At 39.3% G+C, this 57,671-nt stretch carries 48 protein-coding genes (2 of these 48 running past the window's edge); 25 read left to right on the forward strand and 23 right to left on the reverse strand.

All coding sequences use genetic code 11. From position 1 onward, the window contains the following. Both ACPPVU_RS17170 and ACPPVU_RS17175 read right to left on the reverse strand, forming a co-directional pair. Nucleotides 1-639, reverse strand: the 5' portion of a protein-coding gene (locus tag ACPPVU_RS17170) for a porin (protein ID WP_426667756.1). It extends 423 nt beyond the left edge of the window; 639 of the gene's 1,062 nt are visible here — the first part of the coding sequence; the start codon lies at nucleotides 637-639; its stop codon lies off the left edge, out of view. A gap of 230 nt (nucleotides 640-869) precedes the next feature. Further along, nucleotides 870-2,504, reverse strand: a complete 1,635-nt coding sequence (locus ACPPVU_RS17175) for an ammonium transporter (RefSeq protein ID WP_426667757.1) — start codon at nucleotides 2,502-2,504, stop codon at nucleotides 870-872. A 552-nt stretch (nucleotides 2,505-3,056) separates the two neighbouring features. Here ACPPVU_RS17175 and ACPPVU_RS17180 point away from each other — a divergent pair. Next, a complete protein-coding gene (locus ACPPVU_RS17180) occupies nucleotides 3,057-5,231 on the forward strand; it encodes a glutamine synthetase III (RefSeq protein WP_426667758.1) in 2,175 nt (724 codons plus the stop codon). 26 nt (nucleotides 5,232-5,257) lie between these two features. Here ACPPVU_RS17180 and ACPPVU_RS17185 read toward each other — a convergent pair whose 3' ends face one another. After that, complete coding sequence (locus ACPPVU_RS17185; RefSeq protein WP_426667759.1) at nucleotides 5,258-6,670, reverse strand: chloride channel protein; 1,413 nt, start codon at nucleotides 6,668-6,670, stop codon at nucleotides 5,258-5,260. A gap of 72 nt (nucleotides 6,671-6,742) precedes the next feature. Between ACPPVU_RS17185 and ACPPVU_RS17190 the strand changes: the two genes are divergently transcribed. Next, a complete protein-coding gene (locus ACPPVU_RS17190) occupies nucleotides 6,743-7,921 on the forward strand; it encodes an AIR synthase related protein (RefSeq protein ID WP_426667760.1) in 1,179 nt (392 codons plus the stop codon). 73 nt (nucleotides 7,922-7,994) lie between these two features. Here the strand turns inward: ACPPVU_RS17190 and ACPPVU_RS17195 are convergent, their stop codons facing one another. The 4 genes from ACPPVU_RS17195 to ACPPVU_RS17210 form a co-directional block, all read right to left on the reverse strand. Further along, nucleotides 7,995-9,125, reverse strand: a complete 1,131-nt coding sequence (locus tag ACPPVU_RS17195) for a hypothetical protein (protein WP_426667761.1) — start codon at nucleotides 9,123-9,125, stop codon at nucleotides 7,995-7,997. A gap of 17 nt (nucleotides 9,126-9,142) precedes the next feature. Further along, complete coding sequence (locus tag ACPPVU_RS17200) at nucleotides 9,143-11,773, reverse strand: TonB-dependent receptor (RefSeq protein WP_426667762.1); 2,631 nt, start codon at nucleotides 11,771-11,773, stop codon at nucleotides 9,143-9,145. 220 nt (nucleotides 11,774-11,993) lie between these two features. Next, nucleotides 11,994-13,082 (reverse strand): NHL repeat-containing protein, encoded by a 1,089-nt coding sequence (locus ACPPVU_RS17205; RefSeq protein ID WP_426667763.1) that lies wholly within the window; start codon nucleotides 13,080-13,082, stop codon nucleotides 11,994-11,996. 43 nt (nucleotides 13,083-13,125) lie between these two features. Then, nucleotides 13,126-16,458 (reverse strand): TonB-dependent receptor, encoded by a 3,333-nt coding sequence (locus ACPPVU_RS17210; RefSeq protein WP_426667764.1) that lies wholly within the window; start codon nucleotides 16,456-16,458, stop codon nucleotides 13,126-13,128. A 330-nt stretch (nucleotides 16,459-16,788) separates the two neighbouring features. Between ACPPVU_RS17210 and lpdA the strand changes: the two genes are divergently transcribed. The 6 genes from lpdA to ACPPVU_RS17240 all read left to right on the forward strand — a co-directional run bounded on the left by lpdA (nucleotide 16,789) and on the right by ACPPVU_RS17240 (nucleotide 26,435). Beyond that, nucleotides 16,789-18,177, forward strand: coding sequence for a dihydrolipoyl dehydrogenase (gene lpdA, locus ACPPVU_RS17215; RefSeq protein WP_426667765.1), 1,389 nt, complete (start codon nucleotides 16,789-16,791; stop codon nucleotides 18,175-18,177). Nucleotides 18,178-18,250: 73 nt separating this feature from the next. Next, a complete protein-coding gene (locus ACPPVU_RS17220; protein ID WP_426667766.1) occupies nucleotides 18,251-19,090 on the forward strand; it encodes an MBL fold metallo-hydrolase in 840 nt (279 codons plus the stop codon). Nucleotides 19,091-19,244: 154 nt separating this feature from the next. Next, nucleotides 19,245-20,105 (forward strand): sigma-70 family RNA polymerase sigma factor, encoded by an 861-nt coding sequence (locus ACPPVU_RS17225; protein WP_094570678.1) that lies wholly within the window; start codon nucleotides 19,245-19,247, stop codon nucleotides 20,103-20,105. A 204-nt stretch (nucleotides 20,106-20,309) separates the two neighbouring features. Then, the gene (locus ACPPVU_RS17230; RefSeq protein ID WP_426667767.1) at nucleotides 20,310-21,095 is read left to right on the forward strand and encodes a PhzF family phenazine biosynthesis protein; all 786 of its coding nucleotides are present in this window, start codon (nucleotides 20,310-20,312) and stop codon (nucleotides 21,093-21,095) included. An 85-nt stretch (nucleotides 21,096-21,180) separates the two neighbouring features. Beyond that, nucleotides 21,181-24,723 carry a chromosome segregation protein SMC gene (gene smc, locus ACPPVU_RS17235; RefSeq protein WP_426667768.1) on the forward strand — a complete coding sequence of 1,181 codons (3,543 nt, stop codon included), beginning with the start codon at nucleotides 21,181-21,183 and terminating at the stop codon, nucleotides 24,721-24,723. Nucleotides 24,724-24,899: 176 nt separating this feature from the next. Then, complete coding sequence (locus ACPPVU_RS17240) at nucleotides 24,900-26,435, forward strand: IS1182 family transposase (protein ID WP_426667769.1); 1,536 nt, start codon at nucleotides 24,900-24,902, stop codon at nucleotides 26,433-26,435. Nucleotides 26,436-26,588: 153 nt separating this feature from the next. On the opposite strand, the gene ACPPVU_RS17245 is transcribed toward ACPPVU_RS17240, so the two are convergent. The 4 genes from ACPPVU_RS17245 to ACPPVU_RS17260 form a co-directional block, all read right to left on the reverse strand. Beyond that, nucleotides 26,589-28,163: a S41 family peptidase gene (locus ACPPVU_RS17245; protein ID WP_426667770.1), complete on the reverse strand. Its 1,575-nt coding sequence runs from the start codon at nucleotides 28,161-28,163 to the stop codon at nucleotides 26,589-26,591. 67 nt (nucleotides 28,164-28,230) lie between these two features. Then, nucleotides 28,231-28,848, reverse strand: coding sequence for an HAD hydrolase-like protein (locus ACPPVU_RS17250; protein ID WP_426667771.1), 618 nt, complete (start codon nucleotides 28,846-28,848; stop codon nucleotides 28,231-28,233). Further along, nucleotides 28,835-29,143 (reverse strand): hypothetical protein, encoded by a 309-nt coding sequence (locus tag ACPPVU_RS17255; RefSeq protein WP_426667772.1) that lies wholly within the window; start codon nucleotides 29,141-29,143, stop codon nucleotides 28,835-28,837. Before ACPPVU_RS17255 ends, ACPPVU_RS17250 begins: the two co-directional genes overlap by 14 nt. A gap of 7 nt (nucleotides 29,144-29,150) precedes the next feature. Beyond that, nucleotides 29,151-29,804 carry an ABC transporter ATP-binding protein gene (locus ACPPVU_RS17260; protein ID WP_426667773.1) on the reverse strand — a complete coding sequence of 218 codons (654 nt, stop codon included), beginning with the start codon at nucleotides 29,802-29,804 and terminating at the stop codon, nucleotides 29,151-29,153. A 219-nt stretch (nucleotides 29,805-30,023) separates the two neighbouring features. Here ACPPVU_RS17260 and sucC point away from each other — a divergent pair, with 219 nt between their 5' ends. The 3 genes from sucC to ACPPVU_RS17275 all read left to right on the forward strand — a co-directional run bounded on the left by sucC (nucleotide 30,024) and on the right by ACPPVU_RS17275 (nucleotide 32,757). Beyond that, a complete protein-coding gene (gene sucC / locus ACPPVU_RS17265; protein WP_426667774.1) occupies nucleotides 30,024-31,217 on the forward strand; it encodes an ADP-forming succinate--CoA ligase subunit beta in 1,194 nt (397 codons plus the stop codon). A gap of 234 nt (nucleotides 31,218-31,451) precedes the next feature. Next, nucleotides 31,452-31,988 carry a YceI family protein gene (locus ACPPVU_RS17270; RefSeq protein ID WP_426667775.1) on the forward strand — a complete coding sequence of 179 codons (537 nt, stop codon included), beginning with the start codon at nucleotides 31,452-31,454 and terminating at the stop codon, nucleotides 31,986-31,988. 148 nt (nucleotides 31,989-32,136) lie between these two features. Then, nucleotides 32,137-32,757: an L-threonylcarbamoyladenylate synthase gene (locus tag ACPPVU_RS17275; protein ID WP_426667776.1), complete on the forward strand. Its 621-nt coding sequence runs from the start codon at nucleotides 32,137-32,139 to the stop codon at nucleotides 32,755-32,757. A 43-nt stretch (nucleotides 32,758-32,800) separates the two neighbouring features. Here the strand turns inward: ACPPVU_RS17275 and trpA are convergent, their stop codons facing one another. The 4 genes from trpA to trpD form a co-directional block, all read right to left on the reverse strand. Then, nucleotides 32,801-33,571: a tryptophan synthase subunit alpha gene (trpA, locus tag ACPPVU_RS17280; protein WP_426667777.1), complete on the reverse strand. Its 771-nt coding sequence runs from the start codon at nucleotides 33,569-33,571 to the stop codon at nucleotides 32,801-32,803. A 78-nt stretch (nucleotides 33,572-33,649) separates the two neighbouring features. Continuing rightward, a complete protein-coding gene (gene trpB / locus ACPPVU_RS17285) occupies nucleotides 33,650-34,831 on the reverse strand; it encodes a tryptophan synthase subunit beta (protein WP_426667778.1) in 1,182 nt (393 codons plus the stop codon). Next, nucleotides 34,828-35,442 (reverse strand): phosphoribosylanthranilate isomerase, encoded by a 615-nt coding sequence (locus ACPPVU_RS17290; protein WP_426667779.1) that lies wholly within the window; start codon nucleotides 35,440-35,442, stop codon nucleotides 34,828-34,830. Before ACPPVU_RS17290 ends, trpB begins: the two co-directional genes overlap by 4 nt. Beyond that, the gene (gene trpD, locus ACPPVU_RS17295) at nucleotides 35,442-36,434 is read right to left on the reverse strand and encodes an anthranilate phosphoribosyltransferase (RefSeq protein WP_426667780.1); all 993 of its coding nucleotides are present in this window, start codon (nucleotides 36,432-36,434) and stop codon (nucleotides 35,442-35,444) included. Before trpD ends, ACPPVU_RS17290 begins: the two co-directional genes overlap by 1 nt. Nucleotides 36,435-36,798: 364 nt before the next feature. On the opposite strand from trpD, the gene ACPPVU_RS17300 reads away from it, so the two are divergent. Further along, a complete protein-coding gene (locus tag ACPPVU_RS17300) occupies nucleotides 36,799-37,776 on the forward strand; it encodes an ion channel (RefSeq protein ID WP_426667781.1) in 978 nt (325 codons plus the stop codon). Here the strand turns inward: ACPPVU_RS17300 and mce are convergent. Then, on the reverse strand, nucleotides 37,773-38,174 hold the full coding sequence (gene mce, locus ACPPVU_RS17305) for a methylmalonyl-CoA epimerase (protein WP_426667782.1): 402 nt from the start codon (nucleotides 38,172-38,174) through the stop codon (nucleotides 37,773-37,775). The two genes, ACPPVU_RS17300 and mce, sit on opposite strands and share 4 nt — an antisense overlap. Nucleotides 38,175-38,281: 107 nt before the next feature. Here mce and ACPPVU_RS17310 point away from each other — a divergent pair, with 107 nt between their 5' ends. From ACPPVU_RS17310 to ACPPVU_RS17330, 5 genes are all read left to right on the forward strand, one after another. Next, a complete protein-coding gene (locus ACPPVU_RS17310) occupies nucleotides 38,282-39,493 on the forward strand; it encodes an IscS subfamily cysteine desulfurase (protein ID WP_426667783.1) in 1,212 nt (403 codons plus the stop codon). A gap of 105 nt (nucleotides 39,494-39,598) precedes the next feature. Next, nucleotides 39,599-40,012, forward strand: a complete 414-nt coding sequence (gene iscU, locus ACPPVU_RS17315; RefSeq protein WP_426667784.1) for a Fe-S cluster assembly scaffold IscU — start codon at nucleotides 39,599-39,601, stop codon at nucleotides 40,010-40,012. A 123-nt stretch (nucleotides 40,013-40,135) separates the two neighbouring features. Beyond that, complete coding sequence (locus tag ACPPVU_RS17320) at nucleotides 40,136-40,462, forward strand: HesB/IscA family protein (RefSeq protein WP_426667785.1); 327 nt, start codon at nucleotides 40,136-40,138, stop codon at nucleotides 40,460-40,462. A 162-nt stretch (nucleotides 40,463-40,624) separates the two neighbouring features. Beyond that, nucleotides 40,625-42,538 (forward strand): AMP-dependent synthetase/ligase, encoded by a 1,914-nt coding sequence (locus ACPPVU_RS17325; protein WP_426667786.1) that lies wholly within the window; start codon nucleotides 40,625-40,627, stop codon nucleotides 42,536-42,538. Nucleotides 42,539-42,572: 34 nt separating this feature from the next. Next, nucleotides 42,573-43,514, forward strand: a complete 942-nt coding sequence (locus ACPPVU_RS17330; RefSeq protein ID WP_426667787.1) for a TolB family protein — start codon at nucleotides 42,573-42,575, stop codon at nucleotides 43,512-43,514. Between the two features lie 2 nt (nucleotides 43,515-43,516). On the opposite strand, the gene ACPPVU_RS17335 is transcribed toward ACPPVU_RS17330, so the two are convergent. Continuing rightward, a complete protein-coding gene (locus tag ACPPVU_RS17335) occupies nucleotides 43,517-44,245 on the reverse strand; it encodes an SDR family oxidoreductase (RefSeq protein ID WP_426667788.1) in 729 nt (242 codons plus the stop codon). Nucleotides 44,246-44,364: 119 nt separating this feature from the next. Here ACPPVU_RS17335 and lysS point away from each other — a divergent pair, with 119 nt between their 5' ends. After that, a complete protein-coding gene (gene lysS / locus ACPPVU_RS17340) occupies nucleotides 44,365-46,086 on the forward strand; it encodes a lysine--tRNA ligase (RefSeq protein WP_426667789.1) in 1,722 nt (573 codons plus the stop codon). Between the two features lie 162 nt (nucleotides 46,087-46,248). Then, complete coding sequence (locus tag ACPPVU_RS17345; RefSeq protein ID WP_426667790.1) at nucleotides 46,249-46,458, forward strand: hypothetical protein; 210 nt, start codon at nucleotides 46,249-46,251, stop codon at nucleotides 46,456-46,458. Nucleotides 46,459-46,490: 32 nt separating this feature from the next. On the opposite strand, the gene ACPPVU_RS17350 is transcribed toward ACPPVU_RS17345, so the two are convergent. After that, nucleotides 46,491-47,039 carry a DUF2892 domain-containing protein gene (locus tag ACPPVU_RS17350; protein ID WP_426667791.1) on the reverse strand — a complete coding sequence of 183 codons (549 nt, stop codon included), beginning with the start codon at nucleotides 47,037-47,039 and terminating at the stop codon, nucleotides 46,491-46,493. A 74-nt stretch (nucleotides 47,040-47,113) separates the two neighbouring features. Here ACPPVU_RS17350 and ung point away from each other — a divergent pair, with 74 nt between their 5' ends. After that, nucleotides 47,114-47,791, forward strand: a complete 678-nt coding sequence (gene ung / locus ACPPVU_RS17355) for a uracil-DNA glycosylase (protein ID WP_426667792.1) — start codon at nucleotides 47,114-47,116, stop codon at nucleotides 47,789-47,791. Nucleotides 47,792-47,871: 80 nt separating this feature from the next. Here ung and ACPPVU_RS17360 read toward each other — a convergent pair whose 3' ends face one another. Next, nucleotides 47,872-48,342 (reverse strand): Lrp/AsnC family transcriptional regulator, encoded by a 471-nt coding sequence (locus ACPPVU_RS17360; RefSeq protein WP_426667793.1) that lies wholly within the window; start codon nucleotides 48,340-48,342, stop codon nucleotides 47,872-47,874. Between the two features lie 124 nt (nucleotides 48,343-48,466). Here ACPPVU_RS17360 and ACPPVU_RS17365 point away from each other — a divergent pair, with 124 nt between their 5' ends. Genes ACPPVU_RS17365 through smpB form a run of 3 tightly spaced genes read left to right on the forward strand, consistent with a single transcriptional unit; the run spans nucleotide 48,467 to nucleotide 51,515 of the window. After that, nucleotides 48,467-49,117 carry a metal-dependent transcriptional regulator gene (locus tag ACPPVU_RS17365; RefSeq protein ID WP_426667794.1) on the forward strand — a complete coding sequence of 217 codons (651 nt, stop codon included), beginning with the start codon at nucleotides 48,467-48,469 and terminating at the stop codon, nucleotides 49,115-49,117. Beyond that, a complete protein-coding gene (locus tag ACPPVU_RS17370; protein ID WP_426667795.1) occupies nucleotides 49,114-51,015 on the forward strand; it encodes an Nramp family divalent metal transporter in 1,902 nt (633 codons plus the stop codon). Before ACPPVU_RS17365 ends, ACPPVU_RS17370 begins: the two co-directional genes overlap by 4 nt. 50 nt (nucleotides 51,016-51,065) lie before the next feature. Then, entirely contained in the window at nucleotides 51,066-51,515 is a 450-nt protein-coding gene (smpB, locus tag ACPPVU_RS17375) for an SsrA-binding protein SmpB (RefSeq protein ID WP_426667796.1), read from the forward strand. 35 nt (nucleotides 51,516-51,550) lie between these two features. Here the strand turns inward: smpB and ACPPVU_RS17380 are convergent, their stop codons facing one another. Continuing rightward, nucleotides 51,551-51,931: a hypothetical protein gene (locus ACPPVU_RS17380; RefSeq protein ID WP_426667797.1), complete on the reverse strand. Its 381-nt coding sequence runs from the start codon at nucleotides 51,929-51,931 to the stop codon at nucleotides 51,551-51,553. Between the two features lie 58 nt (nucleotides 51,932-51,989). Continuing rightward, nucleotides 51,990-52,646, reverse strand: coding sequence for a protein-L-isoaspartate(D-aspartate) O-methyltransferase (locus tag ACPPVU_RS17385; protein ID WP_426667798.1), 657 nt, complete (start codon nucleotides 52,644-52,646; stop codon nucleotides 51,990-51,992). A 130-nt stretch (nucleotides 52,647-52,776) separates the two neighbouring features. On the opposite strand from ACPPVU_RS17385, the gene ACPPVU_RS17390 reads away from it, so the two are divergent. Next, nucleotides 52,777-53,127: a hypothetical protein gene (locus ACPPVU_RS17390; protein WP_426667799.1), complete on the forward strand. Its 351-nt coding sequence runs from the start codon at nucleotides 52,777-52,779 to the stop codon at nucleotides 53,125-53,127. 1 nt (nucleotide 53,128) lies between these two features. On the opposite strand, the gene priA is transcribed toward ACPPVU_RS17390, so the two are convergent. Together priA and ACPPVU_RS17400 are read right to left on the reverse strand one after the other, a co-directional pair. After that, nucleotides 53,129-55,615 carry a replication restart helicase PriA gene (gene priA / locus ACPPVU_RS17395; protein WP_426667800.1) on the reverse strand — a complete coding sequence of 829 codons (2,487 nt, stop codon included), beginning with the start codon at nucleotides 55,613-55,615 and terminating at the stop codon, nucleotides 53,129-53,131. A 4-nt stretch (nucleotides 55,616-55,619) separates the two neighbouring features. Beyond that, nucleotides 55,620-56,003, reverse strand: coding sequence for a DUF423 domain-containing protein (locus tag ACPPVU_RS17400; RefSeq protein ID WP_426667801.1), 384 nt, complete (start codon nucleotides 56,001-56,003; stop codon nucleotides 55,620-55,622). A gap of 83 nt (nucleotides 56,004-56,086) precedes the next feature. Here ACPPVU_RS17400 and ACPPVU_RS17405 point away from each other — a divergent pair, with 83 nt between their 5' ends. After that, nucleotides 56,087-57,671, forward strand: the 5' portion of a protein-coding gene (locus ACPPVU_RS17405; RefSeq protein WP_426667802.1) for a hypothetical protein. 5 nt of this gene lie beyond the right edge of the window; only the first 1,585 of its 1,590 coding nucleotides appear in the window; the start codon lies at nucleotides 56,087-56,089; its stop codon lies beyond the right edge, outside the window.

The raw sequence follows: 57,671 nt of genomic DNA on the forward strand, positions 1-57,671 counted from the left end.
TATCATCAGTTGTGCACCAAAAGTAGATACATCACCAGATCCTGTACCTTCACCTACTGGTCTGAATGAGGTATAGGTATTCCAATAGTTATTAAAAATGCCCGCCATTAAACTTACTTTATCAGAGAACGCATAAGTAGCCTTGAAACCTGCATTCTGGAACGGCCCGTTAGTAAACAGGTAAGAAGTAGAATAGTTAAAGTTCCCTACAGGTGATATTACCTCATACCCAATGAAGGTTGCCATATAACCTGCTGTCAGGTTAAATTTATCAGTCACATCATAGGATACATACAGGTTCTGAATGTGATAACCTGAAGTTGGGATAGATTGGTCACTACGTGGACCGAATGACATTTCGCCCACAAACGCTGCTTTGCCCACCTTTTTCTTCAGACCAAGATCTATCATGCCGATAGATACCGAGTTCTGATCTGAAGCAAAGCTGGTAGGAATATTGCCGGTTTTTGAGAAATCATACTTCCAATAAGTATCCACTGACCCACTGAAAATCAGCGGTGGATCAGTTGGAGAAGCTGTAGTCCCTACCTTGCCCGTATCAACAGGGGCAGTTACTGCCGCCTTAGCTGACATGATGGCGATAACAAATAAGGATAAGAGTAAAAGTATTTTTTTCATGATAATTAATTTGGTTGATTGATTAGATTATTTAGTTAAGTTGATTTGATTAGTTTGAAACATAACATCTCCATTCAGCTGTGAACCCTGGGTTTACAGTTGTAATTAAGTATGAAGATTTTATTAAAAGTTTAGAAAAATCTCGTGCGGTTGATTACGCGGCAGTAAAATCAGATCACAAATTTGGATCAACCGCACGAGAAATTAGAAGTTATATGCAGTGCTTATATTTAAGCTTCTGCAGGTAATTTAACACCTTTGTCAAACAAGCCGCTTAAGCTGATGTCATCATCCTGAGCAGGATATACTTCGATACCGTGATCGAATACATCCAGACCACCCAAACCTGCTTCACCATGTTCTTCAACACGCAGTCTCCATGGGTTAGGTAATTTATTAATAATGTACATCATAGTAATAGTGACTACAAATACAGCTATTGCAATAGTGAAGGTACCTATAGCCTGTGCTTCAAATACGCTCCAGCCACCGCCGTAGAATAAACCGGTTACAGGTGCACTGTTATCTGCACCAGTTGGACCGGTTGCACCATATTGACCAGATGCGAATAAGCCTAGCGACAAAGTACCCCAGATTCCGCAAAATCCGTGTACAGATACTGCACCAACCGGATCGTCAATACGGAACCACTCGATTAAGTACATGCCAGCGAAAACAACTAGTCCGGCAACAGCACCAAGTAAACATGCTCCAAGTGGGCTAACCCAATAACAAGGGCAAGTAATAGCTACTAATCCGCCTAATAAGCCATTAAGTGTAAATCCTAAATCGAACTTACCCTTTGTTCCGCCCCACCATAAACCTGCCAGCATAGCAATCATACCGCCGGTACATGCAGCTAAAGTTGTATTGGCAGCAATACGACCAATACCAGAGGCATCCATACCTGACAAAGTACTTCCTGGATTAAATCCGTACCAGCCAAACCATAAAATAAATGTACCTACAGCGGCAACTAACATGTTATGTCCCGGTGGCATACCGCCCTTTTCTTTATCATCCCGTTTAAAGATACGTCCAAGTCGTGGCCCCAATACTATGGCACCAGCAAGCGAAGCAATACCACCGATAGTATGCACTACTGTTGAACCTGCAAAATCTCTGAAACCCTGACCTAATGACTCAAAAAAGTTACCTTTTGAACCCATCAAAGCCAAAAATCCGTCAGGACCCCAGGCCCAGTGACCTATTATCGGATAGATAAATCCAGTAATACCTATACTGTAAAGGATATCGCCACGGAAACTTGTACGGCCGATCATTGCACCTGAAACGATAGTTGAACAGGTATCAGCAAATGCATATTGAAATATCCAATGAGCTAAAATCGGAATACCGGTTGCTTCATATGCGACTGGAGTATTTTGCAGAAAGAACCAGTTTGTAATTGTTTTTCCATCAGCACCAAGACCTCCCCAACCAATAAATCCATTGCCATGACCAAACATGAAAGCATAACCTATAGCGTAAAATAAAATCCCGCAAAGACAAGTGTCAAATACGCACTCCATCAGCACGTTCACTGTTTCACGTTTACGTGCGAAACCAGCCTCAAGCATCACGAAGCCCGCCTGCATACCGAAAACCAGGAATGCAGCCACTAATGTCCAAACGGTGTTAATTGAATTCATCATGGATGTTTCCAGATCTGTTGGTTTTGCGGGAGCAGCTGCAGCAGCATGAGCCGCTGTAGGCAGCAATCCGGGAATAGTCATCATGGCTGCCAGGACAAGGCCTAGCCCGATCATTTTTCCTGTCAAAATGGTCGCGCCCAGCGCCCACTTTTCACGCGTCAGTTGTCGGAGGGAACTGAGCAAATTGAATTTTGGAGATTCTACTTTCATTGTTTGTTTAATTTAGTTTGATTGATATGAACGATTTTTATGATATACAGCGATAAATGAAAATTTAAACCGAAATAAACTCTTAGTTATTAATAGAATCATACAATTACTCAATTTTAAATATGATTTTATTAATTTTTTATGAAATTATGTATGTTTTTCTAAAAATACAAATTTTAGACCCTAAAATTGTTTCAAAAAATTGAAGAATTACGAAAATTATAAAAATCAAATATAAATTCAGTCCCATTTTGCATTATTTTCAATCAAAAAAATTAAATAAATCAAAAAACAATAGATTTACCAATAAACCAAATAGAAAATTATCAATTTAGCCCTATTTACACCGATAATTTTCATGACTTTATTAAATTTTTAGTAAAAAAATAGATTTTTGTTAATAAAAATTGAATTTTAAGCCTTTTTAAGCCCAAAATTCATTCCTGAACGAAGCAACTGAATCAAATTCTTTTAATAATTATATTTTGCTCAATTATTCTCTGTATTATTAAGGATAATTTTACTTTTGATTAACCTTACAACCAATAAAGCATGTCAAATATTCGATTTCAGGCCCTGCAAACAGTTCTTAACCGGGCAACTCCGGAAGTAAAACTACCTTCAAACAAAATTTCTGATTACTTTAGTGCTAACGTCTTTGATAAACAGAAGATGAAAGAATACCTTTCAAAAGAGGCATACCTGGTAGTCGTTAATTCTATTGAAAAAGGAGAGCCGATTCCGAGAGATATGGCAGAACAGGTTGCATCAGCAATGAAATCATGGGCACTGAGTAAAAACGCCACGCATTACACCCATTGGTTTCAGCCGCTTACGGGCACAACTGCTGAAAAACATGATGCCTTTTTTGAACCCACTTCTGATGGTGGCGCTATTGAGGTATTTTCGGGCGATGCTCTGGCCCAGCAAGAACCAGATGCTTCCAGTTTCCCAAGCGGAGGTATAAGAAATACTTTTGAAGCAAGAGGCTATACAGCGTGGGATCCATCCTCTCCTGCCTTTATTATGGGACGTACCTTATGTATACCTACCGTATTTGTTTCATACACCGGCGAAGCATTAGATTACAAAGTACCATTATTAAAAGCTTTAAATACTTTAGACAAAGCGGCTGTAGATGTATGCCACTATTTTGATAAAAGCATTGAGCGGGTTAATGCATCGTTAGGAATTGAGCAGGAATATTTCCTGGTGGATATTGCTTTATTTAATGCAAGGCCCGATCTATATTTAACAGGTCGTACACTTTTCGGTCATATATCAGCAAAAAACCAGCAACTGGAGGATCATTATTTTGGTTCGATACCTGAACGCGTATACGCTTTTATGCAGGATATGGAAACTGAGGCGCTGCAATTAGGCATTCCTTTAAAAACACGGCATAATGAGGTTGCGCCATCTCAATTTGAATGTGCTCCTATTTATGAGGAGATCAACCTGGCAATTGACCATAACCAATTACTAATGGACCTGATGGACAGGATTGCCAAAAGGCATAATTTTAAGGTATTGCTACATGAAAAGCCTTATGCAGGTATTAATGGTTCAGGCAAACATAATAACTGGTCGATGATTACTAATACGGGCAAAAATTTGCTATCGCCCGGTAAAACACCAAAGAACAACCTGATGTTCCTTACATTCTTTGTAAATACAATCAGGGCTGTTTATGAACATGCGGATTTATTAAGAGCCTCTATTGCATCAGTAAATAATGACCACCGCCTTGGAGCAAACGAAGCCCCTCCTGCTATCATATCTATATTTTTAGGCAGTCAATTAAGCGATGTGCTCGATGAGATCGAAACATCCAGGATCAGCAAAAAAATAAAGGATGATGCAATGCTATGGCAGGGAATACCAAAGATTCCTCAGATATTAAAGGATAATACAGACCGTAACCGCACCTCTCCATTCGCCTTTACAGGCAACAAGTTCGAATTGCGCGCTGTCGGATCATCGGCAAATTCGGCCGGACCTATGACCATATTAAATATGATAGTAGCCGATCAGTTAAAAAAATTCAAATATGATGTGGATAAACTGATCAAAAAGGGAGAAAAGAAGGATGTTGCGCTACTGATGGTTATTAAAAAATATATTAAAGAATCAAAAAGTATACGATTTGAAGGCAACGGATACAGCGAAGAATGGGAAAAAGAAGCTGAAGCCCGGGGATTATCTAATTTTAAAACCACACCAAAGGCCCTGGATGCTATACTTTCTGAAAAATCAGCCATATTATTTGAAGATACTGGCGTATTCAGTAAAAGAGAGGCACATGCGCGCCATGAAATCTTATTAGATAGTTTTTACAAAAAATTGCAGATAGAAGCGCGGGTAATAGGTGAAATGGTGACAAATATCATCATACCAACAGCTATTGCTTACCAAAGCAAATTGGTTGAAAATGTTAAAGGATTAAAGGATATTGGATTAAAGGAAACGACATATTCGGCACAACTGGATATTATCAATCAGATATCCGACCATGTCAACTTTATCAAATCAAACGTTGAGCATATGGTCTCAGAACGCAAAAAAGCCAATATAATTGAAGATATACGCGAGAAATCATTGGAGTATGACGAAAAAGTAAAATCATACTTCCAACCTATACGCTACCATGTAGATAAACTGGAGCAATTGATAGACGACTCGATATGGCCTTTACCTAAATTCAGGGAATTATTATTTATAAAATAATTAAATAGCTAAACGATAGTGATCCCTTAAACAAGATCACTATCGTTGTTTAAGGCTGTTTCTTTCTTTCTCAGTGCATTTTCAAGTTGTTCCTCCTCATTCAGGTCGCGTATATATTGAACTTTGAGATGATCATAAAAAGAATGCTTGTCGACTAACATAGCCACCATACTTGCAACCATACCGGCCAGAATAAGGTGAAATATCACGTTATTACGATCGGTCATTTCAAGCACAAGTATAGCCGAAGTAAACGGAGACCTGGTGACACCGGTTAAAAATCCGACCATGCCTGCCAATACCAGCAAGTTTGTATTAGTATCTGATAAATGGAACCAACCCGATATCAATGAACCAACACTGGCGCCTGCTCCTAATGCAGGAGCAAATACACCGCCGGATGCGCCTGTCGTAAATGACAATATGGGGCCTACCATTCTTAACACAGGCATATACCATGTAGTGTATTTATCCGAAGTAAATAATGCTTTTTGCATTACATCCTTACCAGATCCTAAAATACCAGCATTAACAAAAATCGCGATCCCGGCCATGATCAACGCGCAAAAAATCACATATAATACATGTTCCCGGTTAAAATTGAATTTTGATTTCCATTTAAATATAAGCAGTATTACTTTGGCCATGCCACTACCTAACAGACCTGTAATTATAGCTACAAGAATAACATCGACAAAAATAAATCCGGAAAGATTACCCATTTTAGGATATCCTAAATATAAATAAGGACCTAAAATACCCTGAGCTGTTAGTCCGGCAATAATCACCGAAGAGAAAATTGCAGTTTTGAAATAACTGAAATGCGTTTTGGTCAATTCCTCTATAGCGAATACTATACCCCCCAAAGGTGTATTAAATGCTGCCGCAAGTCCCGCAGCTGCACCTGTAATGATCATATTTCTTTTTGCCACCTTTGGCCACCATGCAGGCAAAACCTGGTTTACCTTCCTGAATACAGAGGCTGCTATCTGGATAGTTGGGCCTTCTCTGCCGATTGCCCCTCCTCCTATTGCAAAAACCAAACTTGATAACATTTTGATCAGTATTACTTTAATGCTTAAAAGCTTATTTACTTTTTGATCACTCTTTGGGTTGGTAATTTCTATTGCTGCTGCTACCTGTGGTATGCCGCTCCCTCTTGAATAAGGTGAAAAACGTTTAACCAGCCACCACGCAACAATAAAACAAACCGGCATTAAAATAAATAAATACCATGCATGCTGTTTATAGATGATAGCAGTAAGGTTTTCGGCCATTAAGAAAAGCCTTGCATAAATAACTGCAATAAGACCAGTGATAATCGAGGCTATCCAAAAAGGTATAGCCTGAAGTACATTTCGTTTTAATTCTTCATTATGAAGGCGATCAAATGTATGTTTTAGATGAAGACGTACTTTAGGAACTACAGTGTTTAACATGAATTATAGATGAGATTTGCAAAACTAATAGTTTTGGAGTTTCTAAACTATCATTAAGCAGTATATTTGCGCATGATTTCTTCGCAAAGATATGATCAAAGAGGTGTATCGGCCTCAAAGGATGATGTTCACAATGCTATTAAAAACATAGATAAAGGCATATTTCCCAAAGCTTTCTGCAAAATTGTACCTGATATTTTGACTAACGATTCTGAATACTGCAATATCATGCATGCTGATGGGGCCGGTACAAAATCATCTCTTGCATACAGTTATTGGAAAGAAACGGGTGATATTTCTGTTTGGCGGGGTATAGCTCAGGACGCAATAATTATGAATCTTGATGATCTGTTGTGCGTAGGTGCTATTGATAATATCCTCCTTTCATCAACCATTGGTCGTAATAAGAATTTAATACCTGGCGAAGTAATAGCAGCTATCATTAACGGAACCGAAGAAATACTGGCCGAATTACGTGATGCAGGCATCGGCATTTACTCTACCGGTGGCGAAACCGCCGACGTGGGTGATCTGGTGCGAACAATTATTGTAGACTCTACGGTAACATGTCGCATGAAACGTGCAGATATCATTTCAAATGACCGTATCCAACCCGGAGACGTTATTGTCGGTCTGGCTTCATTTGGCCAAGCTAATTATGAAAAAGAATACAATGGCGGAATGGGCTCCAATGGGCTGACATCAGCCCGTCACGATGTATTCAACAAAAGTATTGCTGAAAAGTATCCTGAAAGTTATGACCATGCTGTACCTTATGAGCTCGTATTCTCGGGCAGTAAAAATTTAACAGATAAAATTGATATTGGGGATGGTAAAACCCTGGAGGCCGGCAAGCTGGTACTTTCCCCTACCCGTACCTATGCACCAATCATTAAAACTATGCTGGATATCTATCGCAAACAAATAAATGGCATGGTACATTGCAGCGGTGGGGCACAAACCAAAGTACTGCACTTTATTGATAATCTGCATATTATTAAAGATAATTTATTCCCCGTTCCTCCCCTGTTTAAATTGATACAGGAAGAATCAGGAACGAGCTGGCAGGAAATGTATAAGGTATTTAATATGGGCCACCGTATGGAACTATATGTGCCCGAAGAAATTGCATCTGACCTGATTGCTATATCAAAAAGCTTCGGCGTTGATGCGCAAATTATAGGCCGGGTTGAAAGTGCTGATAAAAAGCAGGTAACTGTAAAATCAGAATTTGGTGAGTTTGTATATTAAACAGTCAAAAAGCCATAAACGAAAACGGGCTGCCTTTTCAGGCAGCCCGTTTTCGTTTAGATAAATATTTTATTTAACTAGCTGTAGAAGGGACCCATGCAGTACCATTCCATTGGAATTTAAGTACAGTTTTCACATCAGAGCCACCTGTATAATTCAGATAGGTGACATTGTAATTTGTATTCGTTTGCGGGGTTTTAAAATCCGTAGTTAATACCAATATCATAGCAAGTTGCAGATCAGCAGCCGACCAACCCGAAAAATCACCGTAACTGGCAAGATTTGATCGTTGTCCGGATGATCCGATTGTTGAATTCGCAATAAGTGTAATGTCGGCAGCGGTAAGTGTGTACGCAATAACAGGTAAAGGCTTAACATATGTCCAGGCACCGCCTTGTTTAATGAAGTTTACAGTACCTGTAGAGGCTTGTGGAACAGTATAATTATTACCGTCGTAAACCAATGGCTGTACTCTTTGATAATCTGTTGTGCTGTTTACGAAATAATTATAGCTTACATATACAATATCGCCCTTTTTAATTGTATCCTGAATAGTTATATCAGATTTAACAAGAGCACCTAACATAGATGGTATGTTTGGATTATTAGATGAACTAAACTGGTTGAATTTTCCCAATCCTACCGATGCGTATTCTGCCGGTGTTATTGTATAGATTTCTTTCCACGCACCATTTGTATACATAAAAGAATATGGAGGTGTTAAAGTAGCTGGAAAAGGTGTAAAAGTTAACAACACTAACTGGTTAGCAACCGGGGTAGGATATTTATAAGGTAACCACTTTAGCGCCTGGGCTATACTAAAATCAGTAAAAGTGTTCCCCGGTAACAGCAAATAATCAGCGCTGGTAAGTGTATAGGCCACATCACTGTATACACTATCGGCAGCAGGTTTAAAATAAAGTGCTGATTTGGCATAAGTAACCGCTGCTGTTGAACCATTATCCAGGTTAGCATAATTCTGATTCAAAATAATCGGAATATATTTTTGCGCATCAGCGTCATCATCAATTGTAAGGGTGCTATGCGGGTAATCATTTGATGGCAGCAACTGGTAATCAGACGCTTGTAAGGTAATCGTCAAAGATTTGACTTCGGATGGCATAACAGAATGTAATGCCGGCTCTTTTTGGCATGCAGTAAATGCAAATGTCATAAAAGCCAATAAATAATATATCTTTTTCATTTTAAGAATTTTTATGATTAAAATTTAACCTTTAATGCTGTTGTAAAGGTCCTTGCGTTCAACCAGTAAACTTGTAACGCGGCCAGATTTGCATTACCGTTATAATCTTGAGCGTCAGTTATTATTTTAGAATTTAATAAGTTATTTACCGTACCTATCAATTCTGCATCAAAACCTGCCATTTTAAATTTATATATGCCATTCATATTCCATATCGCATAGTTTGGCAGAATGTACGGGTGCATATTCTGGCTGGTATAATTTTGGAATGGGACATAAGAAGTATATTCCCAGAAATAATTAACCGAAGCCCCTACTTTCAATTGCGGTACAATATTAATTTCAGTAAACGCATAGGCTGTATTTTGCGGCACATCCCCTACTTTTTCGCCTTTCAGGTAAACCGAAGATTGCGTACCTACTACGGCACCTGCAGTATTCAGAACTGTTACCGGCCCTGAGTTTGAAGTATAATGGTAATCACCTACTGAAACCGAGCCGCCTAATAAAACTTGCTGTACAGGCCTGTATCTTAATTCAAGCTCTACACCCTGGTGTAATTCATTAACACCCGAAATATTTGCAGAATACAATTGTTGCGTTGTAACATCAGAGAAAGAAGAAGCGAACGCTCTGTCCATATAAGATGTTCTGAATAGGTCTAACTTTGCGCTAAATGACGAAATTTTAAAATCGTAGCCTAATTCATAACTGAATAGTTTTTCAGATATAGTGCTTTCATTGATATGGTTAGTAAAATCAACAAAAACATTACCAAAATATGGTGGTTTGGTCAGGTACCCGATATTCGCAAATACGTTCATCTCCGAATTGATATTGTAGTTGGCCCCTGCTTTTGCCTGGTAGGTGGTAAAATTCACCCAGCGGCTAGTCTGGTTAGGATCACCATTCAGATAATCAAAAGGATCCTTCCTGCTGTCGGCGCTTTCTGTTCCTGAAAGTGTTGCAAATAAACTGAAATTGTCTTTTGAATATTCAGCCTGTGCAAATGCACCTCCCGATTCAATATAGTCAATATTATGGTAGTTGATTAACCCATTAATACCAACACGGCCTTCTGGGTCATTGATATTACCACCTGTTTGGCCAGTTGCAGGGTTACCTGTATAAGGGAATGCAACATAATTAGCCCCCCACAGGTCGGTTACCTGTTCGTAGTGGTTACCTTCATAATATCGCAGATCGATACCGGCAGACAGGTCGATATATTTACCCAATAAAGTTCTATAGGTACTTCTTAAGCCATACCAATGCGTTTTGCTATGTGAAGCATAAGCATAGGCAAGTGCCGAGCCATCCGGGTTAGCCGCATTTGCTGCTTGTAAAGCGTCATAATTAACAGGTGTATAAATATTACCAGACCGTGGCAAAGTATTTACACTATAGTTATCTGAATTCAAACTTATACCACCGCCACCGCCATTACCCTGCAATGTATATAATACGGTTGAAAGACTTGATTTATCATTAATTGTCCATTCGTGGTTTAATGAAATAATTGGTTCGCTATAAAAGTTGTTATACGGATTATATTGCTTTCCATCTTTATAACCAAACCATGTATTCCATGCTATACCCTGTGGTGCCCCCAGGTAGCCCGGCGTATTGGTTCCCGGTGCTGTGCTGGGATACAACAACTGTTGCGGCCTTTGTCCGTGGGTTTGGTCCGCGCCGATTACATTTAAGGAGATGGTTTGGTTTTTGCTTAATTTTTTTGAAAGATTAAAAAAGTAGTTATACCCTAAAAAATTTGAACCATCAAACGGATAAGCTCCCTGTGTCCTGCTTCCCTGGAAAGTCGCAGCCCAGCCATTTGATGTTAAACCAGTTGATACCATCACGCCTGTCTTATTCCAGCCATCGCTGCCGATTCCTTCATAAACATAGCCCCCGGCTTGCTGATCAGTGGTGCGGGTAGTAACATTTACTGTACCGCCAAATGAAGGAATTATAATCTTTGATGCTCCCAGGCCACGCTGAACCTGGATGGAACGGGCAACATCAGTAACACCCGCGAAATCAGACCAGTAAAGTGCACCAGTCTCCGGATCATTTACCGGGATACCGTTTACAGTATAGGCAACGTTGCCATTACCTGACCTGCTGGAGAAACCCCGTATGCTAACACGGCCGTCACCATACCCACCATCACCTTGCGAGGTCATAACACCTGGTATACCCAATAATAGGTCTGGTATACCACCATTACCAATGTGTTCTTCAATAAATTCAGGACCTAGTGTTGATACAGCAATAGGCGTTCTCCTGTCAATAGCAACGTCGCCAACAATAGTAACCTCCTTGGTTGAAGATGTACTGGAGCTCAATCTTATTGTACCTATATTCTGACTATTCTCGCCAATAGGTATTTGTTGAGTGATATAACCAATGAAACTAATTACCAGCGTTTGGTTGCCGGCAGGTACATTTAATTTAAAACTACCATCTAAACCTGCTGATGTGGCAGCTGTTGTACCTTTTACCATCACTGTTGCACCAATAAGCGGCTCGGCGGTTATGGTATCAATGATTTTGCCTGTAATTCGTTTCTCGCCACTCTGCTGGGCAAAGGCTATGCCCGTGGTAGAAAACAAGGCGATTAAAAAGAGAAGTAAATGCTTCCTCATACTTTTTTGTTTGTTTGTTAATTATTGATTTTGAATAAAAAACAAAGTAATCGGAACCCTATTAAGTTAGTGTTAACAGGGCTAGCTAAACCCTCATTGTAATAAGGATGTTGCAAAAGCCATATAATTATCAGGTTGGATTTACGTTTAAATTGCCTTAAAAGCAAAAACCCTCCGACCAAAATTAGCCGGAGGGTTTTTTAATTGTATTAAATCTTTTTTACTTGATTACTTGTATAATATTACCGTAATCGTTAGCAACATATACATTTCCTGTTGCATCAACAGCAACACTAACCGGAGCATTAAACGGTTGAACTATACTTAAATATCCACTTCCGGCCAAAGCTGACACATCACCGGCAGGAGTTATTTTACGTACAAGGTTATTAACTGCGTCGGCAACATATACATTACCTGTTGCATCAACCGCAATACCACTTGGATAATTAAAGGTAGCAGCAGCGCCATTACCGCCTGTGTTGCCTTTTTTACCACTACCCGCAAAGGTTGTTACATTTCCAGCCGGATCAATTTTACGTATTAAATTGTTATTCGCATCCGCAACATATACGTTACCGGCAATATCAACTGCAACGCCTCTTGGTCCATTGAAAGATGCAGCGGTGCCTATTCCATTTGTTGAACCCACCTTTCCACTGCCTGCAAGCGTAGTTACATTACTGGCCGCATCTATTTTACGTATTAAATTGTTGGTAAAATCGGCTACATATACATTTCCCGCTGCATCAACAGCTACACCGGCCGGCCCATTAAACAATGCATTTGTGCCCACATCGTTCGTATTCCCGCTTTTAGTGCCAGTAGTACCACCACCAGCCAATATACTTACTGCACCTGTAGATGCGATTTTACGTATTAAATTATTACCAAAATCAGCTACATAAATATTTCCAAGAGCGTCTGCAGCAACCCCTGTTGGCCCATTAAAAGACGCCGGCACCCCAATTACTGAGGTATTTGAATTTCCGGATACTAGTGTTCCAGCTAAAGTAGTTACTGCACCTGCAGGAGTTATTTTACGTATTTCATTGTTCCCCTGGTCGGCAACATAAACATTACCTGTTGCATCCACCGCAACTCCGTTAGGGTAATTGAAAGAAGCTGCTTTACCTTTACCGTTAGCCGAACCGAAAACTCCGCTACCCGCAAAAGTAGAAACGACTCCGGTTGTTTGAATAGGTGTAGGATTTGCAGGAACCGCGTTATCATTTTTACTGCATGACGAAAAGATCAAAACAGTAAGTGATGTCGCAATTAAAATATTATTATATATATATCGTTTCATGTTCTTCATTTTTTCCTATTAATAAATTTCACTTAATCATTTATTAGTTAAATATGTATCTAAGGCCTAACTGTCCCTGCCACCTCGAAAGCTGACTAAGATCTGTTTTGTAAGAGTTAGTAACAGGCGTTGAACTGGCTGCATCAAGATACGGGAACGAATAAGTTGGTCTGTTTGTAGCAGGATCTTGTTTAACGTATTTCAGGACAGCTACAGAACCGCTACTGAATCCGTTAAACGATGTTTGATATAAGCCCCAATTGCGATTAAGTAAATTACCAACGTTAATGATATCAAGAGTAATTTCCAATGTATTTTTAACTTTACCTGATTGGATAAAGAAATCTTGTGCAAGGTGTAAATCTGCTCTTTTGTAAGTTGGCAATATAGCACCATTTCTTTGTGCAAATTTACCTCTGTTTTTGCTTAAATAAGGATCCTGGTTAATAAAGTTATTTAGCTGTGTCCATAACTGATCAGGTGTACGTGTATCAGTTTTGTCATTTGGAACCAGTATAATATCTCCTTTATTCTTCGGGATATACATCAGGTCATTAGTAGCTCCGTCATTGTTAGGATCTCCTGTTGTAATGTAAGAAACTGCCCCACTGTTAGCTGCTTCAAATATTAATCCTACGGTAGTAGCAGCATGTTTAAAATATTCCTTTTTATAAGAGAAAGAAGCTATTACCCTGTTTGGTTGTACAAATGAGCTATTTGACAAATTGTCAAGATTTGGATTGCCGGCCACATACCTGGTGCTCCAGATGGTTGAAGCTGTTGACCCCCCATCATTTACATCCTTAGATACAGTGTGCGTGTACGCTACGTTAGCATAAAAACCGCCGGTAAAACTCTTTTGCAATTGGCCGGTAATAAAATATGAATAGCCCTGGTTGGTATTGGTCATATAATATAAGCCGGTAATTGACGGATTAGCTGCTGTTGCTGCTGCAGCGGATGGAGTAGTATTTTTAGAGTCGTAATGTATTTGCCCTTCGGTTCCTGGCAATACTGAATAACCATCAGAAAGCACAAGATTTTTATGGTAGATCGCATTAATATCTTTGCTATAAGCTGCTTCTATTGTTCCAATAATACCAAATGGTAGTTTTTGATCCACTGCCAGGTTTGATCTCCAGATTTTTGGATATTTTAGGTTAGGATCAGCTACATCTAATTCATAAGATGTATTAGCCGCTGCATTTTTGGGCCTGTTGGCATTTACATCAGGATTAAATAGCAATTGCCCATTTTGGTCTTGTGTGTTAGATGCAGCACCTTTGGTAATGGTATAAGAACCGAACAAAACGCCGTTATTTGAAGCCTGGTTAGATATCCAAACAAAAGGTACGGTACCTGCAAATAATCCTGTACCACCACGCACCTGAGTTGATTGATCTCCATTAACATCCCAGTTAAAACCTAAACGCGGAGATAGTTGCACCCTGTTCTTAGGTAGGACTGAAGGATCAACATGAGTCCCACCTTGAAAGGTTAAACTGGTCACATTTGCATTTTGCGGTAAGCTTGTAGGAAATGCATCGTAATCAGCTCTCAAGCCATAAGTTAATCTTAAATTATCTGTTACGTGATATTTATCCTGAACGTATAAGCTATAAATGGAAGCTTTGATTTTTGCATATGGGAAAGATCCATCTGGCAAAGCAGAAAACCTGGTTGAATAAGCTGACGCCGATAAACCATGTAAGAAATCATAAGCTGAGTTATAAGTGTATAACCCATTATAATTTGGTGCAAAACCATTGGTGTAGCTTTGTATCTGGTCATTAGTACCAATTGTAAACTCGTGTTTACCGGCATAAATGGTGAAATCGTCTGAGAATTGAGCAATATTTGTATTCAGCACATTATTAGCTGTAAATAACTCATAACCAAAGCTTGTCATAACTGCCGATGCAGTAGTTTCTGAAACAACAGCACCTGTAACAGGATCAACAGTGGCAACACCGTTCCCGATGTCAACCATTGGAATAGCAGTACCACCCAACGAAGCGCGGTAATCACGCAAGGCCGAGTAACCAACAGTAAGCTTGTTTGACATACTGCTGCTGATACGGGTATCCAACTCAACAATTCCGATGTTGAAATTATTGTTGATACGATAACCCGAACCATAGAATGGTAATGTGGTAACACCTGGTGCACGGGTGGTATTACTGATACCTACTATGCCAGAATTGCTGGCAGGCTGATCTTTAAAAGATTTCAGATAAAAATACTTTGCACTTAAAGTATTGTTCTTGTCAATGTTCCAGTCAATCTTTGCTGTTAACTTATCACTATGAGTTTGATAATTATAGCCCTGATAAGCTCCTGGATTATAGTTATATGGGGATTGACCTAGGAAAGCAGTTATCGCATTAAGCGTAGCAGCGTCCGCCTGAGATACGTTAGCTCCACTTACGCCTGGTGCGGAAGCAACGTATGAAGTTGCGGGCGCACTTATTCTTTCCTGTTCACCAGATAAGAAAAAGAATAATTTGTTTTTAATGATCGGTCCTCCAACGCTCAGACCAGTTTGACGGTAACTAAACGGAGTTTGAACAATGTCAGTAACACCTGCGTGATAACCAGTTAGCCCTGTGCTGCGAATATAATCATATACTGTTCCTTTGAACTCGTTTGTACCTGATTTTACCACCGTATTAACACCTGCACCTGTGAAATTTCCCTGGCGAACGTCATAAGGAGCAATATCAACCTGTATCTGCTCAATTGCATCCAATGAAATTGGTTGAGAGTTGGTTTGGCCACCAAGTGTGCCTGACAAACCAAAAGAGTTATTAAACAAAGCCCCGTCAACTGTAATGTTGTTATAGCCACTGCTACGTCCACCAAAACTTAAGCCATTAGCAGAAGGAGTTAATTTTGTAAAATCCTGCAATGATCGGTTGATAGTAGGTAAGCTTTCAATTTGAGCACGTGTAATGGTTTCGCGGGCCCCTGTACGTGAAGAGTTAATTACCTTACCCTGTGTACCTGTGATTACGACTTCTGCTAAGTTAGTGTTGTTCTCTTCAACTTTAGCATCGATCTTCTGGTCCTGACCAATTGATAATGTAATGCCTTGCTGAATAAAATCCTTGTAACCAACAAAACTTACTTTAATGGTGTAAGGCCCTCCAACCCTTAAGTTAGGCAAGTTGTACCGGCCATCTGAACGGGTTACTGTGGCGTATACAGTTCCTGTTGGAATGTGTGTAACTGTTACCGTAGCGCCGGGAATTGCCCCTTTGCTGTCGGAAACGATACCGTTCACGGATGCGGTTGTTACACCTTGTGCGTTTGCGTTTCTATTTGCAAAAAACGTGACACATGTGACTAATAAGAAAAAAAGTAAATACTTCCTCATACTTGTGTGTTTTAATAAAATTTTGAATGAACTAATGAGGCGCAAATATATGTAACAAACCAGTTACTGATGTTAAGTTAATATTAATATTATTACATATCTCTCACTCACAATACACTTATTATGCAATTATTGAACTTAATTGCCCTATAAATATGATATTCATAAAAAAATTAAGCTATTAAATATTTATTTAACTTATATTTTATATAGATTTTCTTTTAATATTTCTGTTCATTTTGTAAAAATTCATCCCCTTAAAGGTGGTTTTTTTCTATTCCCCCCTTTTTACTTAGCTTTGGCTTCGAATTCAAAAAAGGATAAAAAAACATGGACTACGATTTAATTGTAATAGGGTCTGGCCCCGGAGGCTACGTGGCCGCTATACGTGCCTCACAACTTGGGTTAAAAACCGCAATAGTTGAAAAAGAATCATTAGGCGGTATTTGCCTTAACTGGGGTTGTATTCCAACTAAAGCTTTGTTAAAAAGCGCTCAGGTATTTGAATATTTAAATCATGCTGCTGATTACGGTGTAAAAGTTGCAGGTGGTGAAGTTGATTTTGAATCAGTAATAAAAAGAAGTCGCGGTGTTGCGGACGGGATGAGCAAAGGTGTTCAATTCCTAATGAAGAAAAATAAGATCGAAGTACTAATGGGTACTGGAAAGCTAAAAGCAAAAAATACTGTTGAAGTAAAAGGAGCTGATGGCGCAACCAAATCTTATTCTGCTAAACATATCATATTAGCTACCGGTGGCCGTTCGCGCGAATTGCCAAATATTAAACAGGATGGTGTAAAAGTAATTGGCTACCGCCAGGCAATGAATTTACCTAAGCAGCCTAAATCTATGATCGTTGTAGGATCAGGTGCTATAGGTATCGAATTCGCTTATTTTTATAATGCCATCGGCACCAAAGTTACTGTTGTTGAATTTTTAGATAATGTAGTGCCTTTGGAAGATGAAGAAGTTTCAAAGCAATTAGGCCGCATACTCAAAAAACAAGGTATTGAGGTCATGATCAGCTCTACCGTTGAATCAGTTGATAGCAGTGGTGATATATGCAAAGTAAGTGTAAAAACACCTACAGGTAACGTTTCACTAGAGGCTGAAATCGTGTTATCTGCAGTAGGTATCAGTACAAATCTTGAAGGTATAGGACTTGAAGAGAACGGTGTTAAAACCGACAAGGGAAAAGTACTGGTTGACGATTTTTATCGCACCAATGTAGAAGGCGTATATGCCATCGGCGATATTGTAAAGGGACAAGCACTTGCACACGTGGCATCAGCCGAAGGCATTATCTGTGTTGAGAAAATAGCTGGTCAAAATCCGGAGCCTTTGAATTATAACAATATCCCCGGCTGTACCTATTGCAGTCCCGAAATTGCTTCTGTTGGTTATACCGAAAAAGCTGCTAAAGAAGCCGGTTACGAGATCAAAGTGGGTAAATTTCCATTTTCTGCATCGGGTAAAGCATCTGCCGCCGGTGCAAAAGACGGTTTTGTAAAAGTGATCTTCGATGCTAAATACGGCGAATTCCTGGGAGCTCACATGCTTGGTCATAACGTAACTGAAATGATTGCCGAAGTTGTTACTGCACGTAAACTGGAAACAACAGGGCATGACATCATAAAATCAGTTCACCCTCACCCAACCATGAGCGAAGCAGTAATGGAAGCTGCAGCCGAAGCTTACGGTGAGTGTATACATTTATAATTTATGTCCATAGTCGATGGTCCATGGTCGAAAGTTAAATCCATGGACTATTGACCATGGTCTATCGACCAAAATGACACTATACACCATCGATACCGGCTTTTTTAAATTAGATGGCGGCGCTATGTTTGGTGTAGTTCCAAAAACAATATGGAATAAAACCAACCCTGCTGACGAGAATAACCTTTGCACCTGGGCCATGCGTTGTTTGCTGGTTGAGGATAACAACAGGCTTATCCTGATAGATACCGGCATCGGAAATAAACAAGACCCTAAATTTTTCAGCCACTATTACCTTCATGGTGATGCCAATCTTAATTCTTCATTAGCAAAACATGGGTTTAGCGCTGATGATATAACTGATGTTTTTCTGACTCATTTGCATTTTGACCATGTTGGCGGAGCTGTAGAAAGAGAGGGCGAAAAATTGCTCCCTGCTTTTAAAAATGCAACCTATTGGAGCAATAAGCAGCACTGGGATTGGGCGGTAAATCCAAATGACCGTGAAAAGGCTTCTTTCCTAAAAGAAAATATATTGCCCATACAGGAAAGCGGACAATTAAAATTTATCGATACTAAGGATGGGGTGCAATTTACGAAAGACTTTAATGTTCGTTTCGTTTCAGGCCATACAGACTCTATGATGCTTCCGCTAATTGGCTATAAAGGCAAAAAAATATTGTATATGGCTGATCTTCTGCCATCTGTCGGGCATTTACCGCTCCCCTACGTAATGGCTTATGATATGTTCCCTCTAAAAACGCTGAATGAGAAAAAAATATTTTTGAATGAAGCGCTTGAAAAAGAATATATTTTGTATTTTGAGCACGATCCGGTAAATGAATGTTGCACTTTACAGCAAACAGAAAAAGGCATTCGTGTTAAGGATACTTTTAAGCTGAATGAGCTGTAAGTCAGGCGACTAACATTACCTAAATTAAGACACAGATTAAATATATTTTAATTGGAATGTAAATATAAAATGTGTTGTTATTTTTTAACAACAATTTTATACCTTTGCACGTTCAATTCTAGAATAAGAAATAAGAATTGAGGTAATACTATAAATGAGACAACTCAAAATAACCCAATCTATTACCAATCGCGAGTCGCAATCGCTTGATAAATATCTACACGAAATTGGTAAAGTTGACTTAATCACAGCAGAAGAAGAAGTAATTCTGGCACAAAAGATTAGAGAAGGTGATCAGGCGGCTCTTGAAAGGCTGACTAAAACCAACCTCCGCTTTGTTGTGTCCGTAGCAAAACAATATCAGAACCAGGGCCTTACGCTTGGTGACTTAATAAATGAAGGTAATTTGGGCCTTATCAAAGCTGCTAAGCGTTTTGACGAAACCAAAGGTTTTAAATTCATTTCGTACGCAGTTTGGTGGATACGCCAATCTATATTACAGGCTATTGCTGAACAATCACGTATTGTGCGTTTGCCATTGAACCAGGTAGGTTCATTAAGCAAGATCAGCAAAGCATTTTCTAAATTAGAGCAAGAATACGAACGCGAGCCTTCTCCGGAAGAACTGGCTGATATGTTAGAAACTACTGTTGACAAGATATCTGATACCTTAAGTAATTCAGGCCGCCATGTATCTATGGATGCTCCTTTCGTACAGGGCGAAGAAAACACTTTGCTGGATGTATTAGAGAACCAGGAACCAAATACTGACTCAATTTTGATCAATGAGTCATTGTCAGAAGAAATAAAACGTTCTCTTTCTACCCTTACTGAACGTGAACGCGAGATCATCGTATTATTCTTTGGTTTAGGCACCAATCATCCACTTTCATTAGAAGAGATCGGTGAAAAATTCAACCTGACACGCGAGCGTGTAAGGCAAATAAAAGACAAAGCGCTGCAACGACTGCGGCATACTTCCAGAAGTAAAATTCTGAAATCATATTTAGGTTAATCCTGTAAAGCCCTTGGTAAACAACCAGGGTTTTTTTTATTCTACATGGCAGGCACATTTTTCCGGTAATAAAAAAAGATCGAAATAGGAAGAACTTGAATCAACAGGATATATTATTCTGATCCTCAGAACGGTGTGCCTGGGTCCAATTACGTTGAATAATTCATAATTTAAAAGTACATTTATAGGCTAAATGTATTGCTTATGACTATCCCTATTTACCAGGCTGATGCTTTTACAAATCGTCTTTTTGGAGGAAACCCGGCTGCTATTTGTCCTTTAAATGAATGGCTGTCTGATGAAATTATGCAAAAGATAGCAGCAGAAAACAACCTGGCCGAAACTGCTTTTTTTGTTAAAAGTGAAAAGGGTTTCAAATTAAGGTGGTTCACTCCGGAGTACGAGATAGATCTTTGCGGACACGCAACACTTGCATCGGCACATATCATTTTTACTGAGTTAGGTTATAAAGAATCTGCCATAAATTTCGAAACAGTAAAAGCGGGAGTTTTAACTGTAAAAAAAGATGGTGATAAATACACCATGGATTTCCCATCAAGGCCACCTATCCCTATTGAATTACCAAATGGATTAGCAGAAGCTTTGGGCGAGAAACCACCCGTTGCAGCTTACCGGTCGAGGGATTATTTTATGGTATATGAAAACGAAGACGATATAACAGACCTGACTCCCGATTTCTTTGCCTTATCAAAACTAGATACAGTAGGTGTAATTGTAACTGCCCCGGGTAAAGAAGTTGATTTTGTTTCCCGTTTTTTTGCTCCTGGCGCGGGGATACCCGAAGACCCGGTAACCGGCTCAGCACATTGTAATCTTATACCCTACTGGGCAAACAAATTGGGTAAAGATAAACTTCACGCCTACCAGCTATCAGCCCGAAAAGGAGAGCTTTGGTGCGAAAATAAAGGCGATAGAGTATTAATGAGCGGCAACGCTGTTACTTATTTAAAAGGAGAAATATTTATTTAGTTGTGAGTTCTAAGTAATGAGTTTTGAGAAAAGTATTTTCCCACTTTTTCAACTCATAACTTACCACTCGTAGCTTACAACTCATATGCAGCTTAGTAATTTAGAGATCAAGGGGTTTAAGAGCTTTGGCGATAAGGTCACTATAAATTTTAATGAAGGCGTTACCGCTATTGTTGGGCCAAATGGATGTGGTAAATCAAATGTAGTTGATGCCATAAGGTGGGTGCTTGGAGAACAGAGTACGCGGACACTGCGTTCCGAAAAAATGGAGAACATTATTTTCAATGGCTCCAAAAGTCGCAAGGCCGCTAACCTGGCGGAAGTTTCACTTACGTTTGATAATACAAAAAACATATTACCTACAGAGTATTCGCAGGTTACAATAACCCGCAAGCTTTATCGCGCTGGTGAAAGCGAATACAGGCTAAATGACGTGCAGTGCCGCTTAAAAGACATCACTGATCTTTTCCTCGATACAGGTATCGGTGCTGACTCCTACTCTATCATCGAGTTAAAAATGATCGAAGAGATCATTTCCAATAAAGAAGGCTCAAGGCGCAATCTTTTTGAAGAAGCATCGGGCATATCAAAATATAAACTGCGAAAAAAACAAACCTTTAATAAGTTAAAGGACACTGAGGCTGATTTGGAAAGAGTTGAGGACCTGCTCTCTGAGATTGAGAAGAACCTTAAAACGCTGGAAAACCAGGCGAAGAAAACAGAGCGCTACTACAGGTTAAAAGAACAGTATAAGACGCTCAGCATCATGCTGGCATCTTTCAAGATCATCTCATTTAGCGAATCATTAAATAAAATTGACGACCAGGAGCAAAAGCACCGTGACGAAAAGCTGGGTGTAGTAACGCAAATCGATACCCTGGAAGCAGCTTTGCAGCAACAAAAGGTAGATAGTCTGACCAAAGAAAAAAACTTATCGACCCAGCAAAAAGCAACTAATGATTATGTTTCAAAGATCAGGGCATATGAGAGTGAGAAGAAAATAAAGAACGAGCAACTTAAATTTCAACAGGACAAAGAATCGCGTTTAAATGAGGAGTTGGAGCGCGATCGCAACCAATTGAACCATGTTTTATATAATATCAAAAGATTAGCTGAGGAAAAGGCACAGGAAGACGAAAATCTGCAAACCGTGCAAACCTTAGTTAATGACCTAAAATTGGCGGTAGACGAACTGAGGATTCAGCAAGGTTCGGCACGAGCTGAATTGAATGAACTGACCAATATTAACAACAGGCTGCAAAACCAGATATATAAGGCTGAAAAAGACCTTGAAATATTACAGATACAGGAGCAGGCTTTAGAGCAGGAAGGTCAGCGGAATATTGAGGACGCCACTACTAAAGAAACTGAGCTTTCGCATTTTAACGAGGTAGTAGGCGAATTACAAGATCGTGCTGAAACAATGGAGAAGGAGCTGCAGTCAGTAGTTGAATTTGAAAACAACCTACAGGAACAAATAAAAGATACTGCAGCAGAGTTAGAGATTACGAAGGAAACCATCGTACAGGAAAGCAGGAAACTGGATGCCAAACAGAACGAATACAACCTGACAAAAAGCATGGTTGACAACCTGGAAGGTTTCCCGGAATCGATCCGCTTCCTTAAAAAAACTACAGGATGGGCCAAAAATGCCCCCCTGTTTAGTGATGTGCTCTTTTGCCGTGAAGAGTACCGTGTAGCTATTGAAAACTACCTGGAGCCACTAATGAATTACTACGTGGTGGAAGATTATACTGAAGCCATTGCGGCGATCAACCTATTAAGTAATTCATCAAAGGGGCGGGCACAGTTTTTTGTGTTGAGTAATTACGAGAATCAATCTAGTCTTTCCAAATCTTCTGCGATTAACGATACAATCTCGGCGTTGAGTGTAATCGAGGTAGAAAAACGATACCAAAATCTTTGTAATTATTTATTAAAGGACGTTTACCTGGTTAACGATTCGACAGAAAATGATCTTAATAATGATTCGATACCCGATGGCGTAGTACTGATTGGCAAAAGCGGGAAGTTCAATAAGTCAAAATTCACCATGGCCGGTGGTTCAGTTGGTTTATTTGAAGGTAAGCGTATCGGGCGCGCAAAGAATTTAGAGAATCTTGCTAAAGAGATAAAATCAATTGATAGCAAGCTGATCGATCTGCGCAACAAGGCAGAAGAATCACAAAGCAAATTAGCTTCTTTAAAGGCCTCTGGCAAAAGCAGCGAGATCAATCAACAACAACAGGATCTGAATCGCCTGAATACAGAATTAATCACCGTTAAAACACGCCAGGAACAGTACCAGGCTTTTATTGAGAATAGCCGCAACCGAAAGGAAGACATTGCGCAAAAGATAAATGGCATCAAAGAGGAGACACTAAAATTACAGCCTGAGCTTGCTGAATTAAAGGAACAAAAACAAATTCAAAGCGATCTTTTAGCTGATAAACAACAGGCTTTTAATGAGCTGAATGAATATACATCGGTACAATCTAATAGCTATAACCAGGAAAACATACGTTTCCATCAGCAGCAAAATAAAGTGTCCGGATTGTTGAAGGATATGGATTACCGGGAAAGTCAAAAGGAAAACCTGGATGGTCGCATAACACAAAATAGCAAAGAACTTGAAATAGTAAAACTGGCAATCAACGAAAATCTGGCCCTGGCGGATCACTCGGATGATGACCTGCTGGAAATGTATAGCCAAAAGGAAGAACTGGAAAAGGCCACACAACAGGCCGAACAGGAATACTATACCTGGCGGGGAAAAATTACAGAAAGTGAAAATGAAATTACAGCGCTAAGGCGTAAAAAAGACCAGGCGGAAGTAATTGAGAATGAACTTAAAGATCAGAAGAATAATCTAAAACTAGAGTTAAATGCTTTAAAGGAGCGTCTTTCTGTTGAGTTTCATATCGACATTAACGAATTATTGGACACTGAACCACCCGAGAATGAGAATGAAGATGACCTGCGGGATAAAACAGAAAAGCTAAAAAGACAATTGGATGATTTCGGGCCTATTAACCCATTGGCGGTTGAAGCCTATAATGAAATGAACCAGCGTTATGAATTTATCCAGGCACAAAAAAAGGACCTTACAGAAGCTAAAACCTCGTTATTGGCAACGATACAGGAAATTGACGACACTGCCCGCGAGAAATTTATGCTGGCATTTATGAATGTGCGTGAAAACTTTATAAAAGTATTCCGTTCGTTATTTAATGACGAGGATTCTTGTGACCTGATTTTAACTGATCCAACAAATCCATTAGAGTCTGACATTGATATTATTGCCAGGCCAAAAGGGAAACGGCCCCTTTCTATCAACCAGCTTTCGGGTGGAGAAAAGACATTAACGGCCACAGCCATCTTGTTTTCGCTTTACCTGTTGAAACCCGCCCCATTCTGTATTTTTGATGAGGTTGATGCACCTCTGGATGATACCAATATTGATAAATTCAATAACATCATCCGTGAGTTTTCAAACGATTCACAATTCATCATTGTATCCCATAATAAAAGGACCATTGCCAGTACCGATGTAATTTATGGCGTGACAATGGTTGAACAGGGAATATCAAGAGTAGTGCCGGTTGACCTTAGAGAGCTTGCCGATTAATTGGGCTTATTATAAAAGAGGCTGTATCATAAATCATGATCAGCCTCTTTTAATTTTGCAGTAATTGCGAAGTTTAGCACAGGTCGGCGAAAGGTAATTTATTTTACATTTTTATGGCGATTATTTGTTTTAATGATCTGATTTTCATATATTTATGTATAATAAATATATGAAATATGGCAACAAATCGACCAGTTTTCAAGCCTTATGATCAGCAACAAATCCTTGCGATACCACCCACGCTGGAGGAACTGATTCCGGCCTCACACCCTGTCCGGGTTGTAAATGAGGTGATTAACAAGCTCAATCTCGAACCTTTATTAAAAGCATATCATATTAGAGGCAGTTCCAGCTATCATCCGCAGATGTTGCTCAAGGTGCTGGTTTATGGCTATGTGACCAATACCTATTCCAGCCGTAAGCTGGCTGCTGCCTGTAAAGAGAGCGTGTATTTTATGTGGTTAAGTTCGATGAGCTATCCTGACCATAATACCATCAACAGGTTTAGAGGTGTCCGGCTAAAAAATGCGCTTCGCAGTGTATTTGAGGATGTGGTCAAACTGCTGGCAGAGGAAGGCCTGCTGAGTATTGAGGAGGTCAATACGGATGGGACGAAGATCGAAGCGAGTGCCAATAAATATACCTTTGTCTGGAAGAAATCTATCGGGACAAACAAGGAAAAGATGAAAAAGCAGCTGACCGAAATTTGGCAGTATGCCCAGCAGGTAGCCTCGGACGAAGACAAAATGCCTGATCCGCCAGACTTTACGACGATCGACAGCAGCAAGGTAAAGGCGACCGTTGATCAGCTAAATGAAAAGCTGTCCGGCAAAGAGAACATCGACAAGAAGATCAAATCCAGGCTGAAATATGTCACCAAACACTACCCTGTAAACATCGTTAAATATGAACAGCAGGAAGCTATCCTGAAAGAAAGGAACAGCTACAGCAAGACAGACCCGGATGCTACCTTCATGCGCATGAAAGAGGATCATATGAAAAACGGGCAGTTAAAACCGGGCTACAATGTCCAGATCTCTACCTCTGATCAGTTCATCGTTAACTATACCATTCATTCCAATGCCACAGATACGAACACCCTGAAGGCCCATTTGGAACAGCACGAGGCCAGCTTTGGCAAAGCACCTGTTGTACTTATTGCCGATGCCGGGTATGGCTCTGAAGAAAACTATACCCTGCTTGAAGAAAAGGGGACCATTGCTTTTGTAAAGTATGGCATGTTCGATAAAGAGCAAAATGAGCACCACAACAGCAAGCACCCTTTTGCTGCCAATAAGCTTTTTTATGATCAGGAAAAAGACTGTTACATCTGCCCGATGGGGCAGCAGATGCACTTCACCGGTACCGGCACCAGGAAAACCAGCACGGGATTTGAACAGACTGTAAAAAGATACCAGGCCGGCAATTGTGCCAACTGTCCGCTGAACGGTGCCTGTCATAAGTCAAAAGGTAACCGGATCGTTGAAGTTAATGAAAACCTGAACCGGCTGAAACAAAAAGCCTATGAATTGTTAAACAGTGAACAAGGCATACAGCGGCGAAAGAAGCGTTGCTTTGACGTAGAGCCAACTTTCGGAAATATCAAACAAAACCATGGGTTCAGAAGATTCCTTCTCCGTGGTCAGGCGAAGGTTGAAATAGAATGGGGATTAGTTGCAATTGCACAAAATCTAAGAAAAAAGGCAGCCTGAAAAGCCTTTTTTCGCCCCTTTTTACCGCAATATCCATTCGTGAAGTGACAAACCAATAAAACATTGTATGCAAACTGATGAATCAGCTGCAAAATAAAGAGGCCGCACCATTTGATTTATGATACGGCCTCTTATGATTTTATTCTTAAATCTTTACCTCTTCAATTTACGCTTCTTATTAAATATCATCCCGGTAAATTTATGTTGATCCATTTTCCTAACCGCTGCCTTCTGAGCCCCGATAGAAAGGACTCCAATTCTTGAATTCAAACTTTGTATAGCTTGCGTTTGCACAGCATAAGTACCATTTTTAACATAATTCAGCGCATGGGCCAATAGGCCTTCTGTCGGATCACCAAAATCTTTTGTCACATCATCTTGATCTTCGAAACCAGGATAAGAAGAGGTTCCAGGATAGAATCCTCCATAATATCCTCCCTGACCTATTGAATTTTGCGTATAAAATTCGGGAATGTACATTTGGTACTTATTGATATCAATATCAAAGAAACCCACAGGCTTACCATAAGTGGTATCGCCAATAAATTTAACATCCATTACAGGGCGAAGATTATTGATGGTTAATTCACTTGCCGAAGCTGTAGAATTTGTAACAATGAAAAAAACACGATTAACATTCAGCGAACCACTTTTAGCAAAATTAACCGCATTAAATGCTAGTGAATAATCAATATAGTCTGGTCCATAATTGTAATCTCCGTATACCGGGTCTTTGCGCCATTGGTTTTTAAGCAATACTTCCTTACCACTTGTAAGAATATCATTGTAATAGGTATTGTACATCAGCGAACCCGTTTTTGCAGCCGGAACGATCAAATTATCAAGGTGTTCTGCTGTTAAAACGTAGCCACCACCATTGTAACGTAAGTCAACAACAAGGTCGGTAACACCCTGGGCGGCAAAATTGGCAAAAGCAGGATCTAATTTCGGATCTGCGTTAGCATCAGATGTAAAACTATTGAAAACGATGTATCCAATTTTGTGTCCGTTACCCTGATCAAATACTGTATCTTTAAGAACAGGATTAACTGTATAATTAGCTACACCCATATTAGTTACCGTTAAAATACTCCCATCCGGCTTTTTCAAAGTCATTGAAATGCTGTTACTGTTAGAGTAAGCGTTGATCACAAAATTAAGGTTCGTACTGCTGCCATTTCCATACCTCGGGCCATCATATGACAGACTGGTATTCCCATTAATACTCATTATCTGGTAACCGCGTTTTATATGAGCCTGATCAGCAGGTGATCCCGGATAAACATATTTTATGCGCAGATCATTAACCAGATTATAAAATGGTGCAAAACCGAAGTCTCCTTTAATGCCATTCAACTCAGCCGAAACCGTTCCATCATCAATAAATGAATATTTAGCTTCTCCCGGAGCATCTTTATAATATTCATATGGTTTACTTGTTAATGGATTAATGGCTATTTGTGATATGGCATTTACTTCTTTAGTTAAGGCAGTAATGTCATCCCCACCGGTAAATGATCTCGGATTAAATGCCGCATAAGTTGGCAATGATGTATTCCAGAGATAATCTTCCTTAGCATATAAAAATATCGAGTCCTTAATCAAATCTAGCGTTGTAGGCGCCTGTTTCGACGTATCCATTGGTTTGGGATCTTGCTTCTTGGTACTCTTACAAGCCGAGAACCCGATGGCACCAAGAACAAAAATTAAGTAAAATAATTTTTTCATATTAATTGAGTATGAAAGTGGCTAAAATATTTGGATTTAAACGAAATATACGTAAATTAAGTTGTAGTCAGACTTCTGAAAACTCAATCGGTTTTAATAAATCCAGGCCTGACGCATCTGCACATTGTCTATCAATATCTGAATTTCCGATCATTAAAATATTCCTTCGCTGCAGATTGTGATCTTTTATCAGCAGATCTATACTATCAGTTTCGGGTTTTGGAGCAATCTCATTGGCAAAGTAACAAGTTAAATAAGGTTCGAGTCCTTGCCAGTCGGTTTGCTTTATTTTATTCAACTGCTGCTCTGGATTGCCATTTGTTAAAATAAATATCTTTTTACGATCAATTACAATATCCTGCAACAACGCAAGCATGCTTTGATAGAGTAATAACTTTAATGGTAGCTTTGCGGTTATATTTAAATGATTGAAATTAGACCGGTATTTTTCATCAATTTTAAATTTATCCTTTAAACGATCAAAAACAATCTCCTTTCCTTCAGATAGGTACGTATCAACCATAAGAGAAGTTGCCTCTTTCTGATCTATTAGTTCGGTATATTCTATAAAAGATCCAAAAAGATAATAAACCTGGAACAGATAGTCTTTTTCCGGGAACAAAACATCATCCAGTTCAAATATAAAAGCTTCCTTACGCTGATCTATGTCGCTATATTTTATCATCCGATGCTTTTACTTTAATACCATATTCGTTAAATAATTGTTCGGCATTTACTAATAATTGTTTTTCCTGCTCACGCAAAGCATAAATAGTATTTACATCTTTATCAAGGCATAACGCCAGCATTTGATGTGTGTAGGAAACGCTTTTAGGATCGGGAATCTTAATCATTTTACCTGATTGCAATAATACATCGGGCAATTCCTGATAATCACCCAACAGAATATGATCCCCGCCTAACTTATTTTTTAAATTGTAAGCTTCTGCAGAATTAGCCGCTGTTATGAGTGTATACACGATAACCCTACTGAACTATTAAACCATCTTTCATTAAAATCTTTCTATCTGATAACTCAGCGAGATGCTCATTGTGTGTAACGATCACAAAGGTTTGATTAAACTCGCTTCTCAGTTCACTAAATAAATGATGCAACTCATTTGCATTGACGGAATCAAGATTGCCTGAGGGCTCATCAGCAAAAACCAGTGCAGGCTCGTTGATCAGTGCACGCGCTACTGCTACCCTTTGTTGTTCGCCGCCTGACAGTTGGCTTGGCTTATGATTAATTCTTTCGTGTAAACCTAACCTGTCCAACAATTTAAGTGCTTTCTTTTCGGCAACAGCACGTGTATCGCCGGCTATTAATGCTGGGATACAAACATTCTCTATTGCATTAAATTCCACCAATAAATGATGAAACTGGAAAACAAAGCCTATCTGGCTGTTTCTGAATGCGCTTAAATCCTTATTGCTTAATCTGTTTACGTCCGTACTGCCTATAACCACATTGCCGGAATCGGGTTTATCTAATGTACCGAGTATGTTTAACAATGAGCTTTTACCTGCGCCGGAAGCGCCTACAATAGTTACGATCTCTCCTTTCTTAACATCAAGGTCAACACCTTTTAAGATTTTAAGCTGTCCGTATGATTTAAAAATAGAATGGGCTTTGAGCATTGTACAAATGTAGTAGTTTGTTTGCTTGTTGAAAGGTTGGAAAGTTGAAAGGTTGGAAAGTTATTTTTGTATGTTAGTTGTAATAAGCAGATGCTAAATTTTTTGCTTTCTGTCTTTGCATCATATATAAAATTAATGTAACATTTCAACTTTCCAACCTTTCAACTTTACAACAATCTGAACAAAAATAGTAGCTTTGATGCAAATTCTTCACACAACATGAATATTCACGAATACCAGGGTAAAGCGATATTAAAAAGCTTCGGTGTAAGGGTGCAGGAAGGCATCGTTGCCGATACAGTTGAGCAAGCGGTAGCTGCCGCTCAGAAATTAAAGGAAGATTTAGGATCAAGCTGGGTAGTAATTAAGGCACAGATACATGCCGGTGGACGTGGAAAAGGTGGTGGTGTTAAACTTGCAAAAAATCTTGATGAGGTTAAAGAGAAGGCAGGCAATATATTGGGCATGCAACTGATCACTCCACAAACAGGGCCCGAAGGTAAAAAAGTTAATAAGGTATTAGTTGCCCAGGATGTTTATTATCCGGGTGAAAGTGAAACGAAAGAATTCTATGTGAGCGTTTTACTTGATCGTGCCAAAGGCCGCAATATCGTAATGTATTCAACCGAAGGCGGTATGGATATTGAGCATGTTGCTGAGCATACACCTCACCTTATTTTCAAAGAAGAAATAGACCCTAAAGTAGGATTGCAGCCATTCCAGGCAAGAAAGATCGCTTTTAATCTCGGTCTGTCAGGTGATGCGTTTAAAGACATGGTGAAATTTGTAACTGCTTTATATAAAGCTTATGACGCTACCGATTCCTCTTTATTTGAGATCAACCCGGTTTTGAAAACTTCTGACAATAAAATATTAGCTGTAGATGCTAAAGTGAACCTGGATGATAACGGATTATTCCGCCACCCGGATTTTGCTGCTTTACGCGATTTGAACGAAGAAGACCCGACAGAAGTTGAAGCAAGCAAATCAAACCTGAACTATGTGAAACTTGACGGTAACGTAGGTTGTATGGTTAATGGGGCTGGTTTAGCTATGGCTACAATGGACATTATTAAACTGGCCGGCGGTGAACCTGCTAACTTTTTGGATGTAGGTGGTACCGCTAATGCTGAAACTGTAAAAGCTGCTTTTAATATTATATTAGAAGATCCGAAAGTAAAAGCAATATTGATCAATATTTTTGGTGGTATTGTACGTTGTGACCGTGTCGCGCAAGGTGTGATCGATGCGTACCAGGAAATTGGCAATATCCATGTTCCTATTATCGTTCGCTTACAAGGTACAAACGCCGAAGAAGCCAAAAAACTGATTGACGACTCAGGCTTAAAAGTTTACTCAGCTATATTACTAAAAGAAGCAGCTCATAGAGTTGAAGAAGTTTTAGCGCTGTAAACTAATATTGTTAATACTAAAATATATAAGGAGACGGTATCGTCTCCTTTTTTGTTTAATAAATGTTGTAGTATGCTATGTTTTCTATTATTTAATGCTTGTTAATAAACAAAAAGTAGTTTGCAGGGTTGAATGTCTATACAATTTGTCGACAAATTGTAATCTTAAAAATAAAATAGATGTTTAAACATATAATATATTTAAATTTGATCCTATAAAACAATCATTAAAGCTATGGCAACATTAACAAAGTGGTCAATTGACCCAACGCATTCAGAAGTACAGTTTAAAGTTAAACACCTGGTTATTTCAACTGTGAGCGGTTTTTTCAGAAGTTTTGAAGGATCAGTTGAAACAGATGGTGACAATTTTGAACATGCAAAAATTGACTTCTCAATAGACATCAACAGTGTGGACACTAACCAAACCCAACGCGATGAGCATTTAAAATCAGCTGAATTTTTTGATGCCGCAAAATATCCGCACATTAAATTTAAATCAACTTCATTAACAAAAACAGGAGAAGATCAATATGACCTGAAGGGTGACCTGACTATTAGAGATGTAACTAAATCTGTTACGCTTGATGTAGAATTTGGTGGCTCTGCGGACGATTTTTATGGAAATACCAAAGCAGGTTTCGAAATTACCGGTAAAATTAATCGTAAAGTGTTTGGCCTTAACTGGAATGGCATAACTGAAGCAGGATCAATAGTAGCTGGTGAAGACATCAAACTGATCATCAATGCACAGCTGATAAAACAAAAGTAATTTAATCCCGGATATCGGATTTGAATCATCGATAAATTTCAAATCGAAAATTCGAAATTCGATATACAAATCACATATTATACCATTAGCCATTTGCTTTGCAAATGGCTTTCTTTTTTAAACTATCTAAAGGATATATTTGTTGAATATGCTTATAAAAATATATCCTGAAAACCCGAATTCCAAAGCAATAGAACAAGTAGCCGAAGTACTCCGTAAAGGTGGTATCATCATCTACCCTACTGATACGGTATATGGGTTGGGATGTGATATTACCAATCAAAAGGCGATTGAACGCATCTGTCAGATCAGGCATATTAAGCCCGAAAAGGCAAACTTCTCCTTTATCTGTTACGATCTGAGCCATATTTCTGACTATATCAAACCAATAGATAATACTACTTTCAGGGTGTTAAAAAAGGCATTGCCGGGGCCATTCACATTTATTTTTAACGCCAGTCATAAAGTGCCAAAGTTGCTTAGCTCAAATAAAAAAACAGTCGGTATCCGTGTGCCTGATAATTCTATTGCCCGCGAAATTGTTAGGGTGCTAGGCAATCCCATCCTTTCCACCTCTATACATGATGAAGATGAGATCATCGAATACTCTACCGATCCGGAATTAATTTATGAAAAATACGAGGATAGCGTTGATATGGTGATTGATGGTGGCTATGGCGGCAATATCGCATCCACTGTAGTTGATTGTACTTCGGGTGAGTTTGAGATTGTACGTGAAGGTAAAGGGGAATTGGAATTGTATTTGTGATTAACAGCGATTTACGAAGTTTTTAAAACTTCGTAAATCTGAACTATGGGCGAATCCCCTTCACAAACTCCGGTATCTTTTCTAAATAATTCTCCTTCTCCAAAAACTTCACAAAAGCACTGCCCACAATCGCACCCTGTGCATACTCACATGCCTTCTTAAAAGTTTCATTATTGGATATACCAAAGCCGATAATAGCCGGATTTTTCAATTGCATGGCTTTAATGCGTTTGTAATAATCCTCAATAGTATTGGATACCTCTAAGTTTTTCCCTGTAATGGATGAAGAGGATAGCAGGTAAACAAAACTGTTGCTTAAAGTATCAATTTTACGGATACGATCTTCTGATGTTTGCGGTGTTACCAGGAAGATGTTGCTGAGGCCATTATCCTTAAAGTATTTTGCATACAGTGTTTCATACTCATACATCGGCAGGTCAGGAACTATAACACCATCAACACCAACTTCAGCGGCCTTTTTACAGAACCTTTCGATTCCATACTGTACCATGGGATTAAAGTAACCCATTAATAAAATAGGTATACTGACATGCTTACGCAGATCTTTCAGCTCTTCGAAAAGCTTGTTTAGGTGCATACCATTTTCCAGTGCTTTTTCAGAACTATGCTGAATAGTTGGCCCATCAGCAACAGGATCAGAATAAGGGAAGCCGATCTCCAAAAAATCAACACCGGCTTTTTCCAGTGCTTCTGCAATGGCCACGGTCGTATAGAGTTCAGGATATCCTGCAGTAAAGTATATAGATAGTAAATTATCCTTTTTTGATTCGAAAAGTTTGTTTAGTCGGTTCATATTAGTCAATGGTCAATGGTCAATAGACCATAGTTAAAAAAAAGACCATGGACTATCGACCATGGTCTATGGACTTATTCAATATCCAAAATACTTTATATACGTACTTAAATCCTTATCGCCGCGACCTGATATGCAGATCACCACATTATCATCGGCTTTGAAAGTCATTTTCTCTAAATAAGCCAAAGCATGTGCTGTTTCAATAGCCGGAATTATTCCTTCCAATTGCGAGCATAGCAAACCGGCTTGTAATGCTTCATCATCTGTAATGCTGACATATTGCGCGCGCTTTATTTTATACAAATATGCGTGCTGCGGGCCGATGCCAGGGTAATCCAATCCTGCCGATATTGAATATGGTTCGACTACCTGCCCATCATCAGTTTGCATTAAAATGGTACGGCTGCCATGTAAAACGCCTTCACGACCTAAGAAAGTGGTCGCTGCTGAATGTCCGCTGTCAACCCCCTGCCCTGCTGCTTCCACTGCCACCAGCTTAACTGCTTCATCATCCAAAAAATGATAGAACATTCCCATTGCATTGCTGCCACCACCTACACAGGCCAGGACATATTGAGGCAGTTCGCTGCCTGTTTTCTCTAGCAATTGTTGCTTAGCTTCTAATGAAATGATAGACTGAAATTGCGCCACCATTTCAGGATAAGGATACGGCCCTACAACTGATCCAATGATATAATGTGTATCAATAGGATTACTTATCCAATCACGCAAGGCTTCGTTGGTAGCATCTTTCAGTGTCTTACTGCCTGATTTGGCCGGTACTACCTTTGCGCCAAGCATTTTCATCCGCGATACATTGGGTGCCTGGCGCTCCATATCAACCTCACCCATGTAAACCACACATTCAATGCCTTTTAATGCACAAACTGTAGCTGTAGCCACACCATGCTGACCCGCGCCGGTCTCAGCTATAATCCTTTTTTTGCCTAAGCGGATCGCCAGTAATATCTGCCCAATAGCATTGTTTATTTTATGCGATCCGGTATGATTCAGATCTTCGCGTTTAAAGAATATATTGGCACCATACTTTTCAGAATATCTTTTGGCATGATATAATGGCGAAGGGCGGCCAACATAATCTCTCAAAAGCTGGTCATACTCGGCTATAAAATCAGGATCTTTAATTATTTGGGCATATTGCTGCCGCAGTTCCTCTACATTAGGATACAACATTTCAGGAATATAGGCGCCACCAAAATCCCCATAGTAGCCCTGTTCATTAACTCCGTATTTCATCTTAGTATGTCAAATGCTTTTTTTAGTTTGTTTATATCCTTTAGCCCCGGTTCGATCTCAAACTTGCTATTTAAATCAACGCCATAAAACTGAGGGTGATCAATTGATCTTACAGTTTCAAGGTTGTCCAGGCTCAGCCCCCCGCTTAAAAAGAAGGGTACGTCCAACTCATATTTATCCAATAAAGTCCAATCAAATGCTGTTCCGGAGCCTCCATGCTTATCTGTTTTCGTATCGAACAGAAAATAATCAACACTATCAGAAAACTCGTTCAAGCTTTCAAAATCAAAATTCTCGTCTAATCCAAATGCCTTAATTACAGTCACTTTATCTCTGAGCGAGCTACAAAATTCAGGATCTTCATTCCCATGTAACTGCACGGCATCAAAGTTATAAGTATCTATCAGTTTCGATATTGTTTCGGGTTGTTCGTTTACAAATACAGCTGTTTTATAAATACCTTCCGGTAAAAGGCCAAGTGTTTCAGTTTGCAGATCAGAAGCATATCTTGGTGAAGGCGCATAGCAGATAAAGCCCACATAGTCAGGTGCTAAATCTACTATAGCTTTTATATTATCCGGATGCTTTAAACCGCAAATCTTTATCTTCATTAGTTGCTGCTGATCAATGTTTTAAAACTCAACAATGCCTTTTTGCTCAACAATGCTTCATCAGCTTCACAAAAACAATCGGCAAAGGCTTTTTCCGGGTGGATGGTCTTAATTGCTAACGCCGCATTACTTAAAACCACGTTGTTTTGTGCCGGTGTAGCTCCGCCGTTTAGCACGCTCATAAATATTTCGGCAGAGTCTTTAACGGTACTGCCTCCTGCTATCTGTTCAGGATTAAGCTTTTCAAAGCCCAGGCTCTCAATGCTATTTATTTTTTCGCCTTCTGCTGAGAAAGTTTTAAAATCCCCGGTCAATGATATTTCATCATAACCATCCAACGCATTCAGGATGGTATATTTCACATCTGATTTTTGATAAAGGTAAGCATATACCCGTGCTAACTCGAGGTTAAATACCCCCACCATTTGGTTTTGAGGTTTTGCAGGATTAACCATCGGGCCAAGCATATTGAAAAAAGTTTTCACACCCAGTTCGCGACGGATCGGTGCTACCGTCTTCATTGCCGGGTGAAACAATGGCGCGTGCAGGAAGCAAATATTAGCTTTATCAGTACTCCTTTTCAGTTTATCCACATCATTGGTAAACTGGTAACCCAAAAACTCCATAACATTGGATGAACCGCAGCCTGATGAAACACCATAATTACCATGTTTAGCCACTTTATACCCCGCCCCGGCTACTACAAAAGATGCCAGAGTTGAAATATTAAAAGTATCCTTTCCGTCACCGCCTGTTCCGCACAGGTCGATCAATTCATCAGTTTCCAGGTTGGCGGGTAAACAAAGATCAAGCATTGCATCCCTAAAACCCTCTAATTCGTCTACAGTAATACTGCGCATACAGTAGGCGGTCATAAAGGCGGCCATTTGAGAGTTATTATATTTACCCTGTGCAATATTGGTCAAAATCTCTCTTGACTGCTCACGGGTAAATGTCTTATTTTCAAAAAGATGGTTTAATATTGCTTTCATACCCCCTGCCCCCTAAAGGGGGACTTTAATTTTAATTTTATAAAACTATTCTTTTAGCCCTCTGCTCCCCTTTAGGGGTTGGGGCAAAAAAAAGGGTTACCTTACGGCAACCCTTCTGCATATATCTTTTAAACAAAAACAGGACTGCCTTACGATTACTCGTTAAGCCACCACCAATTGTTGTTTAATACTTTATTCATTGTCTGTGGCACAAATATGGAAATAGTTTTTTCTAAAAGCAAGCAGAATGATAAATTTGGTTGATTAAATAAAGTGGTTGATTAGTAAGATTAAGTTATTCATATCGATATTATGTTTAACTTAATCCAACCCGATCAACTTAATCCAATTCAATCAACCAAACATGGCCATTCATAAACGAAAATTCAACCCCGAAGACGATCTTGGATTTGGCACACAGCCGGTCATGAAAAATCAGCCATTGATCAGACAAGATGGTTCGATCAATGTAAAGCGCAGGGGACTGCCATTTTTTAACAACGCAAATAATTATCATAAGCTCATAACCATGAGCTGGGAAAAATTCTGGTTGCTTGTACTAAGTGGCTATTTGGTTATCAACACTATTTTTGCATTCATTTATCTTTTTATAGGCGTACAAAATCTAAATGGTGCCGAAGGCACAAGTACCTATCAGCATTTTTGGGATGCCTTTTTCTTTTCCGCACAAACCATTTCTACAGTAGGTTATGGGCATATCAGTCCCAGGGGGATGGCGACAAACAGCGTTGCCGCTTTGGAATCCATGATGGGTTTGCTTGCTTTTGCGTTGGCAACGGGCCTTTTATATGGACGTTTTTCGAGGCCGACAGCAAAAATCGCCTATAGCGAGAACCTTTTAGTATCGCCTTACAGGGAAAATTGCAGGGGTCTCATGTTTCGGTTGGCCAATTTACGACGCAATACACTGATCGACCTGCAGATAGAAATCATTTTTTCGTACAATGAGGATGTCAATGGCAAAAAGGTAAGAAGGTTTTTCCCGCTTGAATTGGAAAGAAAAAACGTGAGCATACTGACTTTGAGCTGGACCGTGGTACATCCCCTTGATGATAACAGTCCGCTGAAAGACATAACGCCTGAAGATCTTAAAAATAACCAGGCAAGTTTTGCTGTACTATTGAAAGCTTTTGATGATACCTTTTCCCAAACTGTACATTCCAGAACATCCTATCAGTTTGAACATATGGTATGGGATGCTAAGTTTAAGCCATCATTTGACCGGGATGAAGATGGCCGGATAGTTTTGGATTTGAGCAGGATAAATGATTATGGAATGGTTGAGCCATTCATAAGGCCCCAGCCTGTAGCTAAACACTAAGGTTTAGACTGGCAAAGCTCTATTAAAACCCCATTGGTACTTTTTGGATGGATAAAACAAACCAGTTTATTATCTGCGCCCTCTTTAGGGATTTCGTTCAAAAGAATAAAACCTTCCTTTTTTAAGCGCACCATCTCTGCCACAATATCCTCAACATCAAATGCAATATGGTGTATGCCTTCTCCCCTTTTCTCGATAAACTTACTGATCGGGCTATCTGCTGAGGTGGCCTCCAATAATTCTATCTTATTTGGCCCCGATTTAAGAAAAGCCGTTTTAACACCTTCTGATTCAACATCTTCAATTTTATAAACTTTGGTATTCAATAGCTTTTCATATATTATTCCAGCCCCTCCAATATCCTTTACCGCAATACCTATGTGTTCGATCTTTGTCATATCCAAATATTGCAAATAATTACCTTTATCTGATGATTGATACTTGTTTTGAATGATTTTAAATAAAAACTTTGCATATCTTTGTATTGTTACTAATTTATAGAAATATGAACATCCCAATATACCTGGATAATAACGCGACTACACCCATGGACCCACGGGTACTGGAAGCTATGCTGCCTTATTTTAACCAGAAATTCGGTAATGCCGCCAGCCGCAATCACGCTTTTGGATGGGTAGCCGAAGAAGCCGTTGATTATGCACGTGAGCAAATTGCCAAAATAATTGGCGCAAGTGAGAAAGAGATCATTTTTACATCTGGCGCCACTGAAGCAGATAACCTGGCTATCAAAGGTGTTTTTGAGATGTATAAGGATAAAGGTAATCATATCATTACTGCCGCTACTGAACATAAAGCTGTATTGGATACCTGCAAACATGTTGAAAAACTGGGTGGAAGGGTTACTTACCTGCCAGTTCAGGAAGATGGTATGATCAACCTGCAGGAGCTTGAAGCAGCTATGACCAGCGAAACTATTTTGGTTTCGATCATGTATGGCAATAATGAGATCGGTGTTATCCAGCCTATAAAAGAAATTGCTGCTATTGCACACAAATACGGCGCCCTGTTTATGACAGATGCTACACAAGCTGTTGGTAAGATACCTGTAGACGTGAATGCTGATGGCATCGACCTATTGGCATTTACCGCGCATAAAATGTATGGTCCTAAAGGTGTTGGCGCATTATACGTTCGCCGTAAAGGACCAAGAGTTAAGGTTACCGCCCAAATGGACGGTGGCGGCCATGAGCGCGGTATGCGTTCAGGCACATTAAATGTACCAGGCATAGTTGGTTTTGGTAAAGCTTGCGAACTTTGCATGCAGGAAATGGAAAGCGAAGCAAAACGTTTATCTGCCTTGCGCGATAAGCTGCAGAGTTCGCTTTTAGTATTAGAAGAAAGCTATGTGAATGGTAATGTAGCACATCGTTTACCACATGTAGCCAATCTATCATTCAAATACGTAGAAGGCGAAGGATTAATGATGGCAATGAAAGATTTGGCGGTATCGTCAGGTTCAGCTTGTACATCTGCATCGCTTGAACCATCTTATGTATTAAAGAGTTTAGGTTTATCAGATGACCTGGCGCACTCTTCTATCCGTTTCGGTTTAGGACGTTTTACTACCGAAGAAGAAGTAGATTATGCTATCGAGGTAACTAAAAAATCGGTTACTCACTTACGCGAACTTTCTCCGCTGTGGGAAATGTTTAAAGAAGGCATCGACCTTGACTCAATTGAGTGGGCAGAACATTAATTTATTTCGAATTTCGGAATTTCGATTTCGGATTTAGAAATTTAGAGTTAGAAAAATTTAGAGTTTAGAAATTAGGATTTAGAATTTATATTAAAACACAAAGCTATGGCTTATTCAGATAAAGTAATTGATCACTACACTAACCCCCGCAACGTTGGCACTTTGGATAAAAGCAGCCACAAAGTTGGTACCGGTTTGGTTGGCGCACCTGAATGCGGCGACGTAATGCGCCTGCAGATCCAGGTTGATGATAACAATATCATCACTGACGCTAAATTTAAAACATTTGGCTGCGGTTCGGCTATTGCTTCTTCATCTTTGGCTACCGAATGGCTTAAAGGCAAAACTATTGACGATGCCATGAAAATTGATAACATGGATATTGTTGAAGAATTGGCTTTACCGCCGGTAAAAATCCACTGCTCAGTATTGGCAGAAGATGCGATCAAAGCAGCAATTAATGACTTCCGTGTAAAAAACGGCTTAGAGGCGATTGCAAGCGAAAAAGTACATCATTAATTAGATGTGAGATGTTAGATATGAGAAGTGAGATTCTTGTATTTAGCATAATTATGTACTGATTTGAAATTTGGATTTGCGAGTTAATCTCAAATCTCAAATCTCAAATCTCAAATCTCAAAAATGGTAACTATAACTGATAAAGCAAAAGGAAAGATAGATCACTTAATGCAGGATGCAAACCTTGATGGTTCTTATTTTCTGCGTGTTTCTGTTCAGGGAGGAGGATGCTCAGGCTTATCATACAACCTCGATTTTGATAACGAAATAAAAAAGGGCGACCAATTTTTCGAAGATAGAGGTATACGCCTGGCTTTGGACATGAAATCGTTTCTATACCTTGCCGGTACCGAACTTGATTTTTCTGACGGTTTAAACGGTAAAGGTTTCAACTTCCACAACCCTAACGCAACCCGTACATGCGGTTGCGGAGAGAGTTTCTCGGTATAAATTTCAGTATTACACCGATTTAAAATTTATTGATTACACCGATTTTGTTTATACAGGATCGGTGTAATTATTTTATGGCTATGGCTTCACAGCCATTTTTATAATCCGTGTAATCGTCATATATTTATCGCTATAATTATAATTACAAATTGATTATCCTTAATGAACACCATAGCTAAACGGTCGACCATACCGAGCCTGATACGATACATTGTAGCTAATATCCACCCAGATACCCATACCTTTCTTAAACACAAAGTAAAAGATAATTGGGTCGAGATATCCTACAAAGAAACCATCGAAAAAGCAGATGCAATTTCAGCCTGGTTCCTGGAAATTGGTATTAAAAAAGGCGACCGCCTTTCACTCATTATCGAAAACGGCCCGGATTTCGTTTATTACGATCAGGCCTTGCAGCAAATAGGTGCTGTTAATGCTTCGATATATCCTACCCTTTCAGAAAGCGAAATAGAGTACATATTAAATGATTCCGGTGCAAAAACTATACTGGTTGGCAACCCTTTCCTGTTTCGCAAAGTAACTAAGATAGCAAATAACTGCCCGGCATTGATGCGTATCATTCCTGCGTTCGATGATTATGAAAAATATACGGAAAAGATCAATTTAAATGCCGGTGTAATCGGTTTTGATGAATTGATCGCCGAGGGCAAAAGTATGGTAGAGAAATACCGCCCTGCGATAAACAGTGGCCGCGAATCTATTCTGCCTTCAGATCTGTCCTGCCTTATTTATACATCAGGTACTACAGGTATCCCCAAGGGAGTAATGCTGACACATTATAACCTGACTGAAAATGCGCGTGCCAGCCTGGAGCAAATCCGGGTATTAGAGAAAACAGATACATTCCTTTCTTTTTTACCACTTTCGCATGTATTTGAGCGTACGGCCACTTATCATATTTGTCTTTCCGTGGGATGTACAATTGCCTTTGCACAGAGCTTAGAGCTGCTGGCTAAAAATATGGTCGAGGTAAAGCCTACCATCATGTGCTGCGTTCCGCGTTTGCTTGAACGTATACAGGATAAAGCCATGAAGAATGGCCTATCAGCAGGCGGAGCTAAAACCAAAATTTTTGTTTGGTCGCTTGGTATAGGTAAAAAACACAGGCTTATACTGGAAGAAGGTAAAAAACCAGGCATCCTGCTTCGCAATCAGTATAAAATTGCTGAAAAACTGGTATTCAGCAAGATCAAGGAAAAAACCGGTGGTCGCTTAAAGTTCCTGATATCTGGCGGTGGCGCTCTACCAAAAAATGTCGGCGAGTTTTTTGGCGACCTGGGAATTCATGTGTTGGAGGGCTTTGGCTTAACAGAAACTTCACCGGTAATGTCTGTTACCGAAAATGAACGGGTGATTTATGGGACGGTGGGCCGTATCATTCCACGTATCGAAGTAGGGATACAAAATATAGATACCAAAGAGATCTATACTATCCAGACACACAACAGCTTTAATGAAAATTATCAGTCTGAAGAAGGCGAGATCATTGTACGCGGGCATTGCGTAATGAAAGGATACTGGAATAAGCCCGAAGAAACCGCTAATGTGATCGATCCTGACGGCTGGTTCCATACCGGGGATATAGGCCGGTTCTATAAAGGGAATCTGCAAATTACCGACAGACTGAAAAATATGCTGGTAAATGCTTACGGCAAAAACATCTACCCTACTCCTGTTGAGAACACCTATATGAAAAGCTCACGAATTGAGCAGATATTTTTGGTAGGTGATAAACGTGAATATATTACCGCCATTATTGTTCCGTCGCGGGAGGTTTTGCAGGAGACATTTAATTTAGATGATGAGTTTTTTAATAACCCAGGGGTATTTATTGAAGACAAAGAAATAGTTGATTGGATAGCTCAGGATATCAAACGTTTATCAAATGAATTGGCTAAATTTGAGCGGATCAAAAACTTCAGGGTAAAACGCAATCCGTTTAGTATGGATGAAGGCGAGATCACCCCTACCATGAAGGCCAAACGCAAAGTAATAGAAAAAAAATACGCCACTGCTATTGACGAGATGTATCTTCAGGAAGCAGAGGCGGATTAGCATATAGATAATGTTTTACTAAAACATTTTTGCTATGTATAAGAAATTTACTTTTACATTGCTGATCGGTGCATTGGCATTGCTATGGTCCTGCAAAAAGGAATCAAACAAAATAGTCGAAAGGCCTTACGTCCCCCCGGGTAGATATTTGCTTTTTGATGCGGACGAAGCGTTTAACACTGGGCACTCGGGTTACCCGAGCTTGTACACATCCATTTATTACGCCAACCTGGATGGCACAGGCATAACACGTATTACGCCTGTAGAACCCAACTATTACAGTTATCGTGCCTCATGGTCACCAGACGGAACACAGATAATATATACAAGAGGAGACTTTGCTGATACTGCCCGTGGTATATGTACTATCGACATTACTGGTAAAAACTTTAAACGTGTTATAAAAGGCGATGAAGCCGACTACGGATGTTTTTCACCGCTCGGTAACATGATCGCTTATGCAAAAAGTCTAATTCATATTAAGCCTTATCAATACGATATATATATTGCCAATGCCAATGGTACTTCAGAAAAAAGGCTTACTTATTTTGCCGATGATAACGGACGTGTGGATAACATTCACTGGTCAATAGATGGAAAAATATATTTTAATGCAGGAAGTGACCGAAGTAAAGATGGTATTTATTCAGTTGATAAAGACGGTAATTTAAGATATATTATGTACGGAGGAGCCTTTTTAGGGGTATCATCAGATGGCAAAAGCCTTCTGTATGGCAATGGTGGTGGCATGTTCTCGAGTAACACGGATGGCAGCAACGTAAAAACACTGATTACTTATGATAGCAGCAATCCCAACATGCTATTAGGCGCGTCATGGTCAACAGATGGCAGCCTGGTTTTTCTGTCCAATACAAACCTTTCAGCAAATTTATTAGGCATATTTAAAGTAAACAGCGAGGGCTATGGATTTCAAAAAGTGCTGGACGGGTTTTATGAATACCCGAGCATACATTAGCACTACCACGGACTAACCCCTGTCTCTGGATTATTATCATCACTAAAGAATTGCCCTGTTGGACCACTCTCGTCAACAATAGCATACTTTACAATTCGTGCAGCAGCCTCAGGCACAGTCCCCGTTCCACGGTGTTGATTAAAATCCGTGGCAGTAAATCCGGGATCAACAGCATTTACCTTGAAAGGCGTGTCACGCAGTTCAAAAGCCAGCGCAATTGTATAAGCATTCAATGACGTTTTTGACGGCCCGTAAGCCCCGCCTTTAACATTGTAGTATTTCCATGAAGGATCGTTATGTAAAGTAAGTGAGGCCAGTCCTGACGTCACATTAACAATCCTCGGAGCCTCCGACTTTTTAAGCAGATCAAGAAATGCCTGCGTAACATTGATTGTCCCGAAAAAATTGGTATCAAATACTTTCCTAATCGTTTCAATGTTCAGCAATGTTGGTGCCTGGGGGAAACCGCCGCTGATACCTGCATTATTTATCAACACATCTAATGAGTTGATCTTCCCTCCCAATACTTTTCTTGCAGTCGCTATAGAAGTTGAATCACTAACATCTATTTGGATAACTTCTACATTATCTGATTTTAGTTGCGCTATAGCCTCTTTGCCTTTTTCAAGATCCCGGCTCCCCAAATAAACATAGTAACCTAAATCTAAAAGCTGTTTCGCTACCTCAAAGCCAATGCTTTTATTGGCGCCCGTTATAAATGCTGTTTTCATATTTTGATAATAGATGTGTCGCGCAAGTTCACTACTTTCTTAATGAAATGCAAACTCATATCTCAAATCTCACCTCTCAAATCTAAAAAAAAGCTATTTTTGCATCCTTAATAAAAAATATGAGTATTGCCCTATCCGAACAGGAAATTTTACGCCGCGAATCACTACAGCATCTACGCGATCTTGGTATCAACCCATACCCTGCTGAAGCATTTAATGTAACCGCATTTGCACAGGATATACAAGAGAATTTTGAGAAAAATCCTGATACTTATAAAAATGTAGTATTGGCAGGCCGTATCATGAGCCGCCGTATTATGGGCAGTGCATCATTCGCTGAATTGCAGGATTCAACCGGGCGCATACAAGTTTACCTGAAACGGGATGACATTTGTCCCGGTGAGGACAAAACCTTATACAATACAGTATTTAAAAAATTACTGGATTTAGGAGACTATATTGGGGTCAAAGGTTATGTATTTCTAACTCAAACTGGAGAAATATCTGTCCACGTACAGGAAATGATCGTTTTATCTAAGTCATTAAAACCACTACCAGTTGTAAGAAGAGATGAGGATGGGAATATTTTCGATGCTTTTACCGATCCTGAATTACGTTACCGCCAGCGTTATGTCGATCTGACCGTTAATCCTGAGTACAAGCAAATATTTTTGAAGCGCTCAAAGGTGATCAGTTCTATGCGCGATTACTTTAATTCAGAAGGCTGGATAGAGGTGGAAACTCCTATCCTGCAGCCTGTGCATGGTGGAGCGGCAGCACGTCCGTTTACAACGCATCATAATACACTGGATATGTCGCTTTACCTGCGCATAGCCAATGAATTATATTTAAAACGACTGATCGTAGCTGGCTTTGATGGCGTATATGAGTTTGGTAAAATGTTCCGCAACGAGGGCATGGACCGTACGCACAACCCTGAATTTACATCCGTTGAAATTTATGTAGCCTATAAGGATTATATCTGGATGATGGCTATGGTTGAAGCTTGTTTAGAGCACGTAACAAGAGCTGTACATGGTATCCCGGTAGTACAAGTTGGTGATAATGAAATCAATTTTGCGGGACCATACACAAAATTGTCAATGTATGATTCCATATTGAAATATACCGGCATTGATGTATCTGCAATGGATGAAGCAGCTTTGCGCAAAACCTGTGCTGAACTTGCTATCGAAGTGAATAGTACCATGGGCAAGGGCAAATTGATCGATGAGATCTTTAGCGCAAAAGTAGAAGCCAACCTGATACAGCCAACTTATATTACGGATTATCCTATTGAAATGACCCCACTTGCTAAAAAGCACCGCAGCAAAGATGGCCTTGTAGAACGCTTTGAATTATTTGTAAATGGCAAGGAAATCGCTAATGCCTATTCAGAGTTAAATGACCCTATAGATCAGCGCCAGCGTTTGGAAGAGCAATTGATATTAGCAGGCCGCGGTGATGAAGAAGCGATGGCAATGGATGACGACTTTTTACGTGCATTGGAATATGGTATGCCACCAACATCTGGTTTAGGCATCGGTATCGACCGCCTGGTGATGTTGATGACCAACCAGCATACTATACAGGAGGTATTGTTCTTCCCGCAAATGCGCCCTGAAAAGAAAGCCAAAATAGTTACCGCCGATGATTTCATCAAGATCGGTGTCCCTGCTGAATGGGTGCCCGTACTTAATAAAATGGGATTTAATACGGTAGAAGACCTAAAAGCTGCTAATCCTAATAAGGTATTTAACGATTTGGGAGGCATGCGCAAGAAACTAAAACTCGATATTACCATGCCTGTTAAAGAAGTGGTAATGGCGTGGTTTGAGTAGGTGATAGTTCATAGATAATGGATCATGGTAGAAGCTAACTATGAACTATTAACCATGATCTATGAACCAATTAACAATTTGTTAATGAAATCATAAAATAGATGAAACTTCTTTGTCAAAATGTCTGTATAACTTTATAATTACACAAGTTATGCAAATACTATGACAAACTCCATATTAGAAATAACCGAAAACGAATATTTGATAAAACTTAACAGAAGCAATTTTGATCTGTCATTTATCAGAAGCTTATTAAAAATGGTTGAAGTTGCCAATCCGGCAGAAGATCAATTGAGTATTGCCGATATATCACACAGGCAAAATTATTTATCATCTGAACCTGATTATTACAGCTTTATTGAAGAAAAATAGGCTTTAAAGTTTTGTCTTTAAAGCCTATTATTTTAGAATTGACGATATCCACCGCGAACTACCTGCTTGTCCATTTGTGCAAGCTGGCCTTTCATCATTTTTATCTGGTCGGCGAGTAACTTATTTTTATCTTCCTTAGTGGCTTCCTGCAAATACATTTGCGCTTCGCGCTTATTGCGTTTAGCCATTGCAATACCCGCCAGGCTTAGTTTGGCCAAAGCAATATTGTGCGACATCTTCATTCCTAAAGACAGCGCCTTCTTAAAGTATTTTTCTGATTTCATAGGAGCCTTACGCGATTCCAGCAAACCGATCAATAGGTTATAATAACCATGCTGACTTTTGTTCAGCTGTTTTTCATAATCTGTGATCTTGCTAAGCCATTCTTCTGACTTGACCATATTGTCTTTACGCAGATAGAATTGCGCTATCAGCATATTTTCATTAAAGAAGAAGGTAAGCAGCACTAAACCACCCAATATAAACACCAGTATACCCCATCCCCAAAATCCGAATCCACAAAGGGTAACGCCTGCTCCGGCAACAACGCAGGCAATAATTAACCGAACAATATTTGACATAATTTTGTATGCTATAAAATAGAATGCAAATATCCGTTTATTTGTATTCTTAACCAACATTCGCATAAACATTTATGGCATTAAATTTCGAACCATCCTGGCTTAAAGTTTTACATGAGGAATTTGAAAAAGATTACATGATAAAACTCAGGCAATTTTTAAAAGAAGAGCAGGAAGCCGGTCATAAAACATATCCTAAAAATGCTGATATATTTAATGCCTTCTGGAAAACGCCGTTTGATGAATTGAAAGTAATGATACTTGGGCAAGATCCATATCATGGACCCAACCAGGCGCATGGCCTGTCTTTCTCGGTGCAAAAAGGAATTACCTCTCCACCGTCACTTAAGAATATCTATAAAGAGTTGTTGACTGATATCCCCGGCTTTGTAATCCCTAATCATGGCGAGTTAACTGAATGGGCCGAACAGGGAGTAATGCTGCTCAATGCTACATTGACGGTTCGCGCAGGCACACCAGGATCACATCAGAAAAAAGGTTGGGAGGAGTTTACCGATAAGGTGATTCAAACAATCTCTGATAAAAAAGAAGGTATCGTATTTATACTTTGGGGAAGCTATGCCCAAGCCAAAGCAGAACTGATAGACAAGTCCAAACACTTCATTATCAAATCGCCCCACCCATCGCCTTTTTCAGCAGACCGTGGATTTTTTGGCTCAAAGCCATTTTCAAAAACAAATGAAATATTGATAAAAGAAGGTAAAAAGCCAATTGACTGGCAGATACATTAAAAAAGAGGCAAGACTTAAGAGTCAGGAATCAAGACCCTTTCAATATCCTGGTTCTTGATTCTTATATCTTGAATCTAAAATTAATACTCCAGCGGTACGATAGGTTCCTTCTTGCTAGTAGACATGATCATCATAGTCTGGAAAGTTTTTACCACCGGGATGCGGCTGATCTTTTCCATGATCAATTGCTCATAAGCTTTTATATTGCTTACATAAACTTTCAATAAGAAATCGCACTGACCTGTTACGTGGTGACATTCGGTTACTTCTTTGATATTTTTTATTTCATCCAAAAACACCTGAATGGTATTGTTCTTATGGAAATCAAGTGATACCTGGATAAATGTCTTGATACCCAGTCCGAGTTTCTCCTCATCAACAAGCGCGTGATAGCTTTTAATATATTCTGCGTTCTCCAGTTTACGTACCCGTTCTAAAGTTGGGGCGGGTGAAAGTCCAATTTCATTAGAAAGTTGCAAGTTGGTTATTCTTCCGTTTTCCTGTAAGATCTTGAGAATCTGTAGGTCTATTTTGTCTAGTTCAGCAGCCATTGTAATTACAAATATAGTTTTTCCTGAACTAACAGAATAAAATTTTTCATAAAAGTACTTAAACAAAAATAAATTCTTTGATAAATATTTAGACTAATCTAAATTTATTATTAGATTTGTTTAAATGAATACCTTTACTGAAGAGAATTACCTGAAAGCGATCTATCATCTTTCGCTACCCTCCGGCTGTGCCAGCACCAACCAGATAGCTGCATCTTTAAATACAAAAGCAGCATCAGTAACGGATATGCTCAAAAAATTGGCTGAAAAGGAATTAATCAATTACACTAAATATCAGGGTGTAACACTGACTGCGTCGGGCGAAAAGATTGCTATCAGTATTATCAGGAAACATCGCCTTTGGGAGTACTTTCTTGTAGAAAAACTTAATTTTAAGTGGGATGAGGTGCATGATGTTGCTGAAGAACTGGAACATATATCATCAAAAGAATTAGTAAATCGGCTGGACGAGTTTATGGGCCATCCAAAATATGACCCTCATGGCGACCCGATACCCGACAGTAATGGCCAGTTTAAGTCCCATGAGCTAAAACCTGTTTCCGCACTTCTCGTTAATGAAAAGGGCATCATTTCCGGGGTCAGGGATCATTCGACTGCATTCCTGCAATATCTTGAAAAAATGCAACTGACCATCGGCAAAAAAATAAGAATAACTGAAATTAATAATTACGACCACTCGCTCACTTTGCAGGTTGCGGACAGCAAGATCCACATTAGCCGCGAAGTAGCCAACAATCTATTGATCGCCCTATGAATAATAAAGAACCTAATCAGTCATTAAGCAATGTTCACAGTAGTGTAAGTACCGAAAACAAATTAGGTTGGCGCAAGTTCCTGGCTTTTATCGGTCCGGCATATTTAGTAAGTGTCGGTTATATGGACCCCGGCAACTGGGCAACGGATATTGCCGGTGGCAGTGCATTTGGCTATAAGCTAATATGGGTATTATTTGTATCTAACCTAATTGCCTTATTATTGCAATCATTAAGTGCCCGGTTAGGTATTGTACGGGGACTCGACCTGGCGCAAGCTTCTAAAAACACCTATCCCCGCTTTGCAAATTTCTGCCTTTATATACTGGCACAAATAGCCATCATCGCCTGCGATCTGGCCGAGATCATTGGTATGGCCATTGGTTTGCAGTTATTATTTCATTTACCGCTTATTTGGGGTGTATCGCTCACCATAACGGATACCGTGCTAATGCTGTTCCTGATGAACAAAGGCATGCGTAAACTGGAAGCTTTTATCATGTCGATGATATTCATCATTGGTCTCTCTTTTTTGATCGAAATGTTTATCGTAGGGCCAAATGTGTCGGAGCTGGCAAAAGGGTTTATTCCCAGCAATTTATTTAAGGGTGACAAAATTAGTCACGAAATGCTATACATCGCTATTGGCATCATTGGCGCAACGGTAATGCCGCATAACCTGTACCTCCATTCGTCGCTGGTACAAACCCGTAAAATAACCCGGACTGATGAAGGCATTCGTTCTGCTATAAAATTCAATTTATTCGATACTACAATTGCACTTAATCTGGCATTCCTGGTTAATGCAGCTATATTGATATTAGCAGCAAGCGCATTTTTCACAAATGGTTATTTCCAGGTAGCTGAAATACAGGATGCCTATAAATTATTGGAACATATTTTCGGTTCCCTGGCTCCTACTTTATTCGCCATTGCCCTGATCGCTTCCGGGCAAAGTTCAACCATAACCGGTACACTTGCCGGGCAGATCATTATGGAAGGTCACATCAACCTGCGTATTGAACCCTGGTTACGCCGACTATTAACCCGCCTGTTAGCTATTGTGCCTGCTGTATTTACCATTATCTATTTTGGCGAAAGCGGTTTAGGCGATCTCATCATTTTAAGCCAGGTAGTATTGAGCCTTCAACTGGGTTTTGCTGTCATTCCGCTCATCCACTTTACATCCGACCGTAAACGTATGGGCAAATTTGCTATCAGTACGAAAGTAAAAATAGTAGCCTGGGCGTGTGCCGTGGTGATCATCGGCCTGAATGGGAAATTAGTTTTTGATCAGATCAGCGATTGGCTAAGAGAATATCCGGCTGCTGCTGCATGGATATACGGATTGGTTGTCCCCATTACAGTGGGTATTGCATTATTGTTAGTTTATGTTTTCTTCAGACCGTTATTATTTAAACATTATTATCAACCTGTACAGGTACCGCATGGCTTAGCAACCACCCTTAATGACCTTACTGCAATTTCTTATAATCACATTGCAGTTACTATCGATTTTTCAAAAAATGACAGAGACTGTATCAGGCATGCTATAATGCAGGGACGCAAACATGCCCGATATACTTTGATACACGTAGTGGAAACCGCCGGTGCACGTTATTACGGCACTGAAGTAATGGACCACGAAACACAAAGCGACGTGGATAACCTGGACAAATATGTCATGGCCCTTACAGAGATTGGATATAATGCAGAGGCAAAGATCGGGTATGGGACTGCAGCAAATGAAATTGCACAAATTGTAAACGAAGAAAAAGTTGACTTTATAGTGATGGGTTCACACGGGCACAAGGCAATAAAAGATCTGATTTTTGGCACGACGGTAAATTCGGTGCGGCACATGGTTAATATCCCGGTACTGGTTGTTAAACCACAATAATTAATCATGATTAAAAACAATAATCGCATATTTGCACAAAAGCAGCAGGGATGAGCGAGAATATCTATATAAAAAACAAGAAAGCTTATTTTGAATACTCTATACTTGATAAATATACCGCTGGTATAAAGCTATTGGGTACCGAGATCAAGTCTATTCGTGAAGGTAAGGCTAATCTTAACGATGCTTTTTGCACGTTTATTGACAACCAGTTATATGTGCGGAATTTGCATATTTCAGAATACTCATACGGTTCATTTTATAATCACGAAGCCAAACGCGATCGGGTTTTGCTACTCAACAAAAAAGAATTAAAAAAACTGCAAACTCGCGGCGAAGAAAAGGGATTGACAATTGTACCGCTTGCCTTATTTATCAGCGAACGCGGCTTTGCCAAACTGGAAATTGGCCTGGCCCAAGGTAAAAAGACCTATGATAAGCGGGATACCATGAAAGAGCGTGATACGAAAATTGAGATGGATAGGGCGATGAAAAGATAGATTTGATTTCGGATTTCGAATGTTCGATTTCGGATTTATCGCCATCCAAGCATATTTATATAATTCTGAAATTTTTCGACCAGCACTTCTCCCGAATAATTTCTTTCGTGCTCTACTTTTTCATATGGATAAGGGTAATATTTGAAGTTCCAAAGCTTCTTTTCCTTTTCGTAATGGATATGCAGTGTTTCCCGTTGCCATTCTATAGGATTATAAATGCTAATAATTAATTTGTCCAGAGAAACAATTGGGAAAAGTTTCTGATTCAAATTATTATCATTCATAATATAGTGAATAAGTGGAATAATTGCTTCTAAAGGCCAATCTTTGGAAATCAAGTCATTATAAAAATGCTCAATATCTTCCCATGATATTGCTTTAGTTTGGAAAGGTTTGTATTTACGATTTATCATCATAATTTAAATATCTTAGTCCTAAATAAAAATCCGAAATCGAACATTCGAAATCCGAAATCTACCACGCCTTATCCCCTACTAACGGCACAAACCTGAAAGTATCCAGCACATGCTTTTCATAATCATTCTCCCCAATCTTTAATATAGTTACCATTTTCTGCGATTGTTCATCACCAACAGGTATTACCATGATGCCACCTATATTTAATTGCTTTAGAAGAGTATCTGGTACCAGGGGTGCACCTGCTGTAACTATGATCTTATCATAAGGTGCATGTTCAGGAATTCCCTTTGAGCCATCACCCAAAAAAAACTGTGGTTTGTAGCCCATATAAGGCAGAACCTGTGTAGTACGCTCATACAGTTTTTCTTGACGCTCGATGGTATAAACGTTTGCACCAAGTTCAAGTAAAATACAGGCCTGGTAACCCGATCCGGTACCAATTTCAAGTACTTTATCGCCTTTTTTGATGTGTAATAATTGAGTTTGATAGGCTACGGTATAAGGCTGAGAAATGGTCTGCCCCTCGCCTATCGGGAACGCAATATCCCTGTACGCCTGGTTCCAGAAAGTCTCGTCAAAAAAGTAGTGCCTCTGTACTTTTCCAATAGCTTTCAGCACATCTTCATCTTCAATTCCCTTTTGTTTTAGTATATCAACCAGCTGTTTACGGGCGCCTTTTTCGCGATAATTATCAATAAATCTGTAAGCCATTTATACAGCAAAGTTATATAAAAAACGTATCTTGAGTCTTTGGTGATGCCAGCAATTATTAACAACGTCGTTTTAATATTTAACTACTTGTAGCATAAGCATAATTGACTGCGTAATATTAAAAAAGGATATGAGAAATATTAAAGTTGTGGCTTACCTGATGCTATTAGTTACATTGGCCTATAGCTGTAACAAAGAAAATAATAGTACTACAAATAGTACTACAAAAACCCAAACTCCCGGTGTTGGTAATGCCATGATAGTTAATACTGGCCCAGTTGCAGCAGATGGTTGTGGTTTTTTAATAAAAGTTGATTCAAATTATTATCATGCTGATAACCTGCCAGAACAATTTCAAAAAGACAGCTTAAATGTCAATATCAATTATGACCCGTCAACCTCAAAATTTCAATGCAGCACAAATCCAAATAACCTTATTCCGATTATCCATTTAAATTCTATCAACAACATATGTAATTGATTCAATAAGGATCTACATCAGGCTGCACAATACTACCTTTACTTAGTTTTGTGGTTTGAAACTGCGTAATAATGTCCTTTATCACAGATTTCACCTTGTTAATAGATACCCCATCCTTTTCAAACTTGAGCATAATAGATTTGATATAATAATTGCGTATCCGACTGATCAATGGTACCTCCGGGCCAATTACTCTATCACCAAAGTTTTTCCTAAGTTCGGTTGCCAGGTATTCGGCCTGGTTATATAAAATATCGGCATTTTTATGTTTGATATCCAGATTGATGATGCGATAGAATGGCGGGTATTTAAAACTCCTGCGTTCCTCCATTTCAGTGAGATAAAGATCCTGGTAATCATTTTCGATTACCTGTTTTATCACCCTATGATTGGGGTCATAGGTTTGAATCACCACCTTACCCTGTTTACCCCGGCGCCCTGCCCTGCCACTTACCTGTGCCAGCATCTGGAAACTACGCTCATTAGCACGGTAATCAGGATATTTTAATAAGCTATCCGCATTGATGATACCGATTACGGTGATATCTGAAAAATCAAGTCCTTTAGCTACCATTTGCGTACCAACCAGAATATCTATCTTCTTTTCCTCCAAATCATTCAAAATATTTTGCAATGAGTTTTTTGAACGTGTGGTATCCAGGTCCATTCTTTTTATCCTGGCTTCAGGAAGCAGTATGCTTAATTCGTCTTCAACTTTTTCAGTGCCAAAACCTTTATATTCCAGGTGTGTTGAACCACATGCCGGACAAATAGAAGGAGAATCTTCCTTATAACCACAATAATGGCAATGCAGTTTACCACTGCTTTTATGATAAGTAAGGCTTACATCACAATTAATGCACTTGGGAGTGTAAGCACAAACCTTACAAACAAGCAACGGGGCGTATCCCCTGCGATTTTGAAAGAGGATCACCTGTTCTTTATTAACAAGCGCCTTTTTCATATCCTCAATCAACACACTCGTAAAGTGCGATTGCATGGTTTTCTTTTTTGTTTCCTCAATGATGCTAACTACTTCTGTTTTTGGCAACTCTACACCACCGAAGCGCTCCGTCAATTCTACCAAACCATATTTGTTCATTCGGGCATTATAATAAGTCTCAAAAGCAGGAGTTGCTGATCCTAGCAGTACTTTCCCATGATACATATTAGCAAGATAAATTGCCGCATCCCGGGCATTGTAGCGTGGTGCCGGATCAAACTGTTTGTAGGATGTTTCATGCTCCTCATCAACAATGATCAGCCCTAGGTTATTAAAGGGCAAAAATACAGATGACCTTGCACCCAAAACCACTTTATATTCGTGATTAAGTACCTTCTGCCAAACTTCAACACGTTCATTATCATTAAACCGCGAATGATAAACCCCGATACTGCTTCCAAAATATTGTCGTAGCCGCTCAATAATGTGTGTAGTAAGCGCAATTTCAGGTAGAAGATACAGCACTTGCTTATCTGCATTGATCATATCTTCAATCTGACGGATATAGATTTGCGTTTTACCGGAAGAAGTAACGCCGTGTAGCAATACCACGTCTTTTTCTTCAAACTGATCTTTTATGCCGATTAAAGCATTCTGCTGACTTTCACTTAAAATAAAATCGCCGCTAAACTCATCTTCATCAAAATATAACCGGCTTACATTTTTTTCTTCTGCAATAAATATCTCCTTTTCAATAAGGGATTTAATGCTGGCGTCACCCGCACCGCTTTCTTCTATCAATTCCGTCTTAGATATTTTTTTTTGATGCCTGGCCAGTTTAATATAAGCTAATAGTGCATCAGCTTGCTTTGGAGCGCGTTTCTCCAACATTGGAAACAACTCCTTCAGATTTTCCTGGTTGTTATAAATCGGATTTAACGTAATAAATGTCTTTTTCCGCGGCTTGTAACGTTCGCTTACTTCTTCCGAAATATGAATGATATTTTTTTCAAACATCAATTTCAGGATAGGCATCACTGTTTTTTGCCCCAGAAGTTTTACGATGTCGCCAACCGTCAATTCTGGTTGTATTTCAAGTGCCTCTACAATCAGGTATTCTTTATCATGCAGCGAAGATTTATCAATTTCAAAATCTTTATTCAGTTCTATCTTAGTTTCGCTTGCCAATTTTAATGCTGATGGTAGTGCGGCATTCATCACCTCGCCAACGTTACACATGTAGTATTCTGCCAACCATTGCCAAAACTGCAATTGTTTTGCAGTAACCACAGGACGATCATCCAGCACCTCCATCAAATATTTGGCTTCATATTTTTCAGGAGCCTGTGTAGTAATCGATAAAATAACTGCTGTGTACAATTTACTCTTACCAAACTGCACCACTACCCTTTTCCCTGGGACAACTGCATCATTCAATTGAAACGGCACGCGATAGGTATAGTTCTTCGCTATTGCTAAGGGTAAAATTACCTCAACAAAAAGGGTTTCCCTATCGGTATGTTGCGCATCAGCAAATTCAAGCATGTATCTATTTATTTCTGAAAGCGGCCAAAGCCAATGTAGCCCAGCCTGCAATAAACAACAAACCACCCACTGGGGTAATCGGTCCCATTACTATCAACCAGTTCCAGCCTAACAGGTCACGGCAGGCCAACAGGTACAACGAGCCTGAAAAAAATACAATACCAAAAGTAAAAAGATAATAAGCAGTACGGATCAGCTTGTTAGAACTAGCAAAGGTAGACAGAAAAAGCAGGGCAAAAATATGATAAAATTGGTATTGTACCCCTGTACGCCATATTTCAATCTGTTTAGGTTCAAGGTATTGCTGCAAACCATGCGCTGCAAAAGCTCCGGCTATCACTCCCAGCATTCCGAGTATGGAAGCAGTAATAACGATTTGTCTGTTCATTAGGATATAAAGTGCTAAGTTACCAATTGAAAGTATTACTTTACAGGTGCAAGGTAAAAATCTACCTTTGTAAGACAACCAACATGAAACGACTTATAATTATCACCATTATATTGCTGATAGCTACTGTGCTGGTAACCGTTGTCTATTTTAAAAACTTAAATAGCACCACCCAGCAAACCAGCCAGGTATTGCGTACCATACCCAATAATGCTTCGTTGATATTTGAATTTAACAATGAAAAAAGCTTCTATGATATTTTTGCTGACAACAAGCTGTTTGCCAATATTATCGGCGATGAAAAAATGGCGGAGCTGGCTGCACTAAAGAAAACATTATTACAAAACCCTTTAATTGAGCACTTTTTAAACGAGCAAAATTTATACGTCTCGCTCCATCCGCAAAAAGGTGATAATATTGATTTCCTGCTCACCATAGCTGTTTCAAAGGAGTTTGGGCCCGAACTATTTGAAAAAATATCAAAACAGCCTAAAAGTGGCATTGTAATAAATACTTACAATGTAGCCGGCAAACAAGGTTATATTATTTATCTGAATGACCTGAAAAAACGGTTTTATCTGATCGATCAGGATGACAATACGCTTTCCGGGAGTTTTTCAAAGGACCTTATAGAAACATGTGCTAAGTACGACTATAAAAACGAGAAGCAAGCATTTGTATTATTACCAGATCGCCAGAGTGTAAATTCTCTTGTCAACCTGTATGTTAACTATGAGGCGCTATCTCCATTGTTTGAACAATTATTTATTAATAAAAATACCGACATTTTTAAAAGCTTCAGGCAGTTACCTGCTTTTGCCGCTTTAAGTTTAAATTATAAAAGTGATGTATTAATGTTTAACGGTTCCACGCGGATACAAAACAATAAAGCTAATTATCTTGAGCTTTTCAGTGGCCAACTACCTGTAGCTAATCGTATAAAAAGCATTTTCCCATCAACAACTGCGTACAGTACAAATTTTGCGGTGTCAGATCCTAAAAAATTTGAGTCAGACTTATCTGATTGGCAAAAAAAAGGCGACTTTAAGACCGAAAGATCTGAGATTATCAATAAAATTAAATCGAAGACTGGGATCAGTCTGGTAAAAGAATTTACCCGCTTGCTAAGCAATGAATTTGCAATTGTAACTACGCGCTACCATGAGAAAATAGCTATCGCTCAGGTTACTGATGGCTCCAAAATGCGTTCAATGATGATCAACCTAAGTAAAATGAATAACGATAACGTTGGTCAATTAAACTACGAGAAATTGCCGCAATTATTACTAGGTGATGCATTCAGCATATTTAGAAGGCCTTATTTCAGAGTAATGGATAATTATCTGGTATTAACCAACAGTATGTCCGAAATGAGCAGCTATAATGATAGTTACGTTAATCACAAATTTATAAGCAAGACAGAAGGTTATGACCAATTTGATGGATTACTTGCTGAAAGAAGCAATGTGTCGTTTTTTATCCAATTCAAAAATGCACAGCCATTGTTTAAACAGGATATGAATCCCGCATTTTACAATGCATTTGAATCAATGGTACCCGGCTGGAAAAATTTTTATGCTGCTGCCTGGCAATTTACTTCTTCCGACAAAAATTATTATACCAATTTCTGCATGCGCTTAAACAGCGATACCACCAGTGTAAATACTT

This window comes from Mucilaginibacter sp. McL0603 (genome assembly GCF_049992945.1).
Taxonomy (GTDB): domain Bacteria; phylum Bacteroidota; class Bacteroidia; order Sphingobacteriales; family Sphingobacteriaceae; genus Mucilaginibacter.

Bases quoted from the DNA above. Each gene is read 5' to 3' on its own strand.
- ACPPVU_RS17175 (WP_426667757.1), bottom strand. From the start codon at position 2,504: ATGAAAGTAGAATCTCCAAAATTCAATTTGCTCAGTTCCCTCCGACAA.
- ACPPVU_RS17180 (WP_426667758.1), top strand. From the start codon at position 3,057: ATGTCAAATATTCGATTTCAGGCCCTGCAAACAGTTCTTAACCGGGCA.
- ACPPVU_RS17185 (WP_426667759.1), bottom strand. From the start codon at position 6,670: ATGTTAAACACTGTAGTTCCTAAAGTACGTCTTCATCTAAAACATACA.
- ACPPVU_RS17190 (WP_426667760.1), top strand. From the start codon at position 6,743: ATGATTTCTTCGCAAAGATATGATCAAAGAGGTGTATCGGCCTCAAAG.
- ACPPVU_RS17195 (WP_426667761.1), bottom strand. From the start codon at position 9,125: ATGAAAAAGATATATTATTTATTGGCTTTTATGACATTTGCATTTACT.
- ACPPVU_RS17200 (WP_426667762.1), bottom strand. From the start codon at position 11,773: ATGAGGAAGCATTTACTTCTCTTTTTAATCGCCTTGTTTTCTACCACG.
- ACPPVU_RS17205 (WP_426667763.1), bottom strand. From the start codon at position 13,082: ATGAAACGATATATATATAATAATATTTTAATTGCGACATCACTTACT.
- ACPPVU_RS17210 (WP_426667764.1), bottom strand. From the start codon at position 16,458: ATGAGGAAGTATTTACTTTTTTTCTTATTAGTCACATGTGTCACGTTT.
- lpdA (WP_426667765.1), top strand. From the start codon at position 16,789: ATGGACTACGATTTAATTGTAATAGGGTCTGGCCCCGGAGGCTACGTG.
- ACPPVU_RS17220 (WP_426667766.1), top strand. From the start codon at position 18,251: ATGACACTATACACCATCGATACCGGCTTTTTTAAATTAGATGGCGGC.
- ACPPVU_RS17225 (WP_094570678.1), top strand. From the start codon at position 19,245: ATGAGACAACTCAAAATAACCCAATCTATTACCAATCGCGAGTCGCAA.
- ACPPVU_RS17230 (WP_426667767.1), top strand. From the start codon at position 20,310: ATGACTATCCCTATTTACCAGGCTGATGCTTTTACAAATCGTCTTTTT.
- smc (WP_426667768.1), top strand. From the start codon at position 21,181: ATGCAGCTTAGTAATTTAGAGATCAAGGGGTTTAAGAGCTTTGGCGAT.
- ACPPVU_RS17240 (WP_426667769.1), top strand. From the start codon at position 24,900: ATGGCAACAAATCGACCAGTTTTCAAGCCTTATGATCAGCAACAAATC.
- ACPPVU_RS17245 (WP_426667770.1), bottom strand. From the start codon at position 28,163: ATGAAAAAATTATTTTACTTAATTTTTGTTCTTGGTGCCATCGGGTTC.
- ACPPVU_RS17250 (WP_426667771.1), bottom strand. From the start codon at position 28,848: ATGATAAAATATAGCGACATAGATCAGCGTAAGGAAGCTTTTATATTT.
- ACPPVU_RS17260 (WP_426667773.1), bottom strand. From the start codon at position 29,804: ATGCTCAAAGCCCATTCTATTTTTAAATCATACGGACAGCTTAAAATC.
- sucC (WP_426667774.1), top strand. From the start codon at position 30,024: ATGAATATTCACGAATACCAGGGTAAAGCGATATTAAAAAGCTTCGGT.
- ACPPVU_RS17270 (WP_426667775.1), top strand. From the start codon at position 31,452: ATGGCAACATTAACAAAGTGGTCAATTGACCCAACGCATTCAGAAGTA.
- ACPPVU_RS17275 (WP_426667776.1), top strand. From the start codon at position 32,137: ATGCTTATAAAAATATATCCTGAAAACCCGAATTCCAAAGCAATAGAA.
- trpA (WP_426667777.1), bottom strand. From the start codon at position 33,571: ATGAACCGACTAAACAAACTTTTCGAATCAAAAAAGGATAATTTACTA.
- trpB (WP_426667778.1), bottom strand. From the start codon at position 34,831: ATGAAATACGGAGTTAATGAACAGGGCTACTATGGGGATTTTGGTGGC.
- ACPPVU_RS17290 (WP_426667779.1), bottom strand. From the start codon at position 35,442: ATGAAGATAAAGATTTGCGGTTTAAAGCATCCGGATAATATAAAAGCT.
- trpD (WP_426667780.1), bottom strand. From the start codon at position 36,434: ATGAAAGCAATATTAAACCATCTTTTTGAAAATAAGACATTTACCCGT.
- ACPPVU_RS17300 (WP_426667781.1), top strand. From the start codon at position 36,799: ATGGCCATTCATAAACGAAAATTCAACCCCGAAGACGATCTTGGATTT.
- mce (WP_426667782.1), bottom strand. From the start codon at position 38,174: ATGACAAAGATCGAACACATAGGTATTGCGGTAAAGGATATTGGAGGG.
- ACPPVU_RS17310 (WP_426667783.1), top strand. From the start codon at position 38,282: ATGAACATCCCAATATACCTGGATAATAACGCGACTACACCCATGGAC.
- iscU (WP_426667784.1), top strand. From the start codon at position 39,599: ATGGCTTATTCAGATAAAGTAATTGATCACTACACTAACCCCCGCAAC.
- ACPPVU_RS17320 (WP_426667785.1), top strand. From the start codon at position 40,136: ATGGTAACTATAACTGATAAAGCAAAAGGAAAGATAGATCACTTAATG.
- ACPPVU_RS17325 (WP_426667786.1), top strand. From the start codon at position 40,625: ATGAACACCATAGCTAAACGGTCGACCATACCGAGCCTGATACGATAC.
- ACPPVU_RS17330 (WP_426667787.1), top strand. From the start codon at position 42,573: ATGTATAAGAAATTTACTTTTACATTGCTGATCGGTGCATTGGCATTG.
- ACPPVU_RS17335 (WP_426667788.1), bottom strand. From the start codon at position 44,245: ATGAAAACAGCATTTATAACGGGCGCCAATAAAAGCATTGGCTTTGAG.
- lysS (WP_426667789.1), top strand. From the start codon at position 44,365: ATGAGTATTGCCCTATCCGAACAGGAAATTTTACGCCGCGAATCACTA.
- ACPPVU_RS17345 (WP_426667790.1), top strand. From the start codon at position 46,249: ATGACAAACTCCATATTAGAAATAACCGAAAACGAATATTTGATAAAA.
- ACPPVU_RS17350 (WP_426667791.1), bottom strand. From the start codon at position 47,039: ATGTCAAATATTGTTCGGTTAATTATTGCCTGCGTTGTTGCCGGAGCA.
- ung (WP_426667792.1), top strand. From the start codon at position 47,114: ATGGCATTAAATTTCGAACCATCCTGGCTTAAAGTTTTACATGAGGAA.
- ACPPVU_RS17360 (WP_426667793.1), bottom strand. From the start codon at position 48,342: ATGGCTGCTGAACTAGACAAAATAGACCTACAGATTCTCAAGATCTTA.
- ACPPVU_RS17365 (WP_426667794.1), top strand. From the start codon at position 48,467: ATGAATACCTTTACTGAAGAGAATTACCTGAAAGCGATCTATCATCTT.
- ACPPVU_RS17370 (WP_426667795.1), top strand. From the start codon at position 49,114: ATGAATAATAAAGAACCTAATCAGTCATTAAGCAATGTTCACAGTAGT.
- smpB (WP_426667796.1), top strand. From the start codon at position 51,066: ATGAGCGAGAATATCTATATAAAAAACAAGAAAGCTTATTTTGAATAC.
- ACPPVU_RS17380 (WP_426667797.1), bottom strand. From the start codon at position 51,931: ATGATGATAAATCGTAAATACAAACCTTTCCAAACTAAAGCAATATCA.
- ACPPVU_RS17385 (WP_426667798.1), bottom strand. From the start codon at position 52,646: ATGGCTTACAGATTTATTGATAATTATCGCGAAAAAGGCGCCCGTAAA.
- ACPPVU_RS17390 (WP_426667799.1), top strand. From the start codon at position 52,777: ATGAGAAATATTAAAGTTGTGGCTTACCTGATGCTATTAGTTACATTG.
- priA (WP_426667800.1), bottom strand. From the start codon at position 55,615: ATGCTTGAATTTGCTGATGCGCAACATACCGATAGGGAAACCCTTTTT.
- ACPPVU_RS17400 (WP_426667801.1), bottom strand. From the start codon at position 56,003: ATGAACAGACAAATCGTTATTACTGCTTCCATACTCGGAATGCTGGGA.